The organism is Prevotella sp. khp7 (genome assembly GCF_900109055.1).
Lineage (GTDB): Bacteria > Bacteroidota > Bacteroidia > Bacteroidales > Bacteroidaceae > Prevotella.
In genome coordinates this window covers 470,025-527,695 of the sequence record NZ_FOIV01000001.1, presented here as the reverse complement: position 1 = coordinate 527,695, position 57,671 = coordinate 470,025, and the positions used below count along the sequence as shown (strand labels likewise).

The 57,671-nt window shown below is 46.0% G+C and carries 53 protein-coding genes and 2 tRNA genes (2 of these 55 cut by a window edge); 19 read left to right on the top strand and 36 right to left on the bottom strand.

The features are described 5' to 3' along the window. The 15 genes from BMX82_RS02285 to BMX82_RS02215 all read right to left on the bottom strand — a co-directional run. On the bottom strand, positions 1–1,541 hold the 5' portion of the coding sequence (locus tag BMX82_RS02285; protein ID WP_410524399.1) for a xylulokinase. It extends 49 nt beyond the left edge of the window; the window shows 1,541 of its 1,590 coding nt (coding positions 1–1,541); its start codon is at positions 1,539–1,541; the stop codon falls past the left edge of the window. Between the two features lie 119 nt (positions 1,542–1,660). Beyond that, a complete protein-coding gene (gene araA, locus BMX82_RS02280; RefSeq protein ID WP_036912787.1) occupies positions 1,661–3,199 on the bottom strand; it encodes an L-arabinose isomerase in 1,539 nt (512 codons plus the stop codon). Between the two features lie 31 nt (positions 3,200–3,230). Beyond that, entirely contained in the window at positions 3,231–3,941 is a 711-nt protein-coding gene (locus BMX82_RS02275) for an L-ribulose-5-phosphate 4-epimerase (protein WP_036912785.1), read from the bottom strand. Positions 3,942–3,946: 5 nt separating this feature from the next. Further along, a complete protein-coding gene (locus tag BMX82_RS02270; RefSeq protein ID WP_036912782.1) occupies positions 3,947–4,624 on the bottom strand; it encodes an NUDIX hydrolase in 678 nt (225 codons plus the stop codon). A 15-nt stretch (positions 4,625–4,639) separates the two neighbouring features. Continuing rightward, positions 4,640–6,331 (bottom strand): sodium:solute symporter, encoded by a 1,692-nt coding sequence (locus tag BMX82_RS02265; protein WP_091765684.1) that lies wholly within the window; start codon positions 6,329–6,331, stop codon positions 4,640–4,642. Between the two features lie 37 nt (positions 6,332–6,368). Next, a complete protein-coding gene (locus BMX82_RS02260; RefSeq protein WP_036912776.1) occupies positions 6,369–7,550 on the bottom strand; it encodes an aldose epimerase family protein in 1,182 nt (393 codons plus the stop codon). Positions 7,551–7,730: 180 nt separating this feature from the next. After that, on the bottom strand, positions 7,731–8,894 hold the full coding sequence (galK, locus tag BMX82_RS02255; RefSeq protein ID WP_091765681.1) for a galactokinase: 1,164 nt from the start codon (positions 8,892–8,894) through the stop codon (positions 7,731–7,733). Between the two features lie 27 nt (positions 8,895–8,921). Next, complete coding sequence (locus BMX82_RS02250; protein WP_036912771.1) at positions 8,922–10,199, bottom strand: MFS transporter; 1,278 nt, start codon at positions 10,197–10,199, stop codon at positions 8,922–8,924. A gap of 32 nt (positions 10,200–10,231) precedes the next feature. Continuing rightward, positions 10,232–11,323 (bottom strand): aldose epimerase family protein, encoded by a 1,092-nt coding sequence (locus BMX82_RS02245; protein ID WP_036912768.1) that lies wholly within the window; start codon positions 11,321–11,323, stop codon positions 10,232–10,234. 113 nt (positions 11,324–11,436) lie between these two features. Continuing rightward, on the bottom strand, positions 11,437–12,750 hold the full coding sequence (locus BMX82_RS02240; protein WP_036912765.1) for a bifunctional folylpolyglutamate synthase/dihydrofolate synthase: 1,314 nt from the start codon (positions 12,748–12,750) through the stop codon (positions 11,437–11,439). A gap of 10 nt (positions 12,751–12,760) precedes the next feature. Continuing rightward, positions 12,761–13,924, bottom strand: a complete 1,164-nt coding sequence (gene dnaJ, locus BMX82_RS02235; protein WP_091765678.1) for a molecular chaperone DnaJ — start codon at positions 13,922–13,924, stop codon at positions 12,761–12,763. 3 nt (positions 13,925–13,927) lie between these two features. Further along, the gene (locus BMX82_RS02230; protein WP_091765675.1) at positions 13,928–14,497 is read right to left on the bottom strand and encodes a nucleotide exchange factor GrpE; all 570 of its coding nucleotides are present in this window, start codon (positions 14,495–14,497) and stop codon (positions 13,928–13,930) included. A 50-nt stretch (positions 14,498–14,547) separates the two neighbouring features. Beyond that, positions 14,548–16,161 carry an ABC-F family ATP-binding cassette domain-containing protein gene (locus tag BMX82_RS02225; protein ID WP_036912757.1) on the bottom strand — a complete coding sequence of 538 codons (1,614 nt, stop codon included), beginning with the start codon at positions 16,159–16,161 and terminating at the stop codon, positions 14,548–14,550. 81 nt (positions 16,162–16,242) lie between these two features. Further along, on the bottom strand, positions 16,243–17,316 hold the full coding sequence (gene hisB, locus BMX82_RS02220) for a bifunctional histidinol-phosphatase/imidazoleglycerol-phosphate dehydratase HisB (protein ID WP_410524398.1): 1,074 nt from the start codon (positions 17,314–17,316) through the stop codon (positions 16,243–16,245). Continuing rightward, the gene (locus BMX82_RS02215) at positions 17,291–17,929 is read right to left on the bottom strand and encodes a hypothetical protein (protein WP_091765668.1); all 639 of its coding nucleotides are present in this window, start codon (positions 17,927–17,929) and stop codon (positions 17,291–17,293) included. Before BMX82_RS02215 ends, hisB begins: the two co-directional genes overlap by 26 nt. 99 nt (positions 17,930–18,028) lie before the next feature. On the opposite strand from BMX82_RS02215, the gene BMX82_RS02210 reads away from it, so the two are divergent. From BMX82_RS02210 to BMX82_RS02195, 4 genes are read left to right on the top strand one after another with little or no spacing between them, the layout of a single operon-like run. Continuing rightward, the gene (locus tag BMX82_RS02210) at positions 18,029–19,021 is read left to right on the top strand and encodes a Gfo/Idh/MocA family protein (RefSeq protein WP_036912750.1); all 993 of its coding nucleotides are present in this window, start codon (positions 18,029–18,031) and stop codon (positions 19,019–19,021) included. A gap of 10 nt (positions 19,022–19,031) precedes the next feature. Then, positions 19,032–20,168, top strand: a complete 1,137-nt coding sequence (locus tag BMX82_RS02205; RefSeq protein WP_255396531.1) for a DUF4421 domain-containing protein — start codon at positions 19,032–19,034, stop codon at positions 20,166–20,168. Next, positions 20,165–21,022, top strand: a complete 858-nt coding sequence (locus tag BMX82_RS02200; protein WP_091765663.1) for an N-acetylmuramoyl-L-alanine amidase-like domain-containing protein — start codon at positions 20,165–20,167, stop codon at positions 21,020–21,022. Before BMX82_RS02205 ends, BMX82_RS02200 begins: the two co-directional genes overlap by 4 nt. A 22-nt stretch (positions 21,023–21,044) precedes the next feature. Next, a complete protein-coding gene (locus BMX82_RS02195) occupies positions 21,045–21,437 on the top strand; it encodes a YkvA family protein (RefSeq protein ID WP_091765660.1) in 393 nt (130 codons plus the stop codon). A gap of 77 nt (positions 21,438–21,514) precedes the next feature. Here BMX82_RS02195 and BMX82_RS02190 read toward each other — a convergent pair. Both BMX82_RS02190 and BMX82_RS02185 read right to left on the bottom strand, forming a co-directional pair. Next, positions 21,515–21,586 (bottom strand) — tRNA-Cys (locus BMX82_RS02190). Positions 21,587–21,819: 233 nt separating this feature from the next. Then, entirely contained in the window at positions 21,820–22,857 is a 1,038-nt protein-coding gene (locus tag BMX82_RS02185; protein ID WP_036912747.1) for a YegS/Rv2252/BmrU family lipid kinase, read from the bottom strand. A gap of 160 nt (positions 22,858–23,017) precedes the next feature. On the opposite strand from BMX82_RS02185, the gene spt reads away from it, so the two are divergent. Together spt and BMX82_RS02175 are read left to right on the top strand one after the other, a co-directional pair. Beyond that, entirely contained in the window at positions 23,018–24,205 is a 1,188-nt protein-coding gene (gene spt, locus BMX82_RS02180; protein WP_036912743.1) for a serine palmitoyltransferase, read from the top strand. Positions 24,206–24,272: 67 nt separating this feature from the next. Further along, a tRNA-Pro gene (locus tag BMX82_RS02175) sits at positions 24,273–24,345 on the top strand. A gap of 273 nt (positions 24,346–24,618) precedes the next feature. Here BMX82_RS02175 and BMX82_RS02170 read toward each other — a convergent pair. Next, positions 24,619–26,103, bottom strand: a complete 1,485-nt coding sequence (locus tag BMX82_RS02170) for a tetratricopeptide repeat protein (protein ID WP_143058295.1) — start codon at positions 26,101–26,103, stop codon at positions 24,619–24,621. Between the two features lie 275 nt (positions 26,104–26,378). Between BMX82_RS02170 and BMX82_RS02165 the strand changes: the two genes are divergently transcribed. The 3 genes from BMX82_RS02165 (at position 26,379) to BMX82_RS02155 (ending at position 28,742) form a co-directional block, all read left to right on the top strand. Then, complete coding sequence (locus BMX82_RS02165; protein ID WP_091765654.1) at positions 26,379–26,783, top strand: DUF3244 domain-containing protein; 405 nt, start codon at positions 26,379–26,381, stop codon at positions 26,781–26,783. A 119-nt stretch (positions 26,784–26,902) separates the two neighbouring features. Next, on the top strand, positions 26,903–28,231 hold the full coding sequence (locus BMX82_RS02160; RefSeq protein ID WP_091765651.1) for a Spi family protease inhibitor: 1,329 nt from the start codon (positions 26,903–26,905) through the stop codon (positions 28,229–28,231). 7 nt (positions 28,232–28,238) lie between these two features. Then, positions 28,239–28,742 (top strand): hypothetical protein, encoded by a 504-nt coding sequence (locus tag BMX82_RS02155; protein ID WP_143058294.1) that lies wholly within the window; start codon positions 28,239–28,241, stop codon positions 28,740–28,742. A gap of 364 nt (positions 28,743–29,106) precedes the next feature. Here the strand turns inward: BMX82_RS02155 and BMX82_RS02150 are convergent, their stop codons facing one another. Continuing rightward, positions 29,107–29,595, bottom strand: coding sequence for a GNAT family N-acetyltransferase (locus BMX82_RS02150; RefSeq protein ID WP_231622217.1), 489 nt, complete (start codon positions 29,593–29,595; stop codon positions 29,107–29,109). 149 nt (positions 29,596–29,744) lie between these two features. Here BMX82_RS02150 and greA point away from each other — a divergent pair, with 149 nt between their 5' ends. Both greA and BMX82_RS02140 read left to right on the top strand, forming a co-directional pair. Continuing rightward, on the top strand, positions 29,745–30,218 hold the full coding sequence (gene greA, locus BMX82_RS02145; RefSeq protein ID WP_091765646.1) for a transcription elongation factor GreA: 474 nt from the start codon (positions 29,745–29,747) through the stop codon (positions 30,216–30,218). Between the two features lie 12 nt (positions 30,219–30,230). Beyond that, a complete protein-coding gene (locus BMX82_RS02140) occupies positions 30,231–32,684 on the top strand; it encodes an AraC family transcriptional regulator (RefSeq protein ID WP_091765643.1) in 2,454 nt (817 codons plus the stop codon). Here the strand turns inward: BMX82_RS02140 and BMX82_RS02135 are convergent. The 14 genes from BMX82_RS02135 to BMX82_RS02070 form a co-directional block, all read right to left on the bottom strand. Further along, on the bottom strand, positions 32,623–33,909 hold the full coding sequence (locus BMX82_RS02135) for a type IX secretion system plug protein (RefSeq protein WP_091765640.1): 1,287 nt from the start codon (positions 33,907–33,909) through the stop codon (positions 32,623–32,625). The two genes, BMX82_RS02140 and BMX82_RS02135, sit on opposite strands and share 62 nt — an antisense overlap. Continuing rightward, complete coding sequence (locus BMX82_RS02130; RefSeq protein WP_091765637.1) at positions 33,906–35,906, bottom strand: fructose-1,6-bisphosphatase; 2,001 nt, start codon at positions 35,904–35,906, stop codon at positions 33,906–33,908. Before BMX82_RS02130 ends, BMX82_RS02135 begins: the two co-directional genes overlap by 4 nt. Then, on the bottom strand, positions 35,903–36,970 hold the full coding sequence (locus tag BMX82_RS02125) for a glycosyltransferase (protein ID WP_036912720.1): 1,068 nt from the start codon (positions 36,968–36,970) through the stop codon (positions 35,903–35,905). The genes BMX82_RS02130 and BMX82_RS02125 overlap by 4 nt, the downstream gene beginning before the upstream one ends. Positions 36,971–36,983: 13 nt before the next feature. Further along, positions 36,984–37,652 (bottom strand): glycosyltransferase family 2 protein, encoded by a 669-nt coding sequence (locus BMX82_RS02120; RefSeq protein WP_091765634.1) that lies wholly within the window; start codon positions 37,650–37,652, stop codon positions 36,984–36,986. Positions 37,653–37,693: 41 nt separating this feature from the next. Continuing rightward, positions 37,694–38,854, bottom strand: a complete 1,161-nt coding sequence (gene lysA / locus BMX82_RS02115) for a diaminopimelate decarboxylase (protein ID WP_036912714.1) — start codon at positions 38,852–38,854, stop codon at positions 37,694–37,696. Further along, positions 38,855–40,174: an aspartate kinase gene (locus BMX82_RS02110; protein ID WP_036912711.1), complete on the bottom strand. Its 1,320-nt coding sequence runs from the start codon at positions 40,172–40,174 to the stop codon at positions 38,855–38,857. It lies immediately after the preceding gene. Between the two features lie 27 nt (positions 40,175–40,201). After that, on the bottom strand, positions 40,202–40,882 hold the full coding sequence (locus BMX82_RS02105) for a cell division ATP-binding protein FtsE (RefSeq protein ID WP_036912708.1): 681 nt from the start codon (positions 40,880–40,882) through the stop codon (positions 40,202–40,204). 18 nt (positions 40,883–40,900) lie between these two features. Next, complete coding sequence (hisIE, locus tag BMX82_RS02100) at positions 40,901–41,548, bottom strand: bifunctional phosphoribosyl-AMP cyclohydrolase/phosphoribosyl-ATP diphosphatase HisIE (RefSeq protein ID WP_036912705.1); 648 nt, start codon at positions 41,546–41,548, stop codon at positions 40,901–40,903. Continuing rightward, entirely contained in the window at positions 41,545–42,303 is a 759-nt protein-coding gene (gene hisF, locus BMX82_RS02095) for an imidazole glycerol phosphate synthase subunit HisF (RefSeq protein ID WP_091765631.1), read from the bottom strand. The genes hisIE and hisF overlap by 4 nt, the downstream gene beginning before the upstream one ends. Beyond that, positions 42,282–43,007, bottom strand: a complete 726-nt coding sequence (gene hisA, locus BMX82_RS02090; protein WP_091765628.1) for a 1-(5-phosphoribosyl)-5-[(5-phosphoribosylamino)methylideneamino]imidazole-4-carboxamide isomerase — start codon at positions 43,005–43,007, stop codon at positions 42,282–42,284. The genes hisF and hisA overlap by 22 nt, the downstream gene beginning before the upstream one ends. Continuing rightward, a complete protein-coding gene (hisH, locus tag BMX82_RS02085) occupies positions 43,004–43,594 on the bottom strand; it encodes an imidazole glycerol phosphate synthase subunit HisH (protein WP_091765625.1) in 591 nt (196 codons plus the stop codon). The genes hisA and hisH overlap by 4 nt, the downstream gene beginning before the upstream one ends. Continuing rightward, positions 43,594–44,457, bottom strand: coding sequence for a formyltetrahydrofolate deformylase (purU, locus tag BMX82_RS02080; protein WP_091765623.1), 864 nt, complete (start codon positions 44,455–44,457; stop codon positions 43,594–43,596). Before purU ends, hisH begins: the two co-directional genes overlap by 1 nt. Positions 44,458–44,577: 120 nt before the next feature. After that, on the bottom strand, positions 44,578–45,111 hold the full coding sequence (locus BMX82_RS02075) for an FHA domain-containing protein (protein ID WP_091765620.1): 534 nt from the start codon (positions 45,109–45,111) through the stop codon (positions 44,578–44,580). After that, positions 45,108–46,154, bottom strand: a complete 1,047-nt coding sequence (locus BMX82_RS02070; RefSeq protein ID WP_091765617.1) for an HU domain-containing protein — start codon at positions 46,152–46,154, stop codon at positions 45,108–45,110. Before BMX82_RS02070 ends, BMX82_RS02075 begins: the two co-directional genes overlap by 4 nt. 104 nt (positions 46,155–46,258) lie before the next feature. Between BMX82_RS02070 and rfbC the strand changes: the two genes are divergently transcribed. From rfbC to BMX82_RS02055, 3 genes are read left to right on the top strand one after another with little or no spacing between them, the layout of a single operon-like run. Further along, positions 46,259–46,807: a dTDP-4-dehydrorhamnose 3,5-epimerase gene (gene rfbC, locus BMX82_RS02065; protein WP_091765614.1), complete on the top strand. Its 549-nt coding sequence runs from the start codon at positions 46,259–46,261 to the stop codon at positions 46,805–46,807. Between the two features lie 27 nt (positions 46,808–46,834). Beyond that, positions 46,835–48,154 (top strand): UDP-glucose dehydrogenase family protein, encoded by a 1,320-nt coding sequence (locus tag BMX82_RS02060; RefSeq protein ID WP_091765611.1) that lies wholly within the window; start codon positions 46,835–46,837, stop codon positions 48,152–48,154. After that, positions 48,155–48,937, top strand: a complete 783-nt coding sequence (locus BMX82_RS02055; RefSeq protein WP_091765608.1) for a DUF4738 domain-containing protein — start codon at positions 48,155–48,157, stop codon at positions 48,935–48,937. It abuts the gene before it with no gap. A gap of 379 nt (positions 48,938–49,316) precedes the next feature. On the opposite strand, the gene nudC is transcribed toward BMX82_RS02055, so the two are convergent. Continuing rightward, positions 49,317–50,090 carry an NAD(+) diphosphatase gene (gene nudC / locus BMX82_RS02050; RefSeq protein WP_091765606.1) on the bottom strand — a complete coding sequence of 258 codons (774 nt, stop codon included), beginning with the start codon at positions 50,088–50,090 and terminating at the stop codon, positions 49,317–49,319. Continuing rightward, positions 50,087–51,853, bottom strand: coding sequence for a bifunctional metallophosphatase/5'-nucleotidase (locus tag BMX82_RS02045; protein WP_091765603.1), 1,767 nt, complete (start codon positions 51,851–51,853; stop codon positions 50,087–50,089). Before BMX82_RS02045 ends, nudC begins: the two co-directional genes overlap by 4 nt. A gap of 120 nt (positions 51,854–51,973) precedes the next feature. Between BMX82_RS02045 and BMX82_RS02040 the strand changes: the two genes are divergently transcribed. Further along, positions 51,974–52,681, top strand: coding sequence for a DnaJ domain-containing protein (locus BMX82_RS02040; RefSeq protein ID WP_091765601.1), 708 nt, complete (start codon positions 51,974–51,976; stop codon positions 52,679–52,681). 20 nt (positions 52,682–52,701) lie between these two features. On the opposite strand, the gene kdsB is transcribed toward BMX82_RS02040, so the two are convergent. Beyond that, the gene (gene kdsB, locus BMX82_RS02035; RefSeq protein ID WP_036912666.1) at positions 52,702–53,442 is read right to left on the bottom strand and encodes a 3-deoxy-manno-octulosonate cytidylyltransferase; all 741 of its coding nucleotides are present in this window, start codon (positions 53,440–53,442) and stop codon (positions 52,702–52,704) included. Positions 53,443–53,587: 145 nt separating this feature from the next. Between kdsB and BMX82_RS02030 the strand changes: the two genes are divergently transcribed. The 4 genes in view from BMX82_RS02030 to BMX82_RS02015 are tightly spaced (at most 35 nt apart) and all read left to right on the top strand, a layout consistent with a single transcriptional unit that may run on beyond the window. Next, entirely contained in the window at positions 53,588–54,706 is a 1,119-nt protein-coding gene (locus tag BMX82_RS02030; RefSeq protein WP_036912663.1) for an MORN repeat-containing protein, read from the top strand. Between the two features lie 35 nt (positions 54,707–54,741). Further along, positions 54,742–55,188 carry a NanQ anomerase/TabA/YiaL family protein gene (locus BMX82_RS02025; protein WP_036912660.1) on the top strand — a complete coding sequence of 149 codons (447 nt, stop codon included), beginning with the start codon at positions 54,742–54,744 and terminating at the stop codon, positions 55,186–55,188. A gap of 28 nt (positions 55,189–55,216) precedes the next feature. Then, positions 55,217–57,289 carry an alpha amylase C-terminal domain-containing protein gene (locus BMX82_RS02020; protein ID WP_091765598.1) on the top strand — a complete coding sequence of 691 codons (2,073 nt, stop codon included), beginning with the start codon at positions 55,217–55,219 and terminating at the stop codon, positions 57,287–57,289. Between the two features lie 17 nt (positions 57,290–57,306). Then, on the top strand, positions 57,307–57,671 hold the start of the coding sequence (locus tag BMX82_RS02015; RefSeq protein WP_143058293.1) for a DUF6057 family protein. Its footprint extends 775 nt past the window's final position; the window shows 365 of its 1,140 coding nt (coding positions 1–365); the start codon lies at positions 57,307–57,309; the stop codon falls past the right edge of the window.

Below are 57,671 nucleotides of genomic sequence, written 5' to 3'. Positions count from 1 at the left end.
TTCTCAATGTACTTCTCGAAACCTGCTACATCCTCAGCAGTGGGGGCGATAGAGATTCCTGTGTTGCCAGAGAAGACAACGCTCTCGAGATAATCGGCAAGGCTGAGCTTGTTGGGATTATTTACGGCATAGCCAGCCAGCAGGGCAATACCCCATGCTCCACCTTCACCAGCAGTCTCCATCACTGATATTGGGCTGTTCAGGGCTGCAGCGAGCATGCGCTGACCTACGCCTGCTGTCTTGAAGTAACCTCCATGACCCGTGATGCGGTCTACCTTGATCTTCTCTTCCTTGAACAGAATGTCGTTACCTATCTTCAGCACGCCGATGGCACCGTATAGGTGGGCACGCATGAAGTTAGCGAGGTTGAACTTATCGTTGGCAGAACGTACGAACATGGGACGACCTTCGCTAAGACCTGTAACGGGCTCACCGCTAACATAATTGTAGGCCATCAGTCCGCCGCAGTCGGTATCACCTTCGAGAGCCTTGTTGAAGAGCTTACCGTAAATTTCGTTCATATCTACCTTAACGCCAAGAAGTTGCTGGTATTCCTTAAACAATCCCACCCAGGCGTTAATATCACTGGTACAGTTGTTACAGTGAACCATTGCTACGAGGCTGCCGTCAGGTGTAGTTACCATGTCAATCATCTCGTATGGCTTGCTCAGTTCTTTTTCCAATACGATCATTGAGAAACTGGAGGTTCCTGCAGATACATTACCTGTGCGCTGTTTTACAGCGTTGGTAGCTACCATACCGGTGCCAGCGTCACCTTCTGGGGGACATACGGGGATGCCTGCCTTGAGGTGACCAGAAACATCGAGCTTCTTGGCACCTTCAGGTGTCAGGAAACCTGCGCTCTCACCCGCGTTGAGTGACTTTGGCAGAATGTCGAGCAGCTTCCAGGAGAAGCCTTTCGGAGCAATGAGCTCGTCAAACTTCTTTACCATGGTGGCGTCGTAAGTCTTGGTCTTCGGATCAACGGGAATCATACCTGATGCATCGCCTACGCCCAGAACAAACTGACCGGTTACCTGCCAATGCACATAACCAGCGAGGGTGGTGAGGTATTTGATGTCGCTGACATGCTCCTCGTTGTCGAGAATAGCCTCGTAGAGGTGTGAGATGCTCCAGCGCAGGGGGATGTTGTAGTTGAAGAGCTTTGAAAGTTCTGCAGCAGCCTTACCTGTGTTGGTATTACGCCAGGTACGGAAAGGAACCAGAATCTCCTGCTTCTCATTGAAAGCCATATAACCATGCATCATAGCAGAGAAGCCAATGGCGGCAAGGGCTTCGATTTCGCAGTCATATTGTGCCATAACATCCTTGCGGAGTTCTGCATAACAGTCCTGCAAGCCATACCATACAGCCTCAGTAGAGTAGGTCCAGAGACCATCTACTAACTGGTTCTCCCACTCGTGTGAGCCTTGGGCTATGGGCTTATTGTCCTCGTCGATGAGGACGGCCTTGATTCTTGTAGAACCGAATTCGATTCCTAGGATAGCTTTTCCAGCTTGTATCGTTTCTTTTGCTGTCATAATCAATTATTTTTTGCACGGATTAACGCGGCTTTCTATAAAAAACACTGCTTTTATAAATGTGGCAATAAAGCCGTGTCCTTATTCATGAGACCGTGTTAATCCGTGCCATATTATTTTTATCTCAGCGCCTTGTTAAGCATGTAGTAAACCTCGTTGTTGCGGAGGGTCTGCTTGAAGTCGGCAATGTTGGTCTGCTTGTTGATGCGGACATATTCAATGCCAGTCATCTCAGCAAAGTCCTCCCAATACTCCTCGTTGATATCGTAAGAGAAGGCACTGTGGTGTGTACCACCGGCAAGGATCCATGCAGCGGCACCAATCTCAAAAGTAGGCTGTGGAACCCACAGAGCAGAAGCTACAGGGAGCTTTGGCATGGGCTGTGGCTCGATGCACTCTACCTCCTGAGAGATCAGACGGAAACGGTTGCCCAGGTCGACAACGGTAGCCTTGATACCAGCACCGGTCTTAGATGTAAATACCAGACGGGCTGTCTGTTGCTTACGGATACCGATACCGAGGAAGTGAACTTCGAGTTTGGGCTTGTCGGTAGCAATCAGCGGACAAATCTCGAGCATGTGGCTCTGCAGACAAGAACTCTTGTCGCCAGCGAAGTTGAGGGTGTAGTCCTCGAGGAATGAGCAACCAGTAGGCATGCCCTGCTGGATGACCCACAGAGTGCGATAGAGACAAGCAGTCTTCCAGTCACCCTCGGCACCGAAACCATAACCCTCTTCCATGAGGCGCTGCGAAGCCAGACCGGGAATCTGGTCGAAACCGCAGAAGTCTGGTGCGTCGATATCGGCATCGCCCAGGTCGTCGAAATTGGTGGTGAAAGCAGTAGCACCTTCATCCTTCAGAACACGGCGAAGAGCGATCTCGGCCTTGGCTGCATTCTTCACCTTCTCCCAATAAACCTGCTCACCGCTCTCGTCAATCTTGATGGTGTAGAGGTTCTTGTACTCCTCAACCAGGGCGTCGGCCTCGGCGTCGGTTACCTTCTTGAAGTACTCCATCAGAGAAGAAACAGGGTAGTAGTCTACGTGATAACCCAAACGCTGTTCGAACTCTACGCGGTCGCCATCGGTAACGGCTACATTGTTCATGTTCATACCGAACATCAAGCAACGTACGTTGTGAGCATCGGCTACACCAGCTGCCACACGAGCCCAAACGGCAATCTGCTTCTGAGCCTTCTCGTCCTTCCAGTAGCCGCAAACCACCTTACGGGCCACACGCATACGAGTACAGATGTGTCCGAACTCGATGTCACCGTGAGCACTTTGGTTGAGGTTCATGAAGTCCATGTCAATCTCACTCCAGGGAATCTCGGCATTATATTGGGTGTGGAAGTGGAGGAGGGGCTTCTGCAACTGCTGCAGACCCTTGATCCACATCTTGGCGGGTGAGAAAGTATGCATCCAAGTGATGATACCTACACACTTCTCGTCGTTATTAGCTGCCAGCATCACCTGCTCTACTTCCTTAGAGCTATTGGCTGTGCCCTTATATACAATCTTCACGGGGATGTTGCCGCTCTTGTTCAGACCGTCAACCATCTCCTTAGAGTGTCCATCAACTGCAACCACTGCATCACCTCCGTATAGAAGCTGTGCACCAGTTACCCACCAAATCTCATAATTATCAAATGCTTTCATTTATAGTATAATTGTTTTCTTAAATATGTAATTAATGCTTTTGTCCCTTCTGTCCGTAATAGGCATTAGGTCCGTGTTTGCGCATATAATGCTTCTCAACTAACAACGGATTCATCGTCAACTTTGGGTTTACCGAGAATGCTATAAATGCCATCTTGGCGCACTGCTCCATAACCTTAGCATTATAAACGGCGTTGTCGGGAGATGTTCCCCATGAGAACGGACCATGGTTTTTGACTAAAACGGCGGGAGTGTGATCGGGATTGATCTTGCGGATGTTTAATATCTCGTCGACAATCACGTTTCCTGTCTCCAGCTCATAGTTGCCCTTGACTTCTTCTTCCGTCATATCACGTGTACAGGGGATATCCTGATAGAAGTAGTCGGCGTGAGTTGTACCAATGTTGGGAATATCTCGGCCAGCTTGAGCAAAGGCCGTGGCATAAGTGGAGTGTGTGTGTACTACACCTTGGATATTGGGAAATGAACGGTATAAAACCAGATGGGTCGGGGTGTCGGATGAGGGATTTAACTCTCCATCGACAACTTCGCCAGTCTTGAGATCAACCACTACCATATCTGATGCTTTCATTACATCATAATCAACGCCAGAGGGCTTGATGACAACCAATCCGTGTTCGCGGTCAATACCTGACACATTTCCCCACGTGAAGATGACAAGGTCTTGTTTCACGAGGTCAAGGTTTGCCTTGAATACTTTTTCTTTCAGTTCTTCTAACATATGTCTTATAATTTAAAATTCGGGTCTTCGTTATAAGCTCGCTTGTTGAATCGGTAGAGGTATGCTCCGCGTTTAGAGCCTTTCTTGTCAATGAGCTCTGTCTTTTCAATGAAGTCCATATCTTTAATACGTTTGCGGAAATTTCGCTTGTCAAGTTCTTCGCCGTTCACAGCCTCATAGAGCCTCTGCAATTGAGTTAGGGTGAACAGTTTTGGAAGCAGACGAAAGCCTACTGGCTCTTGCGAGAGTTTCTGTTGCATCATCTTCCTTGCCTTCCTAACCATCTCGTTATGATCAGAGTATAGCTTGGGAACTTCATTGACGTCCATCCACTCGACACCGTGTGCCTCGCGAAGCGTATCGTCATAATCGCTGACATTGATAAGAGCGTAATATGCAATAGATACCACTCGCTCACCAGGGTCACGGTCGACGTTACCAAAAGCACCGACTTGGCGCATGTATAGGTTCCGAAGTCCGGTTAGTTCGTAAAGTGTACGACTGGCAGCATCGTCAACGCTTTCTTGGGCGTTAACGAAGCCTCCGTAGAGGCTCCATTCGCCACGGCCGGGATCCATCTTACGTTTGCCTATCAGTATTTTCAACTTACCTTCGTCAAAACCGAAGATAATGCAGTCTACCGATAACCAGACCTTGGAATGATCGCCATAGAAATTTGTCATTTCCTTGTTTTTTGATTACCAGAAATAAATATAGAAAGCTACTGTGATAGTCAGGATAATTACCGTATGAATAACATCCCAGTGATTCCAACTGGCACGTGTAGCTGCACGCTGCTCAGGTGTGGAAGTACCAAATACCAGACCTTGGATCTTCTGATTGTCAGGAGCCTCGGTAATCAGTGATACAATGATTACGATGAGACAGCAGACAATCAACATGACTCCGCAGAAGAACAACCAGTTGAAGTCGTAGAACACGGCCTTGAACCAGTTGTCGGCTGCATCTGTCGCGTTGCTGTAGTAAACCTTGGCGCCCAGACGGGTCAGACCAATGATAATACCAGAAAGCAGTCCCCACATACCACCCTTGGCTGAGGCACGCTTCCAACAAATACCAAGAAGGAAAGCTGCTGCGATACCAGGAGCAAGTACAGACTGCACATCTTGCAGATAGTTATAAAGCACGTTACCTACGGAACGCATGATGGGAATCCACAGAATACCGAGAATCACAATAACAACAGTTGCAGTCTGTCCAATGCGTACAAGACTCTTCTCCGATGTCTCCGGCTTCAGGCGTTTCCAGAAGTCTATGGTGAACAGCATGGCTGAAGAATTAAACAGAGATGCCAGTGATGACATCAGGGCTGCGAGAATACCACAGACAACAAGACCTTTCACACCTGCAGGAAGAATCTTTGCAACGAGGGTGGGGAAGGCGGCATCGGCATTTGGTGTACCGTCAGCAAGCAATGGAAGGAAACCACCATCGCCGATGTATTTCTGATGCAGGGCAAATGCTATCATACCGGGAATCAGGAAAAGAAATACAGGAAGCAACTTTAAGTATGCACCGAAGATAGTACCACGACGAGCTTCCTTCTCATCCTTACCAGAAAGAACACGCTGTACGATATATTGGTCGGTACACCAGTACCAGAAACCGATAACGGCAGAACCAATCAGTGCACCGAGCCAGGGATATTGTGGGTCGCTGTTAGAACGCATCAGATGGATCATCGTACCTGTGGCTCCTTCATAACTAGGCTTTACATCACAGAGCTGCAGCATCTGATCCCAACTGCCTAAGGCCTTCATGCCTAATACAAGGATGATGAGTGAACCAAGTAAAAGAATGGGTGTCTGGAGGACTGATGTATAGAGTACGGACTTCATACCTCCGAAAATGGTGTAGATAGCCGTAATAACTACCAGTCCGATGGCTGCAATCCAGAAAAAGTCAATTCCCCAGAGTTCTTCGATTCCGAATACCTGCTGGAATACCAGACCACCTGCATATACTGTCACAGCAACCTTTGTCAGCACATAACTGATGAGAGAGATTACAGAGAGAATGGTACGACTCTGTGTATTGTATCGACGTTCCAGGAACTCAGGCATGGTGTACACCATTGAACGAGAATAGAAGGGTACAAATACCCATCCTAAGATTAGAATCATCCACCCCTGAATTTCCCAATGGGCCATAGCCATTCCTGAAGAGGCACCTGCACCTGCAAGTCCGATGAGATGCTCAGAACCTATATTTGACGCAAAGATTGATGCACCGATAGCAATCCATGTTGCGTCTTTACCACCTAAGAAATAGTCTGCAGAGTTGTCGTTCTTCTGTGAAACAACCCATAATACAATGCCGATTAGCGCACAGCAAAAGACGCCAATGACAATCCAGTCTAATAATGCCATGTTAGTTTAGAATTTTATTTATTTTGAGTTATACATTTTATTTCACAGAGAATCTGTATGCAGCGTGACTGTAGTACTTTTCACCAGGATTTAAGGTCGGCTGTACCCAGTTTTTCTTATTGGGTGAGTCGGGATACTTCTGGCTCTCAAGACATACGCTGACATGTTTTGGGTAGGTGATACCATGCTTGCGGGCAATGTCCTTATCAGCACCCACACCTTGGAAATTTCCACTATATACCTGTACACCAGGCTCGTTGGTAAACATTTCCATGAAGATACCCGTTTTGGGTGAATAAAGACTTGCGCATACCTGAGTATCATCGCCCTTGCCATCCTTATAAGTGTTCAGACAGAAGTTGTGGTCATAGCCTGTAGCGTTCTGAATCTGGTCAAACTGTGACAGGATGCTGTCGCCGATAGCATGTGGAGTGCGGAAATCCATTGGAGTACCCTCAACAGACTTGATCTCACCTGTGGGGATATAGAGCTTGTCACTTGGTGTGAAATTATCAGCGTTTACATAGAGTACCATATCATAACCAGGCTGGGTGAAATCACCGCTTAGGTTATAATAATTATGGTTGGTCTGATTGATAATGGTTGGCTTGTCTGTCTCTGCCTCCCATGTCATGTCGAGCGTGTTGTCGGCTGTAACTTTATAGGTGGTAACGGCTAGTACTTTACCAGGGAATCCGTTCTCACCATCAGGTGCAACAATTGTCAGTTTCAGGATAGAGTCACCAATCTGTTCTGCATCAAAAACTTGATGCATCCAGCCAGAGTTACCGCCGCCATGCAGACTATTGGGTCCATCGTTCTTTTTTAACTGATATTCTGTATCTCCGATTGTAAACTTGCCTCCTTGAATACGGTTCGCGTATCGACCAACGCTTGATCCATAGTCACTAGGGGTATTAATGGTGTCTGCATATTGTGCGATGTTATCGAAACCAAGTACAACATCTGTCAAGTTCCCGTCCTTATCTGGCACGCAGAGTGATACGATACGTCCACCATAGTTGGTGATACATACTTCCATTCCATTCGCATTCTTCAGCGTGTAGAGTTTAACTGGCTTTGACTGGATAGTTGTGTCAAACTTGGCAGGGTTGAGACCTGAAGCTGTCAACTGTGCAGCCTGCTGGTTACCAGCACAAGCAGAAAGTATCAGCGTAGCTACGCCGACACCCATCATTGTCTTTTTTAGTGATTTCATCTTTACTTGTTTTTAGTTGTTATTTATGTTTGATTGTATTTTGGGCGTAAAATTACAACTATTTTCTGAACTAACAAGTAAAAATATAATAAAAATGAGTGGTAAAGTGTAATATTTACACCCTACCACTCTTATTTAACCTTTATAAACACTAGATATGGTGTTTATGTCATCTCGGACTTAGCAAATCTTACGTGATCCGTCGCCAATAACTACATCATATACTTTGGGCTCATGTCCGTATTTAGCGGCAAACTTTTTCTTTGCATCTTCAACAAACTTTTTATAGAGATCGTTGCGTACAAGATTGATAGTACAGCCACCGAAGCCACCACCCATGATGCGGCTACCAGTAACGCCATTTTCTTTGGCGATGTCGTTCAGATAGTCCAGCTCTTCGCAACTAACCTCATAGTCCTTTGAAAGACCTTCGTGAGTCTTGTACATCAGTTCACCGACTTTTTCATAGTCACCTTCGTTGAGTGCGTCACAAACAGCCAATACACGGTCTTTCTCTCCAAGTACGAACTTGGCACGTTTGTAGTCTTCCTCACCAACCTCGGCACGAACTTCGTCCAGTTGCTCCCACGTGCAATCACGCAGTGTCTCAAACTTGCCCTCTGGGTGTTTTGCTTGAATATGCTTAACTACGTTCTCACAAGAGTTGCGGCGATCGTTGTATGGAGAACCTGCTAACTGATGTTTTACTACGGAGTCTAGCAGGACAAGGCGATATCCGTCTGGCTTAAATGGGAAGTACTCAAACTCGCGGCTACGACAATCGAGACGCATCAGACATCCTGCCTTTCCAAAGACAGAGGCAAACTGATCCATGATACCACAGTTAACACCGCAGTAGTTGTGCTCAGTTGCCTGACCTGCTAATACCATATCCCACTGTGATACTTTATTCTCACCAAAGATGTCGTTCAGACCGTAGGCAAAACAACTCTCCATCGCTGCAGAAGATGACATGCCTGCACCAAGAGGAACATCACCTGAGAAAGCGATATTAAAACCTTTAACAGGGACACCCAATTTTTTCATCTCCAGGGCAATACCGTATATATAACGTGCCCAAGAGGCTTTTGGGCCTGCAGGGTCTGAAAGTTTGAAATCAACGCGATCCTTCAGGTCGATAGCATAAGCCATTACGGTATCTTCTGTACCATTGGCACGCATTTCCGCCATAACACCTTTATCTACAGCACCGGGGAATACAAAACCTCCATTATAATCAGTGTGCTCACCTATGAGGTTGATACGTCCGGGAGATGCATATACGCTACCAGTCTTTCCGTCAAAATGCTTGATGAAACGACTTCTTACAAATTCAATGTCCATAATCTTAAGAGTTTTAGAAGTTAAAAATTAATCAACTTTGATATCCTTGTTTACGTTCTTACAGCCGATAAGGGCATAGAACAGAATATAGGCCAACATAGCAATAACAAGCCAGTAACTGAAGATTGGGCCAGTCGACTTGGCAATAGCTTCTTGAATTAATGGCATGATGCCACCACCAACAACCATTGTCATAAAGATGCCAGATGCTGCTTCTGTGTATTTGCCAAGTCCTTCAACGGAAAGGTTGAAGATACCGCCCCACATGATTGAGGTGCAGAGACCACAAGCGGGAATAAGGAAAGCCTTAGCAGGTACGTCATGTCCGCTGAAGCCGATGGTAACACTCTCTGGCATGAAAATGGCAATCAGCAGGAGTAAGATGGCGACAGCACTAACTGTTGAAAGTTGCAGTTTGGTAGAAACCTTGCCAGAAATAGCACTTGAGCATGCACGACCTATCATCATCAGCAACCAATAGGCAGCAGCTAATGTACCGCCTACTGCAGCAGCACCTTCGAAAGGAAGATCTGTCACATAGAAGTTCAACTCCATAGGAATACCGATTTCGATACCTACATAGAAGAAAATAGCGATGACGCCAAGTAGGCAGTGGCGGAAGGCCAATGGACTATGCTCATACTTGGGCTCAACTTTTCCGAGAGTAGGCTCGGGAATTGATACACGACTGATGATGATGAATGAAATGGCAAATACAGCCATACCAATGAACAACAGGGGAGCAACATCGCTCATGCTGGTATCCTTGGTCACTGTACCAACGAGAATACCTGCTAATAGTGGGGTAAGTGTACCTGTCAGTGAGTTCAGTGTACCGCCTACCTGAATGAGTTGGTTACCCTTGTTACCACCGCCACCAAGCAGGTTTAGCATTGGGTTAACTACAGTATTCAGCATGCAGACACAGAATCCACAGATGAAAGCACCCAAAAGATAGATGATCAGATTGAGAGCTACTGGGATGCTGTCGTATGTAAATACGTATGTGCCTGCGCCAACCAGACTTGAAAGATATTGGAACATTAATCCAACAATACCTACAATAAGTGCGATTAGCGCAGTCTTCTTGTACCCATACTTAGTTAGCATTTTTCCAGCCGGAATACCCATGAAAAGATAAGCGGCAAAGTTCATGAGATTACCCCATGCCTTAGCAAAAGGATATTCAAAGCCCCAGATGTTGCCAAATGGAGCACCCATGTTTGTTACGAAGCTAATCATCGCGAAGATGAAGCACATCGTTATTATGGCAATCAACTTGCCATTGTTTTTTGTTTCAGTCATATTGTGTTAAAATTTTAATGTTTGGTTTCTTATTATTCTACTACTCCAAAACGATAAATTGTTTTTTGTTTATACTGCTGGCCAGGACGAAGCACTACAGATGGGAAATAAGGGCGATTGGGGGTGTCAGGGAAGTGCTGAGCCTCAAAACATACAGCAGAGCGGCGTGGGAATGTCGCACCATTGGCACCCTTATAGCCATTTGCATAGTTGGCTGTGTAAAGTTGAATGCCAGGCTCGGTTGTAAATACTTCCATCGTACGTCCACTCTTTGGCTCAATAACCTTTGCGGCATACGAGAGTTCGCCTTCTTCCTGTTTGTTCAGTACATAGTTATGATCAAAGCCTTTACCAAACTTGATCTGCTCATGGTCTGCATCAATATCTTTACCAAAAGCTTTTGGCTTGCGGAAGTCAAATGGGGTACCTTCAACTTTGAGAATCTCACCTGTAGGAATTGCGGTCTCGTCGGTGGGCAGATAGAAATCTGCATTGATTTCGCAAATCTGGTTTTCAATCGTAGGAGTGGGATCTGCTGTACCTGCCAGACTGAAGAAAGCATGATGAGTCAGGTTCACGATGGTCTTTTTATTGGTGGTAGCAAGGTACTCGATGATCAGCTCGTTCAAATCTGTGAAAGTGAATTCAACAGTTACGTCAAGTTCGCCAGTAAAACCTTCTTCACCATATGAAGATACGCGGTGTAAAGCTAACGACCGAGGTCCCATCTGACGAGCATCCCATACCTTGGCATGGAAACCTGTAGGACCACCATGCAGGTGATTAGGTCCATCGTTAAGTGCCAATTGGTATTCTTTACCATTCAGTGTAAACTGACCCTTGCAGATACGATTACCCCAGCGACCAATGAGTGTAGAAAGGAAAGGCTCCTTGCCGCTGGTGAGTTGCTTGATGCTGTCGTGTCCTTGAATCACGTTACCCACCTTACCTTCTTTGTCTGGTACCATAATAGCACAAATGGCACCGCCGTAGTTGGAGATTGCCACTTCATAACCCTTACGATTCCTGAGGATGTACAGGTCTGTTTTCTTACCATTGATTGTGGCCTGGAAGTTTTCTCTCTTCAGACCACACAGATTCGCTGTTTCTGTTGAGTTTACCATATTGAATATATGTTTTTAGTTACTAAAATTATTACTGTCTGCAAAGTAACTAAAAATATATCAAACGGGCAAATGATTCAACGAAAAAAATGTTTTTGATATATTAAAAAAGCCTAAATGCAGTTTTTTAGGAAGTCTGCGACTACATAACTGCTACCTCCGATAAACACAAAGTCGTTATTTTCGGCTTGTTTCTTGGCTGTCTGGTATGCTGTTTCCACGTCAGGATAGCTCTCTCCTTCGAGTCCTTTTTCTTGGGCATATAGTTTAAGAACATTTTCAGAGAGTGCTCGTTTGTTATCTGACTTTGTAAAATAGTAGGTCGCATCTTTTGGCAAAAGTGCCAGAACGCCTTCGACATCTTTGTCCTCTACCATTCCGAATACAATGTGTTTTTTTCGACAGGGTACCTCGCTAATCTGTTTGCTCAGGAATTCCCATCCTGCCACATTGTGCCCTGTGTCACAAATGGTCAGAGGTGTATCTTTTACAGTCTGCCAGCGTCCTTTCAAACCTGTCAGGAAACAAACGTTTTTGAACCCTTCTCTGACCTCTCTGTTTGCACAGATTTTATTTTCGGGGCAACTAACAGCCTGCATATACCCCATTTTTTCTAGCTGCTTTACAGCGCAGAGAATGGTGTTGGTGTTTTTCTCCTGATAGCTACCTGTCAGTTCTCCTGTCAAGATTCCAAAATTCTTTGTGTGGTATTCGATCTTCTTGTGCGTACTGCTTATGGAGCCAATCTCCTGCTGGTCTTCTGCATAGATGATGGGAGCCTTGAGTGATGAAGCCATTGCTTCAAAAACAGGACGTGTTTCTGGTTTTGTTTCACCAATAACCACAGGAATGCCCTGTTTGATAATACCAGCTTTCTCTACGGCAATCAGTTCAAGAGAATTGCCGAGGAATTGGGTGTGGTCCATGCCGATATTAGTGATGACTGATAATATTGGCGTGATAATGTTTGTGCAGTCAAGGCGCCCTCCCATGCCAACTTCAATAACAGCAATATCAACTTTCTTGTCGGCAAAGTATTTGAAGGCCATCGCTGTAACAACCTCAAAAAATGAAGGATTTAAAGGGGCAAAGAATGTTTTTTCTTTTTCAACAAAGTCTACAACATATTCTTCTGAAATTGGCAGTCCGTTTACACGGATACGCTCACTGAAGTCAACAAGGTGAGGTGAAGTGTATAATCCTACTTTGTAGCCACATGACTGAAGTATGGCGGATAACGTGTGTGCACATGAGCCCTTGCCATTAGTACCTGCCACGTGGATGGTGCGGTACTTGCGGTGAGGATGTCCAAAATGCTGATCAAGAGTATGAGAATTTTCTAACCCTTCTTTATACCCGCTGGCGCCCTGTCGTTCAAACATGGGCATTTGGTTATAGAGATATTCACACGTTTCCTGATATGTCATACCTTAATTATTAATTGAAGTAATTTTTGAATTTCTGGAAAATAGAGTCGCGCGTCTGTTTATCGCCCTTGAAATTGTCGCTGTTTTTAAATTGTTCGATAGCTTGTTTCTCTTCGCGGGTGAGAGTTTTTGGAACATACACACTGATATTAACAACAAGATCGCCCTTTCCGCTACCATAGCCTTGAACAGCGGGCAGGCCTTTACCTCTCAGACGGAGTGTCTTTCCTGGTTGTGTTCCATTTTCCAACTTCACCTTCAACTTGGTGCCCTCGATGGTTGGAATCTCAATTTCTCCCCCAAGAGCTGCTGTAGGGAAGTCGAGCAGTAGGTTGTAAATCAGGTCGTTACCATCACGGACAAATGTGTCATGTGGAGCTTCCTCGATAAACACTTGAATGTCGCCGTTGATACCATTATGTTTTCCGGCATTTCCTTTTCCGGGAACATTAACGACCATACCTTCAGCTACGCCAGCGGGGATGTTGATCTCAACAACTTCCTCGCCTTTCTCGACGCCAGTTCCACCACAGTGCTGGCATTTGTTCTTGATTACCTGACCTTCTCCGCCGCATACAGGACATACGCTCTGCTGCTGCATCATACCGAAGATGCTCTGAGTGGTGTGGGTGATGACGCCCGTACCATGGCAGGTCTGGCAAGTTTCTTTACCGCTACCTTTCTCTGCTCCAGAACCGTTACAGTGTGGGCAGTGGATGTCTTTGCGTACCTTGAATTTCTTGACGACGCCTGTATTGATCTCCTCTAATGTGAGTTTTACTTTCAGACGAAGATCGCTACCTCTGTGCTGTTGTGGTCGGCGTTGCCCACCTCCGAAGCCTCCAAAACCGTGTCCTCCAAAGATGTCACCGAACATAGAGAAGATATCGTCCATGTTCATTGATGTGCCGCTAAATCCGCCAAAGCCTCCGAATCCGCCACCCATATTGGGACCATCAAAGCCAAATTGGTCATATTGCTGGCGAGTCTTCGGATCGTGTAGTATGTTATAAGCCTCTGCAGCCTCCTTAAACTTTTCCTCGGCTTCTTTGTCACCAGGATTGCGATCGGGGTGATACTTGATGGCTATCTTTCGATAGGCTTTCTTAATTTCGTCTTCTGTGGCGTTTTTCTGTACGCCCAGTACCTCGTAGTAATCTCTCTTCTGTGCCATTGCTTATTGTCCTACGGCCACTTTCGCGTGGCGGATTACTTTGTCATTCAGCTTATATCCCTCTTGCAGACAGTCGATTACTTTACCTTTCTTATCGTCGCCCATGCCTGGTACCATAGCTACAGCCTCATGCACATCGGTATCAAAGTCGGCGTCTTTCGTCTCGATTTTGCTGACTCCCTGCGCTTCCAGTGTTTTCATGAACTTCTGATGAATCAGAGTCATGCCTTCACGCAGAACTTCAGGATCGTCTGTCTTTGCTCCATTCTCAATAGCACGCTCCATATCATCGATGATGGGCAGAATGGCAGAGATAACCTTCTCGCCACCATTAAGAATTAGCTCTGCGCGTTCTTTCAGGGTGCGTTTGCGATAGTTTTCAAACTCTGCTACAGAACGAAGCCACTTATCTTTCAAATCAGCAATTTCCTCTTTGGCTTTTTCTAAAGGATCCTTCTCTTCCGATTCTTCTTGTGTTTCCTCAGTAGCTTCTTCTGTCTCTTTGTCAGTTTCTTCAACAGGAGCCTCATTCAAAGTCTCCTCGTCTTCGATGTTGATATCTTTTTCTGTCATAATTGCTATGTTTTATTGTCTTTGACAAACCTTATGCAAATTCCGTGCCATTAAACATACATCTTAGCCTTCTGTTCTTTTATCTGCTCATCGTAGATGTAGTCATCGTAAGTCGTCAGCTTATCGATGGTGCCTTTCGGTGTTAATTCGATGATACGGTCGGCTACAGTGTTGATAAACTCATGGTCATGTGAAGCAAACAGAATATTGCCTTTAAACTGAATAAGGTTGTTGTTGAATGCCTGAATGGACTCAAGGTCGAGGTGGTTTGTGGGTGTGTCGAGAATCAGACAGTTTGCGTTCTTAAGCTGCATACGGGCAATCATACAACGCATCTTCTCACCTCCCGAAAGCACGTTTACATGCTTCAGCACATCCTCTTCCTTGAACAGCATACGACCCAGGAACGACTTCATGGTAACCTCGTTACCTGGTCCCCACTGGCTCAGCCAGTCGACCAGATTCATCTCGCTCTGGAAGAACTCGGTGTTATCCAATGGCAGGTAGGCGGTAGTGATGGTAACACCCCACTTATAGGTACCTGCATCAGCTTGACGGTTGCCGTTGATAATCTCGAACAAGGCAGTCATTGCCTTTGGATTGTGTGAGAGGAATACGGTCTTCTGTCCCTTCTCAATGGTGAAGTTTACATTGTCGAAGAGTACTGTTCCGTCGGTATCTACAGCTTTCAGTCCTTCAACCTCAAGAATCTGGGTTCCTGGTTCACGCTCCATAGAGAAGATGATGCCAGGGTATTTACGTGTTGATGGTGTGATTTCCTCTACATTCAACTTTTCCAGCATCTTTTTACGTGATGTGGTCTGTTTCGATTTCGCCACGTTGGCAGAGAATCGGCGGATGAACTCCTCAAGCTGTTTCTTCTTTTCCTCAGCCTTCATCTTCTGGTTCTGAGCCTGGCGCAATGCCAACTGCGAACTCTCGTACCAGAAAGAGTAGTTACCTGAGAATAGCGTAACCTTGCCGAAGTCGATGTCAACCGTTTGGGTTGATACTGCGTCAAGGAAGTGACGGTCGTGAGAAACAACGAGTACACACTGCTCAAGGTTTGACAGGTATTCCTCTAACCACTGTACGGTGTCGAGGTCGAGGTCGTTGGTAGGCTCGTCAAGTAGCAGATTGTCGGGATGCCCGAACAATGCCTTGGCTAGCATTACACGTACTTTTTCATTGTTTGAGATCTCAGCCATCTGCTTGTAGTGCTGACTGTCCTGTACACCGAGGTTCTGCAACAGCTGTGCGGCTTCGCTCTCAGCCTCCCATCCGTTCATTTCGGCAAATGCCATCTCGAGGTCAGCGGCTCTAACGCCATCTTCCTCGCTCATTTCTGGCTTGGCATAAAGGGCTTCACGCTCTTTCATGTTGGCCCAAAGGGGCTGATGTCCCATCAGCACAGTATCCATCACGGAGTACTCATCATATTTGAAGTGGTCCTGTTCCAGAACGCTCAGGCGTTCGCCTGGCTGCATCTCAATGGTACCCTTGTTAGGTTCCAGATCGCCACTGATGGCACGCAGCAGAGTAGATTTGCCAGCGCCGTTAGCACCGATGATACCATAAATGTTGCCACTTGTGAACTTCAGGTTTACGTCCTTGTAGAGGACCTTCTTTCCAAACTGAATCTGCAGATTTGTAACTGTTATCATTTCTTTCTAATACCTTATTTATAATAATTGGGGTGCAAAGGTACAAATAAATTCTGAGACTGCCAAATTTTCATCCGAAATCTATAGCAGGCCTTTCGTTGATGGCAGCTCGTAGTGGTAGATGTCTCGTCGTATGGCCATTTTCAGTGAACGGGCTAGCGCCTTGAATATTCCCTCTATTTTGTGGTGCTCGTTTTGCCCCTCGGCTTTGATGCTCAGATTCATCTTTGCGGCATCACTGAGACTTTTGAAGAAATGTAAGAACATTTCGGTTGGCATTTCGCCAATCTTCTCTCGTCTGAATTCTGCGTCCCAAACCAACCAAGGGCGGCCTCCGAAATCCAGTGCAACACTGCAAAGACAATCGTCCATGGGCAAACAATATCCATAACGTTCAATTCCTCTCTTGTCTCCGAGGGCTGTCAGTAGGCACTCTCCCAAGGCAATCGCTGTATCTTCTATCGTATGGTGCTCGTCTACCTCAAGATCGCCTTTTGTGTGGATGGTCAGGTCTATCATTCCATGTTTGCCAATTTGTTCCAGCATGTGGTCAAAAAAGCCAAGTCCTGTCGAAATATCACACTTGCCAGTGCCGTCAAGGTTTACTCGGACTAAAATATCGGTTTCCTTCGTCTTCCGACTTACTTTAGCCGTACGTTCGCCAGCAAACAATATTTCCGCAATCTTGTCCCATGACATTCCTTCGTCATTGATAATCAGAGATTTGCATCCGATGTTTTTGGCAAAGGTTCGGTCAGTCTCTCTGTCTCCGATAACATACGAGTTTGCAATGTCGTAGTCTGGGTTTTGCATGTACTTCTCGACCAGACCTGTATTGGGCTTGCGGGTTGGGGCGTTGTCTTCTGGAAAGTGGGGGTCAATTAATATGTCGTCGAAAGTGATGCCTTCGCCTTCCAAGGTCTGCAATATGAAATTGTGAACAGGCCAGAAGGTCTCTTCCGGGAAAGCGTCGGTTCCGAGTCCGTCCTGATTGCTTACCATGACAAACTCGAAGTCCAGTTTCTCGCGAATGAAAGCGAGATTGCGAATCATGCCCTTTATGAATTTCAGTTTTTCAAAGCTGTCAATTTGCTCGTCGGCAGGTTCCTCAATCAGTGTTCCGTCACGATCAATGAATAAGATTCTTTTTTTCATAATTTTTCTTATTGAATTCTTTTCTGTCTTTTTCTTGGCAGGCTATCGATGCGTGTACCAGGTGAAAAGGACATATAACTGTTAGCCATACGTATGCTTGTAGGAATCCTGCAATGAGGAATGCACCTATTGAAAGCCATGTTACATAACCAGGCATGCCTACTGGATCGCCGCCTATCACGCCTATCTGCGACTCCCAGTTAGCAGCCATCATAATGATGGTGGGCAATGCTGTAAAAAGTGTCAGCACCGAGACGATGAGCAGACAGACTATTCCAACAAGTATAACCATGCCCAAATGGCGTATCCAGCCATTTATACCAGCCTCCTCTATTGGCTGCAGGAATTGTCGTTTGCGTAAGAGTCTGTTTGCCGTCCACAAAAAAAGTATCACACTAAGCACTTCAAGTAAAAAGGCTGGAAGCACTAATGTCGGTGAGACCAGAACGGGTAGGGCGGAAGCGGTAGCGGTAATGAGTGCAAAAATGATAGCAAGTGCCCATGTGTGGCGGAAGATACGTCTGAAGTTGGCCGTGTAGAGTTGATAGCCGTCCTTGATACAAGCCTGACTACTGCGTATCTTCTTTATGAGGTTTTTTTCTTCTATTTCCATTGTTCGTTTTTTATTTTCGCTGCAAAGTTACAAAATAATTGAGAATTGACAATTGATAATTGATATTTTTTAGTATCTTTGCAGCCAAATATATAAGATATGAGAGTGTTGAAGTGGGGATTCATCGGTTGTGGTGAAGTGACTGAGAAAAAAAGCGGGCCGGCTTTCAGTTCTGTTGAAGGTTCAAGTGTCGTGGCTGTGATGAGTCGCACAGAACATCGTGCTCGTACCTATGCAGTCGAACATGGTATCAATAAGTGGTATACCGATGCTCAGGAACTTATTGACGATCCTGATGTGAATGCTGTTTATGTGGCCACGCCTCCATCAAGTCATGCTACATATGCCATCATGGCCATGAAGGCAGGCAAACCTGTCTATGTTGAAAAACCTTTGGCTGCTAGCTATGAGGATTGTGCTCGCGTCAATCGTATTTCCGAACAAACTGGTGTACCTTGCTTCGTTGCTTATTATCGTCGCTACCTGCCATATTTCCAGAAAGTGAAGGATATAGTTAGTAGTGGCCGTATCGGCAAAATCCTGAATGTACAGATACGTTATACAGAGCCACTCCGTGATGCTGATGCCGAAGCTATCAAAAATGGCACACCTCTGCCTTGGCGTTTGCAGCCAGAGATTGCTGGTGGTGGTTATTTCTACGATATGGCTCCTCATCAGCTCGATTTGCTTCAGGATATGTTTGGAGTCATTCTCGAGGCGCGTGGTATTTGCGCCAATCGTGGCGGATTCTATGGAGCAGAGGATTCGGTGAGTGCTTGTTTCCGCTTTGAAAATGGCCTTCCAGGTAGTGGATCCTGGTGTTATGTAGCTCATGAAAGTGCTCGTGAAGACTGCATCGAAATTATAGGTACAGAGGGACAAGTCAGCTTTTCTGTTTTCGATTATTTGCCCATTCGCTTACAAACCAGCGAGGGAGATGAGAATATCACGGTGCCTAATCCGCCTTATGTTCAGTATCCGCTTATCAAAAATGTCATTGAACATCTGCAGGGATTGGCAGTTTGCACTTGTACCAGCATATCGGCTACACCAGTTAATTGGGTAATGGATCGTATATTAGGCAAATTCTGATACTAAAGGGATGAGTAGATTGATGCTGGGTTTGGTCTTGATGTTAGTTTGCGCTTCTGTCGCTGCTCAAGATTCGTTGCGTGCCGACGTTCTGCATGCGGAGATGCAGCGCGCTGACATTCTGAACTCCGATTCTTCAATGAGGTCTCATGAGCTGAGCGTCCTCCGCAGTACTATCCGAGGTCTCGATCGCCTACAAAAGGATTATATTGAGCCTCAGCATTACGAGTTTACTGTGATGGCTCAAGTCACTCGTACTTACGAGAGCTTTATTTTGGGTAGCAATGGGCAGTCTATTCTGCTGGCTCCTGATGGACAAACAAAAGTTGGACCTTATTTTGGTTGGCGCTGGTTCTTCTTTGGCTATACGTTTGATATCAAGAATATTGGGTTTAGTCAGAACGGTCTGCGAAAGGAGTTCGATTTCAGTATCTATACCTCGCAGGTGGGAGTCGATTTGTTTTATCGTCGAACGGGCAACGATTATAAGATACGCGATGTGAAACTTGGCTATGGTATCAATGGACAACTTTTCGAGGATATGCCCTTCGCAGGGGTTAATGTGGGGATTACGGGTGTCAGTGCATATTATATTTTCAATCATGGCAGGTTCTCCTATCCAGCCGCCTTTAGTCAGTCTACTTGTCAGAAAATCAGTTGTGGTTCATGGTTGGCAGGAGCAGGCTACACTCACAATACACTCGATTTGGATCACGACGAACTCGAAAAAGCGCTTAATAGCCGCATGCCGAAAGGGCAGGAAGTGAAACTTGATAGTGGCATGATGTTTCGCGACATCAAATACAATGACTTCATGCTTTCTGGCGGATATGCATACAACTGGGTGTTTGCCAAGAATTGGTTATTGGCTGTCAGTGCCCAACTCGCTTTGGCATATAAGACTAGTTATGGGAAGGTTGCCGACGAGAAGCATGGATTTGATTTTGAAAAGGTGAATGTCGATGCCATAGGCCGTTTTGGTATGGTCTATAATAATACCCGTTGGTATGCGGGCTGGAGTGCGATTGTGCGGACTAACAATTACCATACTTCGCGTTTCACTGCTGAGAATGTGTTTGGCTCGTTTAATGCCTACATAGGCTATAACTTTATGTTAAAAAAGAAATATAGGAAGAGGAAAGTATGATGCTTCGATTTGTAATTTACGTGATTCTCGTCTTTGTATTGGCTCTGCCTACTAAGGCTCAGACTAAACAACTTGCAGTTGATAGCGTCACCGTGTGCCAATTATTGCGAGAGGCTCGACATCTGCCAGCCTCGACAAATTTGCCGCTTTTCTTTGCCCGTAAGTTTATAGGTCGCCCATATGTGGCAGCAACCCTTGAAGGGAATGATCCTGAATGTCTGGTAGTCAATACTCGTCAACTCGACTGTACTACGTTAGTTGAGAACGTGGTGGCCCTTACGCTCTGTGTACAGCGTCGCGACTTTAGCTATTTTTCTTTTAAACATGCTCTCATTGATATGCGCTATCGTGGAGGCATTATCAAGGATTATACAAGCCGTATCCATTATTTCACTGATTGGATTACCGAGAATAGCCGTGCTGGAATTATTCGTGAGATTCAGTCGCCTAATCCGCCATTTTCCGCCCTACAACGTGTTAGTGTCAGCTATATGAGCCAGCATCCGCAGGGTTATGAGGCTCTTCGTCAACATCCCGACTTTATACGCGACATTCGCGCTATAGAACAAAAAATCTCAGGTCGGCAGTTCCGCTATATCCCAAAATCTGTTGTTGGCAATAGTAAACTACTGCGTCAAGCTATTAAGGATGGTGACATCATTGCTATTACATGCAAGAAACCCGGACTCGATATTGCACATCTCGGTTTTGCGGTATGGAAGAACGACGGGTTACACTTGCTAAACGCTTCTCAACTGCATAAAAAGGTTGTTGAAGAACCCATGACCCTCTATCGCTATTTGCAGAAGCATCCTTCTCATACAGGAATACGAATAATCAGAATAAACAAATAGAAACTTAACCAAAACAAAAAAGATGGAATTACCCGATTTTATGAGTTATGCCAGCAAGTTCTCAAAGCCAGAATTTGCAGAGAAAATCTCCCGCATCGCTAAGCGAGCTGGAGCCAAGTTGGTTTATGCTGCACTTATTCTCTACTACACACTACAGAGTGATAAGGTGAGCAAAAGCGATAAGGCAATCATTATTGGTGCCTTAGGCTACATGATTAGTCCGCTTGATGTCATTCCAGATGCCATCCCCATTGCAGGACTTACTGACGATTTGGCCGTTCTTCTCTATGTTTTGAAGAAGGTTTGGACGGGCATTGATCCTGAGATTGTGGAACAAGCCCGTAAAAAGCTCTCTAAGTGGTTCGACGACGACGAGATTATTGAAGTGCAGAATCTCTTCGATGCAGAAGATTAAGAATATCCCCGTCAGCAATTGGCGGGGATAATTGTATATAAAAGAAGAAATCCTCACGAAAGTGAGGATTTCTTGCGAGGTGCCTGGCGGATTCGAACCGCCGTAGACGGTTTTGCAGACCGTTGACTAAGCCACTCATCCAAGGCACCAATTGCGATTTGCGGGTGCAAAGGTAGCTATTATTTTCGACACTGCCAAATGTTTTCCCGATTTTTTCGCCATGTAGTGCTCTTTTTCTGCTTCTTTGAGCATTTTTCTGCTAATGCGCAGCCTCTGCAAGCTTCGCTTACATCGGTTAGAACCTTATATATCCTGTATCCTGCATAACTCATCGCTGCAGTTAGGATGATAATTACAATATATAGCTGAAACATAGATGGGCTTAAAGTTTCGTAAGTCTGCGTAGCATCACCTTGTTAACTCTTTGAATTCGTTTACCACGCTTCTCTATGTCCTCACGTACATTATTTATATTATTAAAGAAATCGCTGAAAGCGTTTAATACAGGGTTAGGTTGCCCGTCGTCTTCCGTAGCCTCAGGATTTGTTACAATCTTGATACCGCCAGACTCAATCCTTACATCGATATCTGTGCCCGTCATGATGGGGTCGCCGTCAAAATGAATGGCGCCTGGTTCCTTGCGATGTATGTGCAGTTGCTTTGTGCGGAAAGTTTTTATTTTCGAGTTGTTAGCCAGCGTTTTCATAAACAGGTCAGCTGCTATCTGTGGCGCATCAAGCACGTCGAAAGGCTCCATGATAATCACATCCATCTCTCCGTCCTTCATTGTTGCGCCAGGCGCGATATAAGCATTGTTGCCATATTGCGATGCGTTGGCACATGCTATGAGAAAAGCCTTATATTTCTTTGCCCCTGTCTCGTCTTCCACTTCGTAAGTAGCAGGCTGGTACTTTAGTCCTTCCTTCAAGACATTTTCCACGTAGGTGATAGGACCACGTTTACCTGCTTCCGCAAACTTTAGCGAGATAAATGCGTCGAAGCCCATGCCGCAGGTACAGAAGAAGGGTAGCTCGTTGATAACGCCATAGTCGAAAGCTTCTACTTTATATTGGTTAATAATGCCAATCGATTTTTTTACGTCGAGCGGCAAACACAGATGTCGTGCCAAACCGTTGCCAGACCCGCAAGGTATGATGGCTAAAGCTGTGTCGGTGTGAATCAGTGAGCGAGCCACTTCGTTCACAGTACCGTCGCCACCTACTGCCACCACCACATCATCCCCCTCGTCGGCACATTTCTTAGCTATTTCAGCCGCATGTCCGGCATATTCGGTAAATCGTATGCTGGGCTCATACAATTCTTTGTTGAGCATCTGTTCAATCATGGCAGGTATCTCATCCTTCGAGTGAGTGCCCGATATAGGGTTTAGTATAAATGTGATTTTCTTCTTTTCTGTCATATTCTGAGTGCAAAAATACGAAAAAAGCCTGAAAAAACGCATATTGATATAATAAAAATGCCAAAAAGTGACATTTTTATAAAAAACTTGCACGAATTGCCAAAAATTGTGTAACTTTGCAGCCTGAAAAAAATAAATAATGTAGAATTACCTAATATTAATGGGACAGTTACAAGAGAAATACAAGCATTATCGTGAGCCACAGAAATTCATGGAGGCTGACGTTTACCCTTATTTCCGTGCTATTGAAGGAAAGCAGGGAACGGAAGTGGAAATGGGTGGTCACAAAGTGCTGATGTTCGGTTCAAATGCTTATACAGGCCTTACAGGCGATCAGCGCATCATCGATGCAGCTAAGAACGCACTCGAAAAGTACGGTTCTGGCTGTGCTGGTAGCCGTTTCCTCAATGGAACGCTTGATTTGCATGTTCAGCTGGAGAAAGAAATCTCAGAGTTTATTGGCAAAGACGACTGTCTTTGCTTCTCTACAGGTTTTTCAGTAAACCAAGGTGTATTGGCAATGGTAGTTGGTAAAGACGACTACATCATCTGCGACGATCGTGATCATGCAAGTATTGTGGACGGTCGTCGTCTTTCATTTGCCAAGCAGCTCCACTACAAACACAACGATATGGAAGATCTTGAGCGTGTACTTCAGAAGTTGCCTCACGATGCCATTAAGTTGATTGTTGTCGATGGCGTGTTCTCTATGGAGGGCGACCTTGCCAAATTACCAGAGATAGTTGAGCTGAAGCACAAGTACAATTGCTCTATCATGGTAGACGAGGCTCACGGTATTGGTGTCTTTGGTCGTCAGGGTAGGGGCGTGTGCGATCACTTCGGACTCACCCACGAGGTTGATCTCATTATGGGCACCTTCTCAAAGTCGTTGGCTTCTATTGGTGGTTTCATAGCTTCTGATTCCGATACCATCAATTTCCTGCGTCATACCTGCCGTACTTATATCTTCTCGGCTTCTAATACGCCCGCAGCCACAGCTGCGGCCATGGAGGCCCTTCACATTATCCAGCAGGAACCCGAGCGTATTCAGGCCCTTTGGGATGTAACCAACTATGCTCTGAAGCGTTTCCGTGAAGAAGGTTTCGAGATTGGTGAGACTGAGAGCCCCATTATTCCACTCTATGTTCGCGATGTAAACAAGACATTCCTTGTTACTGCTCTCGCTTTCAAGGCAGGCGTGTTCATCAATCCTGTTATTCCTCCCGCATGTGCGCCTACAGACACGTTAGTTCGCTATGCGCTGATGGCTACACATACCAAGGAACAGGTTGATCGTTCGGTTGTTGCTTTGAAGAAAATCTTCGTAGAACAGGGAATAATTAAATAATTCGATAAAAATTTGCGGAAAAATTTGCAAGGGTCACAGAAAATGTGTACCTTTGCACCCGCAAAAACGAGGTGTAGCGCAGTTGGTAGCGTTCCTGGTTTGGGACCAGGCTGTCGCAGGTTCGAGTCCTGTCACCTCGACTTCTTTGTAAAGACCGCTGGATTTATTAGAGTCCAGCGGTCTTTTGCGTTTAGTTGTGATACCTTAATAATATCTCACACTTCTCACACCTAAATAATCACCCATTAGGTGTGGGAAGTGTGGAATGAAAAGTTTGTATTATAACTATTTATGCGCGGAAGGCTATTCTAATGATATAATGAATATAATAACACGGCTTTTTTAGCCAAAAGCATTTCTTATTCCCAAATAAGTAGCGTTTAATATGAAAAAGTATCTTTATATAAATATAATCATGCGTTATAGTCGGAATTCGTTAACCATTTATATTTCTTCACCCATCGCCAAATGGTGGTACGTGATAAATCTACCATATTATAAATCTGTGAAGTAGAAAGTCCGATACGCATCAGGTAGCAAACCTGCATCTGATGTTCTGTAAAAGTGCCAAGTTCTTTCAGAAGTCTATCCTTAAAACTTGGGTATAGTTCATCTACAGCTTGGTAGAGTTGCTTCCATTCTACAGATGTTATTTCCATCTTTCCTTTACTTGATTGTTTGATGGCTTTGATCACGTCTTCCGCCTTTCCTTCCAGTTCAGATTGGTGGAGCATGGTGATAATTCTCTTGTTCTGGTCAATCTTTTCTGTTAGTTGTGAAGATAGCTCAAGCACTTGTTGTAAATGCTTGTTTTTTCTTCTATAATAGAAAGCATAACCGATACATGCCAATAGTAAAGCAGACAGTGAAACAATTGTGAATCTATTCTTATATTTCTCTTTTTCATCTTTCAGTTCTTGTTCCTTCCTTTGGTCCAGATGATATTTATATTCATTATTCACCGTAGCGGCTAGTTCCTGTCGCTTTCCAAAGTCCATAGAGTCGCTTAACTGCATATATATACCTGCATAATAGTTGGTAAGATAAGTCTCTCCTGCTCTGCTATAAATCCGAAACAGCATCTTTGCCGCGTCATACATACTGTTAATATATGATTTCTCTTCAAGTACACGTTTGCAATAGATAACAGCTGAATCTTGTTTGCCTATTGATTCATAGTATTGCGCAAAAGCCATACACGATATAGACGAAAAATCTTTCAGAGGATTTATGTATATTAACGCCTTACATCTTTTGGCTCTCTCCATATCTTTCATTTCCGAGTACTTATTCAACAAATGTATGAGAACATCTTGAAGATTGGTAATATCATTAGAATGTATGGCGTGCGAATAAGCCGAATCAAATGCCGCTTTTGCTTGCCGAGAACTGTCTACTGCCAGATAAGTAGCTCCGAGATGCATGAAAGCAATTATCTTGTCATTATTATTGTCTTTATTAACTTTGAATTCTTTTTGTGCAGCTTCTAGTGCATTGTTATAATCCTGAACCTGAAAGTATAAGTAGGAAAGATTAGAATATGTATTTTCCAACAGAATTGAATCACATTCTTTGTTGCCTAGGGCATAATCTAACGATTTAAAGAAATGTTCTAATGCCCTTGGTGTGTCTTGTAGGTCACGATACACACTTCCTGCATAGTAATACGCCTCTTGCTTTTCAACTGCAGACCCGTTTTTATCAAAATATTCAATCTGTTTTTTTATCAAACTATCAGAACTGGGTATGTTGTCTGCCTTGTCATTAAGTCTGACGCGCAACAATTCATATTTATGAATGGCATAATCACTTTCTCCCTTGATCTCAGTATCAAGAGAGTCAAGCATGCCAAGTGCTTTATTGGGATCTTTATTTCCAATCATCTTGATTTGCTCCATTTTCTCTAAAGAATTGTCTTTAGAACATGAAGCCAGCAATAGCATTGCGAATAATATGTATCGGTTAAAGTAATGGCTCATATTGATATAAACTGGTTATTATTTGAATGCAAAGATACGAAAAAATATAAAAAACAGCGTTTTTTGGAGCTTTTTTTGTTTCATCTTGTTTCATTTGCAGTATGTGAAACAAGATGAAACAAATTTTTTTTGGTTGTTCTATTCAATTTCGCTATTTTTGCCCCCACAATCATAAACCAATAAAATTATAAAATATGTTGAGACTTAAATTTATGTCGATTATGTTTGCGTTCATCACTCAAAGTTCCTTTATATGTGCTCAAAACACTCAAGGAACTTATGTTGAACTTCATAAGATGGATACATCGCAAACAGGGGGCGGTATATTTAAGCCCAAAAAGGCTCCTGCCCGACGCCCTGTAATACCTATAACTGCTTTTTTGAATGAAAGCAGTCATAGTCTTGACTTGTACTCGTCAAGTGATACATTCATCTATTGTATATATGATGAAAATGATGCAGTTGTATTAGAAGGAATCATGGATTTTAGCACATTTGAAGTTTATACTATTGATATGAGCTTTCTTCCAGGCGGAGAATATGCTATCATAATATCACTTGGCAGCAGTTCCTATGAAGGAGTATTTATGCTAGAATAAGTCATAATAGTTGAAATAATCATCAATATATTCCGGAAGAATTGAGACAGACCAGACTGGGAAAAAGGAGCGGAAACTGAAAAGCTTTATGAGTAAGTGAAATTATCAATTATGCATTTATGAAGAAAATATTTTATTTAGTTGCAAGCTCGTTTCTTCTGTTTTCATGTTCTGAGAACCAGACGGACATTGCGCCCAATGAAAACCTCGTAGATGAGGTGTCCTTCGAAAACTCTAAACTTAATATGAAGCAAGCTCTGGCATATGCCTCAATGTTTAATGCTGGACTCGAAAAAAATGATACGCCAGAATCTGTCACAAGGACCATAGATCCTATTTCTAAGGTCGTGTCTGATGTGGATTTCTATATTGAAGATGGTGACACTCTTTTGTATGCCATTAACTATATAAATAATGGAGGATATGTGCTTATTGCAGGTGATAACAGTTCATTCCCTATTTTGGCACATTCGAACATGGGAAATCTTGAATTCTCTAATATCTCTGACGATAGTCCGATGGCTATGTATATTTCTGCTTTAAAGAATAGGGTTATAGGCAATATTAATAATCAGTCATCTACCTCAACCGATTATTTTAATAACTGGAAAGATTTGGGGCGTGATGGATATGAGTATGAGATTGTTGTCAATAACAACGAGCCGCAGCCTCAGACACGAGGACGTGAAAATAGCTCAGGGAAGAAGTCTATATATCCATACACAGGAAAGGACTTGGATTATTGGTGTCAGGAAGGTGGCTATAATATGTGTGCGCCTAATCGTGCTTGCATTGGATGTCCTGCTATCGCTACAGGAATGCTGATGTATGATACATCACAAAGAATGCTAGGTAACGTTACTCCCACATATCCGAGTTTTGATTATACTGATATGAGAAACATAAAAGATGTGACTACAGTTACAGAAACTGCAAGAAAACTTCGACAGATCGCTGATAGTATTCCTGAATATGACTGGGGGAAGAAAAAAGATGAAGAAAGCGGTGCTACGCCAGCTAACATTATAATAGGCCTTAAAAAACTTGGCTATAAGAATGCAAAACTTGCCAGTTACAATTTTGAAACGGTATATAATAATTTGAGTTTCAAAGGCATCAACTATTTTGGTGAAGAGTCAACCTTCAACCGAGGAGTCCTTCTTGGTGCGTGGCATCATGATGCTCCTTGGGCTGGACATATTTGGTTCTGTGATGGTTATTATGAGCAGTCGTATACTGTTACAAAGAAGTTCCTTGGCATTAAAATCAAGTCATGGACTGAATATGATGACAGATTGTATATGAACTGGGGATGGGGACCAAATAAAGGTAATGGCTGGTACTTGGCAACTGATAATGTTTGGTCGTCTTTCGAAGGTAACCCTGATGTCAGATTTAAAGCGAATCCTATGATGTTTATTAATCTGAGTACTTATGTATGGTATTAAAGGATTTATGGGTGTAGTTGCCCTTGTATTGTGCGTGGCGTCGTGTAATAAGGATGATTCATATAGTCCTTTTCATGCTTCTGCCATACATAATGGAGTGTTACTTTCTTATACAGATGCGGCGGGGAATGATCTTCTTGCTTCTGAGAGTGTCGCTGCTACGATTTCTGTTTATGGAGAGCCTTCAGAAAAAAATATTCCTTTTGAAATAGAAAATATTGCAGTTAATGAAATATCACGTAACTACCTGTCGTTTAATGTGGATTTGCCTGACATTAATGATATGGTCTTTAATGAAGACAAGTCCAATGGAAAAGGTGAATCTATGGTCAAATTGAATATTGACGAAAGGGTTTTAATGCTAAAATGCAAGTTCGTATTTAGATGTGCCGATTCAGAGAGTCTGGGCTCGAATATCATACAACTTGATACTGTTGAATGCAATGGTATTTCTAAAAGTGCGAAATGGAACTCGCAACTGATAATGGATTTGGCTGATTATATCGATTAAGTAACACAAATGTGTGTGTCCCGAGAGGTTTATGTGTTATTCTCGGGGCACATTTTTATTAAAATGATGTTAGATTTGCTGTTCTTGATACTGATACCTATGGGATGCTCGATATGCTGTCTCAGATAAAAATAGATATTCTGCCGTTTTACTATAGGGAAACTTGGTAAGTTGCTAATAGGTCTGACTATTATTACGGAGGATATTCTGTTGAATTGAAATTAATATTGTTTGTAATGGTGATTAGAACCGACATTAGAATCTCTCTCATGGGCAGTTGTTAGCAAGCGTGCTAACACTGCCGTCGGTTCGATGATTTCGCAACATCATCGCCAGCATATTTTTCTAATGGGTGATATCCGGTTTACAAAAACGTTTCCATGGTGGTCTTCTGCACATGCATACCCATGTTTCTGTAGAAACTCAGGGCAGGGGTATTACCCTCCCACACATTTAAGGTGATGCTCTGGCAGCCAATAGAACGAGCGTAGGAGTTCACGTGCTCATAGAGCGCTTTCCCGATGTGTTTGCCGCGAGCCGTTTCGTCCACGCATATATCGTCAATATACATAGTCTTGATGTCTTGTAGCAGTTTGTCGTTCTTGACTTCAGTAATCAGACAGAAAGCGTGTCCCCATATCTCACCATCGTCATAAACGAATACGGGTTTGTTGTCTTCACTGAGCAAAGCTTCGAGTTGTTTTTCGTTATACTTGGTTGTATTAGGCTTAAATAAGTCTGGACGTATCACATGGTGTACCATATCTACCTGATGTAACAGTTCAATGATGCGTGTGATATCGTTTTTACTGGCTTTTCTTACCATTCCAGTGTTAGTTGTTTGGTCTGTCATACGATAATATGTTTTTTGTTTTGCAAAAATACTCATTTCAATCAGATTCCTTTGTCGATACCTGTATAATTAACGATTTTTAAAGTATTGTTTTAGGGATGTTTGAGGAATTATGGCTAAATTTGTGGCCGAAATGGGAGAGTAAATTTATGAGTTTTGAATATATGTCAAAAGAAGGCTACGATAAACTCGTGGCCGAACTCCAGCACATGGAGCGTGTGGAACTGCCTCAGGTGAGGGATGCTATTGCTGAGGCGCGTGATAAGGGCGACCTGAGCGAAAATTTTGAATATCATGCGGCCAAGCGCGAACAGTCGCGGTTGCTAGGCAGAATACGCTTCAAGCAGCGTGTGCTTGAAAACGCCCGTGTGATAGACACCTCAAGGCTGAGTAACGATTGTATCCAGTTGCTTAGTAAGGTGGAAATGACTAATCTAGCCAACAACAATCGCATGACCTATACGATAGCAAGTCCGCATGAGGCTAACCTGCGCGAAGGAAAAATTTCAATCAAGTCGCCTATAGCTCAGGCGCTGATGAATAAGAAGGTGGGCGATGTGGTGGAGGTGCGTGTGCCGGCAGGTCTGCTGAAGTTGCGCATAGAGAGAATAGAAAGTATTTAAAATCATAGCGATATGAGTAAGAAGACAGTATTAACCTTTTTACTAATCTGTATGATGCTGTCGCCAGTATGGGTGAGGGCAGAGTTGTCGACCCGTTTGTTCAGGAACTACAGTGCTGCTGACGGACTAGCTGACAACAGTGCACAGGTTATCAGTTGCATGCCATGTGGACGACTTGTGATAGCCACGATGGGGCAGATAAATTTCTACGATGGTCAGCGTTTTGAATATATCGACCCTACCGACGAGAACATTTTCCCGCTGAAAAACTATCATGGCAATTACCATCTGTATTTTGACCGTTATGATCATATTTGGCTGAAAAACAAATTATCAGTGACCTGCGTTGACTTGGTGACAGAGAGGTTTGTGAACTCGGTAGAGAGCGTATTCAAAGGATTCGGCATAAAGCAGAATGTGACTGATATGTTTGTTGATCAGGATGGCATTGTGTGGTTGTTGACAGATGGCGGACTATTTAACTCGAAGACAAAGAAGACACTGAAGATTAGGAAAGACCTGAATTTGCAGGATCTTGAGATATATAAGGGCAACACTCTGCTGCTGTTTTATGAGAATGGGTTGGTTGAGATGTATGAGATGCCAACAGCCAAGAAGATTCACGAGAGTTATGCCTATGGTCCGCAAGATATGGACAGATTCCGCTTCTCATCGGTACTGAAGGTGGATGGTAACAAAATCTATCAGATAAGAAATGGTTTCAAGGATGCCATATTGAACCAGTTTGACGTGGAGAAGCGCCAATGGAAAGAGGTGCTGCGTACGCCCTACCATCTGAATAATATGACAGATCGCGATAGTGTGCTTTACATTCCATCAGAGTATGGCTATTGGACCTATGATGTGGTGACAGATAAACTGACACATGCGGACAACTTGAGGCTTGTCAACGGACAGACGCTGAATACCGACATTAACGTAATGGCGTTCGATAATCAAGGAGGATTATGGGCAGGTACCGAGAGACGTGGATTGCTTTATTCTATGCCTTATACACCACCGTTTACGATTTACGACTGGAGTCAGAAACGAGCAGCTGAATTGGGGGCGATGATGGATGGAATGGACAAACCCATCATGTTCAGACATAAGTTCGTGAACACAGTATATAAAGACTCACGCGGATGGACGTGGGTCGGTACATCTCAGGGTTTACAGCTTTATAGGAAACTAACCGATATGCTGCCACAGGTAATCACGAAGAAAGATGGCTTATTGAACAACGTAATTCACTCTGTAGTGGAAGACAAACAGCACAATATCTGGGTGGCTACGAGTTATGGCATATCGTGCCTGACGTTCAAAGGCGATAAAATCAGGTATATCATCGGCTACAACCACAACGAGAACTTACCCAGAGAGTCGTTTGTAAACGGTAAGGCGATGTGTCTGTCAAACGGTGAACTGGTGATGCAGTCGCTTGACCATATACTTGTATTTAACCCTAAAGGGATGAAAACTGTGAGCGGTGAGTTTCCATTTAAATTGTATCCTAAGCTGATTCGTCTACAGGTGAACGGCAACGAGATAGATACTGGCCAAGAGTATGAGGGTGACGTGATTCTGGATAAGGCTTTGTCGTGGACAGAGGAAATCAATCTAAACTATACCCAAAACTCTACAACGCTAGTTTTCTCGGCATTAAATTACTTTCGGCCGCAGCAGACCTGTTATCGGGTGCGTGTAAAGGGACTGATGGACGATTGGCATGTGTATACACGAGCTAATTCGGCTGGACTGATTGATGCCAGAGGTATGTTCCACCTTCCGCTGATGTCGCTCAGCCCTGGTACATACACTATCGAACTACAAGCTTCGATGGTGCCCGACAGATGGGATACGGAACCTCTTCAGTGGGTGGTAAAGATTAATGAACCTTGGTGGCGAACCACAGGCCTGTTTTCGATTCTGGGCCTGCTGCTGCTTGTGTTGACTGTTATTAATACCTATCTTTTCCATCGTAACTATAAACTGAGGGCCCAGAGAAATCGTGGTGAGCAGACCATTATCAGGCGTATCTGTACTATTGCTCGTCGTTTGTCGACACGAGGGGAGATTGTGCTGGAACCAACATCGGAGGAGATGAGAACCGGCGAGTATGCTATTCAGGAGGATATCGATCCGCAGTTTGTGAAAGTGATGGAAAGGTTGGTATCGTTTGTGAACAAGGCCGACAAAAATCAACTCTCGATGAGGGTGCTGAGTTCGGAGTCTGGACTCAATGTGCAAGACTTCTACAGGGTAGTTTCAGATAATGTGTTTAAGAGTCCGAGACTATTGTATAGGAAGATGATGCTGGATCGTGCAACGAAATTGCTGAAGATGAGTAGCAAGTCTGTTAGCGAAATTGCTGACGAGTGTGGCTTTGTCTCGCCAAACTATTTCATCTCCACGTTTTATCGTGTGCATCAGATGACCCCAAAAGAATTTCGCGAAGCGCGGTAAGTCGCCAAGTACGTTCGCCAATACCTTTATAATAAATAAATGCCAGATAACGATTTTCTGTCTGGTAGAAGTTCCCTTCGCTTGGTAGTAATCGAGGTCGACCATTGTTCGGTTTCCATAGGTATTGATATGAATAGTATCCTTGTTTCTGGAGTATCTGAGCGGTGTAGGTACTGTTTTCTTTATCATAGGTCATTATGTAGCTATTAGAGGTCTCGGTTGTCCAATGACCATTGATAATGATATGTCCTTGAGGCATATAGGGCGCCTTGAGGCGATAGTTTACCAATACATATTCGCTCGACGTGTCGTTTTCACGGTTGTCGCTGTTGCGGATGTAGAAGGCTCCGTTGGCATCTTTGTCGTAGATGTAGTTGGGACGAGGTTCATCAAGGAAGGGATAGACTTGATAGTTACTGCCGTCCCATGTGATGTTGTCAATGCCCATTGTAGGGTGGCTGGGATCGAGTATTTCGAACTTGCGATACTCATTGCCGCCCTCGAAAATAAGTTCGCGACAATGATGCCATTCAAGTCCATCAGCATTTGAATAGGTGGGGGACACGCCACGTCGCATGTTGTCTTCGCGCCCGTTTTGCATCACTACAAGCATAATCTGTTCGTCAGGGTAGGTCACCCTGTTGCCCAGATAATTGAGCCTGAGACTGAGCTGCTGATGGCTCTGGTTAGTGTCGATATCGGTATCTGTAGTGGCTTCGAGTGCCAGCGACATTGTTTGCTCCGTTACTAGAAAGTCTATGCTAGCCACTTCTTCATTGCTGTCGTCATCGGTGATATGGAGACGGTAATTACCGCTCATCTTCAGGCGACACCTGTCGTTGGGGATTTGAAACTGATAGTGCGTGTATGGGACGATGGTATTTACAGAGAGGCTGTAGTTTTCGATTAGGCAATTGTTGAAGCCTTCAATCCAGTCGCTCTCAAACACCTCTGAGGCTGTTGTCCAGTCTGCTTCACATCGTTCAATGTGGTAGGTGTAGCGATGATAAGTATGTGAAAGTTCGTCGAAACTGACATAGAGTACATCGTCACTCCTCAAGCGTAGAACGGCTGGTGATGATAGCCAGTTATTGTTGGCGATAGCCTGAAGGGTCTTAATGTGTTGGCTATAGATATGGCTCTCTGCCACAATCTCTCCGGCAAAATCAGAAACTGCAATAGGATAAAGCAGAAGAAATAAGAGGGTGAGAAAGGGCTTCTTCATATTCTTTTTTCTTTGATGATGCCATGACGATAGGCGTAGAGCAGTTCTTTCAAGTCAACTACTTGAGACTTGAGCTCAGTTCCTTTATCGGTATCGGCTACTAGCATGCGGTGGGCTGACATCTCGATGATCTGTGTTGTTGATTTAATGTCAATCTCACGCACGACAGCGTCTTGTTGTGAGGTGAAAGGTTCGTGCTGAACTAGTTGGAAACCGCGTGAGTGATAGACAAGCGTATAGCCTGCAATACCAGTCTCACTATGGTATGCCTCAGAGAAACCACCATCAATCACCATCAGTTTGCCGCCAGCCTTTATAGGGTTTTCGCCTTTAGAAGCGTGAACGGGTACGTGGCCATTGATGATATGACGATTATTCCCTTTAACCTCAAAGGCATCGAGTATACGATCGCACACATCCTCAGAGTCGCGTAGCTTGAAGTAGTTGCCTTTTTCTTCCTTGTATGTTTCTTTATCTTTCAGAAAATAGCGTTCGAAAGTGGCCATCTTCGATTTATCGAAGAGTGGGGAATCTTTGCCGCACCACAGGTAGAGAAAATAATCACGGGCATAGTCGTGAGGATATTCTTCTGTAGATGATTCGGCAGAATTGTTGGAGGTGAATGCCGCGCGGATCATCATGCCTATATTGTGCATGAGGTCCTTACCACAATAGCTGATGCCAGGGTAAATCTCTACCTCTTTCAGCGAACCGTCGTCGTTGAGTGGACAGCTAGCATGAAACAGTAGGTTGGAATTGCTTACGGTGTACATGCAGCCATGTGAGAGTAGTGTTCGGATGTGTTTCTTAAGTTTCTCGCAGATGCGGAACGAGTGGTGGAGTTTCATCATGAGGTCAGCCTCGGCGGATGTCATCTTATTGGGCTTCTTTGGGTCAATAGTTGGGAAGTGACAGCTCTTCATCTCATACGCTTTGCCGTCGATGGTACAAATGCCTTGCGTATAGTCGATGTGGTTAAACAGACAGCGTCCGAGCATGCCCCATTCTGGATGACGTTCAAATATCGCTGCTTCCTCCTTGAATTGGATGACAGCAATAGCCTTATGCATCTTAGCGGTGAGTTGACGTTCCTTGTCATCCATCGAATTCCCAGGCAGCAATTTGGGCAGGAATTCCTCGCAGGGGTCATCGCCATAAGTCTCAAGGGCAAAGGTGGCCAAAGGTACCAGGTTGATTCCATACTCTTCGATGGTAGTCAGGTTTGCATAGCGCAGACACAGACGCAGCACGTTACAGATACAGGCATCATTGCCTGCTGATGCTCCCATCCATAGTATATCGTGGTTGCCCCACTGGATGTCCCAAGAGTGGTATTGGCGTAAGGTGTCCATAATGATATGGGCACCTGGACCTCGGTCGTAGATGTCACCGAGAATATGCAGTTGGTCGATGGCCAGCCGTTGGATTACATTACAGATGGCGCAGATGAAATCATCGGCACGGCCTGTAGAAATGATGGTGTCAACAATCACACTGACATAGGCCGCCTTGTCGATGTCGGAAAGGCTCTCGTGGAGCAGTTCCTGAATGATATATGAGAATTCCTCGGGCAGTGACTTGTGTACTTTTGAACGGGTGTATTTCGATGATACATCGCGGCACACCTTTACCAGCTGATGGATGGTGATGCGATACCAATCGCCGAGATCGGCCTCTCTAGCCTTAATGAGTTCGAGTTTTTGTTCTGGGTAATAGATTAGTGTGCATAGCTCTTTTTTCTCCGACTCACGTATGCTGTTGCCGAAGAGTTCGTTGACTTTTCGCTTAATATTGCCTGAGGCATTCTTTAGGATATGGCGGAAGGCCTCACTCTCACCGTGAATATCGGCCAAAAAGTGCTCTGTTCCTTTGGGGAGTGCCATGATAGCCTCGAGATTGATTATCTCCGTTGAGGCCGCAGCGATAGTAGGAAATGATTGTGAAAGCAACTGCAGGTAGTGCATGTCTGCTTGTGTGTAGTGATGATGGCTTGTCATATTTTTAAGTGGTTTGCAATAATTCTGCGTAAATGTTCTGTCTTTTTGTCGTTAATAGGGAGTATAGGCATGTAGCCTTCGTTGAGTCCGGTCTCTTCGCCGAGTACCTGCATGAGCCGACCCGCGAATTCCTTCAGTCCTTTGCTCTCTAATAGCTCAGAAAGGCGTTCATCGTCGATGCTGTCGCGATAGAGTTCACGGGTGAGCTCGATGAGGTGAAGAAGTAAGGGACGCTTACTGATCTGTTTAATCATTCGGAAAACATATTCGTTTTCGTCCCCCTGATAGTCACCGGCAATTTCTTTGATTGGGTGGGGCATTACGTATTTATCAGGAAAATAGGCACTGATTCTGGAGGTGTCAAGCATAGGTGTTGATAGCCCTAGAATGTTAATGCCATAATCCACGTAGTTGCGTATGTTTTCGTGTTCGGCATATACTAATATATGACGCCAATCAGGACTTGTAGTTGGTACTTCGTCGACCCATCGCTGATCACCCAAGATGCCTGCTTTGATGATTGCTTTCAAATATTGATGGGTCAGATTGTCCATCAGACCGAGTGTGTTGGAGTCGAGTATTCGCTGATAGACAGTGAAGGTTTGGGCACACATCTCAATAGGGTTGATGGTGTTGGTAATCACCGCATTATGTATCTCTTCGATACGGCGATTCCAACCTAAATCTTCGAAGTTGCTGCGTTCTAGACGTCCAAAGGTAATAATGGCGTATGTGTGTATAATCGCCTCTTTTAATAGTAAAAGTCTGTTTGCTTTCTCTTGTGTACTCTGCTGATTGATAGTCCATGGTTCTAACTGACCATGAAGAGACAAAACCGTACGTATACCAGCTCTGCGAGCAGAACGAAGGACTCTGGTGAGAAAGAAATGGGTACAGCCGTGCACATGGACAATGTCGGGCTTGTGTCCTTTCATTGCTTGTCGGAAGGCACTGTAGCTGTCTGCGGTATATGTGTCAACGCTCTGTCGTAAGCCCTCATTCAGCATCTGAACATGATGCAGAATGAGGGCATCGGATTTGGGATATACATGCAGGACTTTCATAGGCTTTGATATCTCACTCCGTTACAAGTAGTGTGGTGGACGATCGTTTAATGAGGCTCTGCCATAGAATGCTCAATCGTATGCCGAGAAGCGCGGTCGGGGAAATGTGCTGTTCGAAAAGGTTCAACAGATCCAGAACGTTCTTTTTGTGGATGATGATAAAGTCATATCTTCCCCAAGCATAACTCATGCGTGTGTCACGATCAACAACCTTTTTGAGTCGACGTTCAGCCTTTCTGATGTGACTTGCTGCACTGTCGACAAAAGCAAATGATTGCAGGCGAATGCCTTTCCTTCCGATATATCCAAGAGTTAACTCCGCGTTTTCATCAAGTACTTCACTGATGGCTTTGAGTATGTCTGGAGCTGTAATCGGTCTGTCGATTCTTGAAAACATAATCAGTTCGTTCTTAGCGGCTTTTGTTCCGATGCTAAAGGCAAGCTTCTTCCTGGTGACGTGCCTGTTGGGCTTTGGGAGAAATGTTGTATAAAGGTGTGGATAGTCTTTTTTCAGCAGTTTTAATACATCCTCAGTATTGTCTGTTGATGTCTCGTCGACAACGATGACCTCATAATCTGCCTCATATTCCTGTGAAAGGAATAGAGGCAGGTTTGATTCAAGCTCACGAGCCTGATCGTAGACTGTCATGATGATAGAGATGCCGCGATTGTTTGTGCTCATTTATTTACCTTTTTCTATTAAAACTTACATCCCTTTGCCTTTTAGATTTCGTCGCTCATATAAGCAAGTGGTAGTTTACGGCAGTTGTATTGAGATGCCATGATCTCGCCATAAGCTCCCGCAGACCGTATAGCGAGCAAGTCGCCACGCTTGGTGCGATTGAGATCGATTTGTTTGGCAAAGACATCAGTAGATTCGCAGATAGGTCCTACCACATCGTATGCTTCTGTCGGCTCTTCACTTGTAATGTTCTCAATTTTGTGATAAGCTTGATACAGTGCGGGGCGGATGAGGTCGGGGAATCCAGCGTCGACAATGGCAAACTTCTTAGTGGCACCTTCCTTTATATATAAGGTTCGTGTGATTAGGCTTCCGCATTGTGCCACAACAGCTCGTCCCAATTCGAAGTGGAGAGTTTGACCAGGACGTAATTTCAGCTTCTTTGCATAGGTGTCGAAGTAGGCCTTGAAGTCGGGAACAGGCAGACGATTGGGGTGCTCGTAGTCTATACCGAGTCCACCGCCTACATTGATGTGCTCTACACGAATGCGGTGGCTCTCCAATTCGTTCTGCAACTCATTGACACGATTGCAGAGGGCTTCAAAATCACCCATATCGAGAATCTGTGAGCCGATGTGAAAATGCAGCCCCACAAACTTCACGTTAGGAAGTTTCTCTGCCTCAGCAATAACGGTTAACATATCACGCATGGCTATGCCGAATTTATTTTCAGCAAGACCAGTGGTGATGTTTGCGTGTGTATGTGCGCCCACATTGGGGTTCAGACGGAAGGCAACGCGTGCCACCTTGCCTTTCTGGGCTGCCAGTTCATTGATAACCTCAAGTTCGGGGAGACTTTCTACGTTAAAGCAAAAAATATCGTTGTCAAGTCCAAGATTAATCTCCCAATCGCTTTTGCCTACACCAGCATACACGATCTTTGATGCAGGGAATCCTGCCTTGACGGATGCTTCGATTTCGCCGCCGCTGACGCAGTCGGCACCAAGACCTGCCTCGCGAATGATACGGAGCAGACGGGAGTTTGCATTTGCCTTGATGGCATAGTGTACCACAAATCCTTCGTGGTGACTAGCCTCCTCGTTGATAGTGCGCAACGTCTGGCGCAGTAGTTCTGTGTCGTAGTAGTAGAAGGGAGTCTGTATAGACTGAAACCTATCTACGGGGAATATTCCTTTTGCCATTTATTTATTGAAAATCGTATTACTCAGATTCTGAAGCGCACGCTTCTTGTCTTCCTCGCGGATGAGGAAAGAGATGTTGTAGTTTGAACCACCATAGCTTACCATACGTACGGGAATGTCCTTCAGCGCGTCGAGGGCTAAAGTTTCGAAACCGATGTTTGACCAGTCGAGGTCACCTACAACGCAGATGATACACATGTTGGTGTCAACAGTCACGGTGCCGTATTTCTTTAATTCATCAACAATCTCACCTAAATGGGCGGAATTATCGATGCTCATTGAAACGCCAACCTCAGAGGTACATACCATGTCGATAGGTGTCTGATAGCTCTCGAATATCTCGAATACCTTGCGCAGGAAACCTGTGGCCAGTAACATGCGAGATGATTTGATTTTGATAGCGGTGATGTTGTCCTTAGCGGCGATAGCCTTGATTTTACCGTATTCGGTGGCATTGCTAATGGTTGTTCCCTCAGCATCGGGATCCATCGTGTTCAGCAAACGCACGGGAATACCGGCATACTTGGCTGGCTGAACGCATGTGGGGTGGAGAATCTTAGCACCGAAGTAAGCTAGCTCGGCAGCCTCTTCGAAGTGAAGCTGATGGACAGGCTCTGTCTTGTCGACTACACGTGGATCGTTATTGTGCATGCCGTCAATATCGGTCCAAATCTGAATTTCCTCAGCATTGATGGCTGCACCTATGAGTGAAGCGGTGTAGTCGGAACCACCACGCTGCAGATTGTCGATTTCACCATAAGCATTGCGACAGATAAATCCTTGGGTGATATATACCTGTGCACCTTCGTTTTCTTCAAGGCTGGCACGGAGTTTTTCTTTGATATATACGGGATCTGGTTCGGAATTTTTGTCTGTACGCATAAAGTCGAGTGCATTCAGTAGAACAGCCTTGATGCCCTGCTCCTTCATGTAGTTCACAACCATGTTCGTAGAGATAATCTCACCCTGAGCCACGATGCTTTTTTCCTCGAAACTGGTGAATAATTCTTTAGTGAAAGAACGCAGATAGTCGAACTCACTGCGGAGGAACTCGCGGGTAGCGGCCTTTGTCTCCTCTTTGGCGTAAAGATCTTCTACATGCTTGTCATACTTCTGCTCCAAACGATTGATAACCTCGTTGGCACCATCAGGATTCTTCTTGTAAAGGTAATCAGAAATCTCGACAAGAGAGTTGGTGGTTCCTGACATGGCTGAAAGCACCACGAATACAGGGTCGCCTGACTTGGTAACCAGAGCGGTCACCTCTTTCATTCTCTGAGGACTGCCGACGGATGTTCCGCCGAATTTCATTACTTTCATATCGATTATATTTTTATGTTATATCTTCTATGCTTTTCTCACTGTTACTTGTCCCATCTTACCTTCCTGACACTGATAGGCCTTGCCTGGATACTTGTTGAGCAAACCAATGTTATGAGTTGTCATTACAACGGCAGTACCATTTTCGGCAATGCTACACAACAGTTGCATGATATTGTCGGCAGTCTCCTTGTCGAGATTACCAGTAGGCTCATCAGCGATAATCAGTTTCGGGTGGTTCAATATTGCTCGGGCAATAGCTATGCGCTGCTGTTCACCTCCCGACAGTTCATTAGGCATTTTGTCGAGTTTATCCTCTAGTCCTATTTGAGACAAAACCTCATGAATACGTTCATTAATTAACTGTTTGTCTTTCCAACCTGTAGCCTTCAATACGAAACAGAGGTTCTTGTAAACGGTCCGGTCTGTTAGCAGTTGAAAGTCCTGAAACACGATACCAACCTCCTTACGCAATGCAGGAATCTCTTTGCGACGGATAGTCAGCAGGTCATGTCCGAGCACATTAGCCTCCTCAGCTTCGTCTACATCCAAATCACAATAGAGTGTCTTTAGTAACGAACTCTTGCCAGAACCAACTCGTCCGATGATGTAGACGAATTCGCCTTCTTCAACTTGGAAATCCACACCCTCTAGAATCTTGGTGTCGGGCTGCTGGTAGATGTTTACATTCTTATAACTGATCAGCATATAATGATTCTCTTTAGATTACTTCATGATACCTTTAGCCTTAGCCTCGCGGCGCTTCTTGTCCCAGTTGGGATCGTGACGCTTGTGTAATTCGTCGGCCACCTGTTCGATACGCATACCTTTACTAGTGAGCATCACCACGAGATGATACAGCAGATCACTTGCTTCGTAAATCAGGTGATCAGCGGTGCCGTTAGTGGCCTCGATAACAGTTTCAAGCGCTTCTTCGCCAACCTTTTGAGCAATTTTGTTAATGCCGTCCTTGAAAAGTTTGGTGGTGTAGCTGCCTTCGGGCATCTCCTCATGGCGCTGGTTGATGAAGTCCTGCAGTTCCGTGAGGAAAAGCAGGGGATTCTGCTCGTTGTCTTCTCCCCAGCAGGTATCGGAACCTGTGTGGCAAGTCGGCCCGTCTGGAATAGCCTTTACAAGCAGGGTGTCGTTGTCACAATCCACCATGACGTCTACCAGATGGAGGAAGTTTCCTGATGTCTCGCCTTTAGTCCAAAGGCAATTGCGTGAACGACTCCAGAAGGTGACTTTTTTTGTCGCGATAGTTTTGTCGAAAGCCTCCTGATTCATGTAACCAAGCATTAGCACATTCTTGGTTGTCGCATCCTGTATGATGGCGGGGACCAAGCCACCGCACTTTTCAAAATCTATTTTCATATACGTACGTTTATTCCTTCTGATTTTAAATATTGTTTGAGTTCGGGAAGGGGTATCTCGCCGAAGTGGAATACGCTGGCAGCAAGCGCTGCATCAGAATGCCCTTCGATGAAAGTATCACGGAAATGCTCTTTCTTCCCCGCGCCACCGCTGGCTATGATGGGAATTGACAGGTTGTCGGCCAACTCTCTCAACGCCTCGTTCGCATACCCCTCTTTTACGCCATCGTGATTCATTGAGGTAAATAAAATCTCGCCTGCACCACGTTCTTGTGCCTCATGAGCCCACTCAAAGAGTCCCCGTTCTGTGCGTTCGCGTCCACCTTTCAGGTAGCAGTGCCATCCGTCTTCATCCATGCGAGCGTCGATGGCGCATACACATACCTGTGATCCGAAGCGGTTCGTAATCTCGTCAATCAGTTCTGGGCGACGGATGGCGGCACTGTTCACACTCACCTTGTCGGCTCCCGCATATAGCAGACGTTCTACGTCGGCTAGCTCATTAATGCCACCGCCAACAGTGAAGGGAATATTGATTTCTTTTGCTACACGGCTCACCATCTCGGTGAAAGTCTTGCGGCCTTCATATGAAGCAGTAATATCAAGGAAACACAACTCGTCGGCTCCCTGCTCGCTGTAGGCTTTGCCAAGTTCAACAGGATCACCTGCACTTCGCAAATTTACGAAGTTGGTTCCTTTGACGGTTTCACCGTCTTTCACATCCAGACAGGGTATTATGCGTTTTGCCAGTCCCATAATTCATTAAGATTGATTTTCCCTTCATAAATGGCTTTACCGAACACCACGGCAGGAATGCCTGCAGCATCCAGCGCCTTGATATCGTCGAGTGATGATACGCCTCCGCTGGCGATTAAGTGCATTTCTGGATAGGCCGCCATGACTTCTTTGTATAAATCGATAGCAGGACCTGCCAATGTGCCGTCTTTTGAGATCTCTGTGCACAGTACATTCTTCACTCCGGCATCAACATATTTTTGCAGGAAAGGCAATAAATCCTCAGCCGAATCTTCTTTCCAGCCATTGATACTGATTTTCCCGTGTCGTACGTCAGCACCAAGAATGATACGCTCTGCGCCGTATTTCTTGAGCCATCCCATAAATAGGTCTGGCTGAGTGACGGCTATTGAACCGATTGTTACCATCGATGCACCTGAGGCAAAAGCCTTCTCGATATCCTCGTCGGTCTTGATGCCACCTCCGAAATCAACGGTTAGACAGGTTTCTGTCGTAATACGGCGGAGTACGTTGTCGTTGACGATATGTTTTGATTTTGCGCCATCGAGATCAACCACATGCAGACGGGTGAAGCCAATCTCCTCGAACTCCTTAGCCACTTCGGCGGGAGAGTCGCGATATATGGTCTTCTGGCCGTAATCACCTTTGGTCAGTCTGACGCATTGGCCGTTGATGATGTCGATAGCGGGTATAAGTTCTATCATAATTCAAGGAAGTTTTTAAGAATTCGTTCACCCACCTTACCACTCTTTTCCGGGTGGAACTGGCAAGCATAGAAATTGTCTTTATGCATCGAGGCCGAGTAGGGCTGTATGTAGTCGGCGGTGGCTATTGTGTCCTTACAAGTCGGTACGTAGAAACTATGGACGAAGTACACGTAGTCGCCATCGTTGAGTCCCTTGTAGAGCGGGCTCTTCAGATCATAGAGCTGATTCCAACCCATGCAAGGCACTTTGTCCTCATGCTTCTCTGGCAGAAAACGCTTCACCTCCGCATCAAAAATCCCAATGCAATCTGTGTTGCCCTCTTCGGAATGCTTGCAGAGTAGTTGCTGCCCCACACAGATACCGAATACGGGCTGCTTTAATGAGCGGATTACCTCGTCGAGTTTACGGGCTTTCAAATAATCCATAGCTTCGCCAGCATGCCCTTGGCCGGGAAACAGCACTTTGTCAGCCTTTACCAGTTGCTCTGCGTCGTCTGTCAGCAGGGGTTCGATGCCCAGTCGTTTCAGGGCATTTACCACAGAATAAATATTCCCTGCGTTATATTTCACGATAGCTACTTGCATTACGAGAAGATAATTGTTTTGTTCTTATAAGTGAGGATTTTACGCTGAATGTGCTTTGATACGGCATGTGAGAGCACAATCTTCTCAAGATCCTTGCCTTTCAGCACCAGACTCTCGGGGGTGTCCTTATGTGTGATGCGGGTCACATCCTGCTCAATGATAGGCCCAGCGTCGAGTTCTGCTGTTACATAGTGACTGGTGGCACCGATAATCTTCACGCCGCGCTCATAGGCCTGATGGTATGGCTTTGCGCCGATGAAAGCGGGTAGGAATGAGTGGTGGATGTTAATGATGTGGTGTGGATACTCTGCAATCATCTCGTCGCTGATGATCTGCATATAACGGGCCAGCACGATAAACGAGATATCCTCTTTCTTCAACAGTTCCATTTCTGCGGCTTCTACTTCTTCTTTGTTGCTGTGGTCTTTCTTAATGCTCCATACGTAATATGGAATGCCAAACTGATCAGCCACATAGCGCAGATCTTCGTGATTGGATACGATACAGGGAATTTCGCAATTAAACTCTCCAGCCTTCCAACGGGCCAATAGGTCATATAGACAATGGCTCATCTTTGATACGAAGATGGCCATTCTTGGTCGTTTGTCGCTGTAATAGAGGCTGAACTTCATCTGGTAGCGCTGTGCATAGAGCGTAGTGATATAGTCGTAAATCTTGTCACGTGGAATCTGAAATCCTTCAAGTTCCCATTCTATGCGCATGAAAAACATACCTTCAACCTTGTCTACATACTGGTCAAGGTACACAATGTTACCCTTATTATCGGTGATAAACTTGGTTACTTCCGAAATGATGCCCTGCTGATCTGGGCAGTGGAGTAGCAGAATCGCTGTTGTTTCCATTGATTTTTATTATTTCCTTTGAATTATCAAGGCGCAAAGGTACAAAAATAAATGGTAAAACGAGCCTAAAATGGAAGAAATCGTTAATATGAGATTAATTTCTTTAGAAATTATGCATAATTATTCGTCTTTAGCCTCGGCAGAGCGCAAAATTATGCTAGTGGCGCCTAAAGTGAAGAGTGTGCCGTCGTTAATCAGACGGCGCTCTTTGGGCGAAAGCTCCACATTGTCAACAAAAGTGCCAGTGTTGCTGTTGTTGTCTTTGAGTGTGTAGCGCAAGCGTCCTTTCTTGTCGCGTGAAACGGTAATCGTGCAATGATTCAAATCTACGCTAGGGTCTACGGTCTCAAAAGTCGCATTCGCAGGATTGCCTTTCTGGTATCTGCCAATCACGTTGTCGCCCATCTGCAAGGGTATCACTTGCTTGTAGTGAAATACGTTCTCAATCACCACGATAGAGCCGCACCCCTGCTCGTTGGCCTGTTCGTCGGGGTTCTCGTCTTTCTGACGCTCACGAAGTTTGCTCACACCTATGCGGATGCCAAACTCCTTGCCGCAGTCAGGACATTTGAATACCAACGACTGTCCTGCGGTATATTTTGTTTCATCGAATGTGATGTATTGATCGCATTTAGGACAACGTACCCGTTTCATATCTTTTCACTGAATTTATAAACCCAGGCCTCTTCTAGTCCCTTCTCCCTGTGTATCTTCTTCAGAGCGTTGTAAGCGTCGCCTTGTGTTTTGAAATTTCCATATATCACGCGGGTTATGTCTTTGTGGACATATACCTCAGACTGCTCATATCCCTTCTTCTGAAGTTCTTCGACAAAGGCATGGGCGTTTTTCTTAGTTACCATACTGGCCAGTACGATGCAATAGCCTTGTCTGGCAGAGTCTTTTCTGACCGTTGTGGCCACCTTTACGCTGTCTTTCTTCAGAATGGTGTCCACTTTTGTCATCGTCTTCTGGATGTCTTGTTTTTTATAGTCTATCGGACTTGTATTAGTGTCCTTCGACATCATGCCAAACAGAATCGTATTATTCAGGTTGCTGATGGTACGCGTCATCATCTCGGTCTTGCCTGTAGGCAGGGCCAGCAAGACGATAGCCAGCAGCACTGCGGCAATAGCTACAGTGTTGCGTATCCACGAGAATTTGATTCTTACCACATCATCCTCATCCTCGTCTTCAATAGGTTCCATGCCTATGATTTTAGCCGTGTTGATATCAGCCTGTTCCTCTTGCTGCGCTTTCACTGCTTCTCGCTTCTGTTCCTCCAGACGTCTCATCTCATAGGCCCCCAGTCCGTAGAGGGTCGGTGTCAGTATGCCAGCCTCACAAGGGGTGAAGATGTAGTTGCCATCCTCGTTCAGTGCCAGTGTTCCGATGTCGTTCAGTTCGTACGAGCCTTTGTTCTGCAGCCGCATCTTCAGTTCGTTTACCTCGTCTTCAATACGCTGTAAAGCCTCTGGATAGCTGATGTCATAGGCCTCGACATACGACTGAGCCAGCAGCGAGTCGTTAATCTTGAGTTGTGGGTTGAATCCTAATGTACGCAGAGGAGGAAGAAACGAGTTATCTTCCTCATCATAGCTCGCATCAACATGATGCGTCATAAAGCCTCCTAAATCAGGCACTATCACGCAGTCGTTGTTGAGCAAAAGGATCTCAATATGTCTCTCTAATTCAATCACGACTGCAAAATTACGGCATTTTTTTGAGATAAACAAATAAAAGAAACCTAAAAATGTTGATTATGTGATTTTTTTGCCGTATCTTTGCACAAAAAATATAAAACATGAATTATATCGAGACTGAAATCGACGGAGTCTTTATCATTGAGCCGAAGGTGTTCAATGACGCTCGTGGTTATTTCATGGAGGCTTGGAAACAAGAAGAGTTCAACCAGCATATAGGTAAGGTCGACTTTATCCAGGACAATGAGTCAAAGTCGTCTTTCGGTGTTCTGCGTGGGCTTCATTACCAGAAAGGTGAAACGTCGCAGGCCAAGCTGGTGAGGGTTATTAAAGGTAAGGTGTTGGATGTAGCGGTAGATCTTCGCAAGTCGAGCCCTACTTTTGGTAAACACGTGATGGTAGAATTGAGCGAGGAGAATAAACGCCAGTTTTTCATTCCCCGCGGCTTTGCTCATGGCTTCCTGGTGCTGAGCGAGGAGGCCATCTTTACATATAAGGTAGATAATCCCTATTCGCCTTCCACCGATGGCGGCATTCGTTGGAACGATCCCGATTTGGGCATTGAGTGGCCCATCGACCCTGCGAAAGTCCTGACCAGCGAGAAGGATTTGAACCAGCCTTTTTTGAAAGACGCAGAGGTGTTTGAATAAAATGGTTAAAGAAGAAAAATAGTAGATATGAATATAGCAATTGTTGGAACAGGATATGTTGGACTAGTGTCAGGAACGTGTTTTGCTGATACTGGTGCCAATGTGACGTGTGTCGATGTAGATGCCCAGAAGATAGAACGTCTGAAGAATGGCGAAATACCCATCTACGAGCCTGGGCTCGACGAACTCGTGAAAAAGAATGTAGCCGCGGGCCGACTGAAGTTCACTACCGATCTGGCTTCTGTGCTCGACGATGTTGAGATAGTTTTTTCTGCCGTTGGAACACCTCCCGACGAGGACGGCTCTGCCGACTTGAAGTACGTTCTTCAGGTGGCTAAGACCATCGGTGAGAACCTGAAGAATTATGTGGTTGTCGTCACGAAGTCTACTGTACCTGTAGGTACCGCCAAGAAGGTACGCAAGGCTATTGAAGACGAACTGGCCAAGCGCGGAGTTGATATCGAGTTCGATGTGGCCTCTAACCCTGAGTTCCTTAAGGAGGGCAATGCCATCAAGGACTTCATGAGTCCCGACCGTGTTGTGGTGGGCGTCGAGAGCGAGCATGCCAAGAAGGTGCTCACCAAGCTCTACAAGCCCTTCCTTATCAATAATTTCCGTGTCATCTTTATGGATATCCCGTCGGCTGAGATGACTAAATATGCCGCCAACTCAATGCTTGCTACACGTATCTCGTTTATGAATGACATTGCCAACCTGTGTGAGCGTGTGGGAGCAGATGTTAATATGGTACGCGCGGGTATCGGCTCCGACACTCGTATCGGTCGTAAGTTCCTCTATGCTGGCTGCGGCTATGGTGGCTCGTGTTTCCCTAAGGATGTCAAGGCTCTTATCAAGACGGCCGACCAGAATGGCTATTCCATGGAAGTGCTCAAGGCTGTAGAGCGTGTCAATGAGCATCAGAAGGGCGTTCTCTTCGAGAAGCTTGTCAAGGCTTTCGGCAGCAAGGAGGCTCTGAAGGGTAAGACTATCGCCATGTGGGGACTCTCGTTTAAGCCCGAGACCGACGATATGCGTGAGTCAACGGCCCTTGTCATGATTCAGAAACTGCTCGAAGCAGGCTGCAAGGTGCGTGTCTACGATCCGGTTGCCATGAATGAATGTAAGCGCCGTATTGGCGACTCGGTGGTATATTGCCGCGACATGTACGATGCTGTACTCGATGCCGATGCCCTGCTGCTGCTCACCGAATGGAAGGAGTTCCGCTTGCCAGGCTGGGGCGTCGTCAGGAAAGCCATGAAGCGCCCGCTTGTCATCGATGGTCGAAACATCTTCGATACCGAGGAGCTTGATGAGAATGGCTTTGAGTATCATTGTATCGGAAAGTAAATGAACAGGTTTTTCATCATAGTATTATCGGTTGTTGCTTTGATGGCCTGCAGTGGCCGGGAAGGCAAGCCTGTTGCTGAGAACAAGGAGGCCAAGACCCTGCTACAGGGTATCTGGGTCGACGCAGAGAGCGGCGACGTATCGTTCCGTGTCAAGGGCGATACCATCTATTATGCCGACTCTACCAGCCAGCCTGCCTATTTCCGTGTCATCGGCGATTCGCTGGTGCTTGGCTCTGGCGCGTCTTACGGCATTGTCAAGCAGTCGCCCCATCTTTTCTGGTTCAGTAATCAGAACGGCGACGTGGTGAAGCTTGAGAAGAATGACGATCCTATAGCCGAGGAAGCATTCGTACACGATACGCCGCGGGTACTTAGCTACACCCATCAGGTGAAGACCGACTCCGTGGTCAACTTCGGTGCAGAGCGTTATCACTGGTATATTGCCATCAATCCTACCAAGTACAAGGTTGTTAACCATACCTACAACGAAGACGGTATGGAGGTCGAGAACGTTTACTATGATAACATTATGCATGTCGCTGTATATCAGGGCTCTCGTGAGCTTTATTCAAGTGACTTCCGTAAGCAGCAATATGCCAGCTATGTACCTGCCGACTTCCTGAAAGAAGCTGTTCTTGGCAATATGGAGTTCAGCCATATCGATGCTGCGGGATTGCACTTCAATGCCACCCTCTGCATTCCCGACGGTGCCAGCTGCTACCTTGTAGAGTCGCTTATAGACTATCACGGCAAGATGACGATGAAGCTTGTTGAATATTAAATAGCAGTTTATCCCCGCTCAACCGAGCGGGGATTTCTTTTCCCTTATATGACCCGAATCAATATAAAGCGCCCGTTGATTAATTCACTTTGGCGTTTCTACGTTGTATCATGCACTGATGAGGTGGTTTGTGACATTGTCATATCATAGCGCTTTGCCTGGCATGGAACGGCTCGCTTATTGACAGATACTATCTCTTTAATTGCAATTTAGACTAAATTGCTGACCAATTTAATCTATTTTGCTGACCAATTTAGTCTAAATTGCTTTGTAATATAACTTAAATTGCAATCAAGGAGATAATGAATGCCATGACAGATGCCTACGTCTGTCGGACGAAGCACCTGTCATTGACACTGATCTAAAGTATTTGTTTGTTTTATTTCTCCTCTATCCACGCGTCGAGCAACATGCGTGCGATGGATAGTTTCTCGGGGATGTCGGGGAGATTATCCTTGCAGAACCAGCCACCCTTGGCAATCTCACTGGCCTGGAGGTGGATGTCGCCGCTGATATAGTCGGCGTTGAAGCCTACCATCAAGCCGCAGGGGTAGGGCCAGGGCTGCGAGGCGAAGTAGCGGATGTTACCGATGGTGACGCCTGTCTCTTCAAGGGCTTCGCGCGCTACTGCCTCTTCAAGGGTCTCGCCAGTCTCTACGAAACCAGCTACAAGGCCGAAGAAGTCGCGCTTGAAGTTCTTGGCACGCACCAGCAGCACCTCGTCGCCCTTATGGATGAGCACGATGACGGCTGTGGCCAGCTGTGGCCATATCTCCTTGCCGCACTGGGTGCATTTCTTGGAGATGTCGGTGTCCATGCGCATGGGAGCGCCGCAGACGCCGCAGTACTTGGTGTTCTGGTCCCAGTAGAGCAGTTCCTGACACTTACCGCCCTTGAGATATAGCGGGCGGGGCAGTTTATAGTAGCTCTGGCGCAGGGGGCACATCTCGAAGCGCTCATCGCCCACGATGGGATTGTCGATGCGGTAGGTGATGACGGGTGTGCCGTCGGCCATGGGTGTGATGTCCATCTGGTGGGTCCAGGGTTTTACCTCGGTAGGCGGTTCCTCTCCGAGGGGAATGGTGTAGCTGCCGTCGGCGAGGCGCTCCAGCAGCAGGTCTTCTTTACAGAATACGAAATAATAGGTTTTCATTTTCCAAACAGTTGTATGCGGTCGCGCTCAAGTGCGGGCTTTGCCCACTCCTCGGGCACGAAACGCCAGTTATGGTTGGGTTGCGGGTCGATGCTACCCTGTTTCTTGATTTCCTCTGTCAGGTAGTGGCGCTGGTCGAGGTCGGTATGCCAGATGACACGGCTCTCGAGCGAGTCCTGAGGGATGCCAGCACCGCGTGTGAGCAGCTCGCCGCCGCCGTTGGCACGATAGCTGTTCATCACCACCTTGTACCACTTGTGTTCGTCGAAGGGGTCGCCGTTCGACATGCGCAGGATTCTGACCTTCTGCCCACTAGGCTTGGTGAGGTCGACCTCATAGTCGATGCCAGCGGCGGAGTCGAAGTTGAAGGTGTAGTACTTGAATCCGAAGCGCTGCTGGTCGTCGGTTGACTCGTCGTTGAGCAGCAGGGCGTGGTCGTCGGGCGATGTCATCGTGTTGGCCCATATGCCGTATGAGAATTCCAAATGCTTACGGATTTCCTCGCCCGTCATGCGGAGCACGAACATCAGGTTTTCGAAACGATAGAGCTTGAACATGTCGGCCTGAGTGACGTTACCGGCATTGATCACTGTGTTGAAAGCCAGCGGGGCATTGAAGGATATGTCGGCACCTGAGATCTTCAGCTGCAGGTTGTGGATGAGGTCGGTGAAGGCAGAGTTGCCGAAAAAACTCTCACGGGTATAGATGGGGTGTTCGAAGCGGCCTATCTTACGGTTCACGTAGGTCTTCACCTGGTCGATGGCGGGTTGGAAGTGCTGGAGCATCTGGTCGTCGATGGCCTCGTCTTCTACGTTTACGATGGTACCTTTGATATCCTTGCTCACAAGCTTGCCCTTCTTGAACTGAAGTGTGATCTCTGCTTCGGCCACGTTCTTAACGTAGCAGCTGGGGTCGATGCAGAGCACCTGCCGGCCCTCGGTGTTGGTGACCCATTTGTTATGTACCAGATGGTCGTGGCCGAAGAAGATGATATCGAATCCCGGTACTTCGCGGGCCACAGACTCGGTGGCGTCTTCCTCGTACTCGTCGGTCTTGATGCCGCCGTTGAATCCCGAGTGGAAGAGGCCGAATATCAGGTCGGGCTGCTCGTTCTCCTTGACATACTTCACCCATTTACGGGCACAGCTTACCATCTCTTCAAACTCAATGCCTTTCCAGATGGACTTGTTGAGCCAGTTGGGAATAGCAGGGGTGAGCATGCCGATGATGACAATCTTCGCCCCGTCGACATAGTGGACGGAGTAGGGCTGAAGCCCCGTATAGATGTTCTTGGGGTTGGCCTCGGCGTTCTTGCGGTCTTCCTTCACGATGTTGGCTCCCAGCAGCGGGCAGCGCACCTCGCGAATCCATTTGTCGTAGACCTTATGGCCGGGCTCAACGTCGTGGTTGCCCACGGTCTCGGCGTCGTACTGCATATAGTTGATCACCTGGGCGGCCAGATTCTCGTCTTCGGGCATCACGTAGTTTGTCCAATAGACACAGGGCTGCCCCTGCAGGATGTCGCCATTGTCGATGAGCAGCAGGTTGTTCTTTCCGTAGAGCTCGCGCTGCTTCTTGACATAGGTGTTTGCACGGGTTAGCGTACCCTTGATGGGACGGCCCTCCATAAAGTCCCATGGGAAGAAGTGGCCGTGAACGTCGCTGGTCTCGATGACTTTCATCTTGACAGTCTTCGTGCCTTTTGCCGAGACAGGAAGCGTGGTTGCTAGCATAGCGAAAAATATGAAAATGTATTGTCTCATGATTCCTATTATATTATTATGGGGGGCAAAATTACGAAAAAAAACTGTGATGAGCAAATATCGGCATGGTTTTTGCTGTATTTTTAATGCAAATAGATTAGAAGTAAGGAGGATAAGATTATGGCATTTATAGACTATTACAAGATTTTAGGCGTAGATAAGACGATAGCACATAAGGATGTGAAGAAGGCATACTTGAAACGAGCCAAACAGTTTCACCCCGACTTGCATCCCGACGACCCCAAGGCTCAGGCTAAGTTCCAGGCTTTGCAGGAGGCCTATGATGTGATTGGCGATCCTGAGAAGCGTGCCAAGTACGACCAGTATGGCGAACAGTGGCGTCAGGCCGATGCCTTCGGTGCTGGCGGCTATGGCGGCGGTCAGGCGGGCGGCAATCCGTTTGGCGGTTTCGACTTCTCGAGTTTCTCGGGTGGTGGTGGCTTTAGCGATTTCTTTGAGAATCTCTTTGGGCGTAAGGGGCATCAGGGCGGCGGCTTCGGCGGGTTCCAAGGTTTCTCGTCGGGCGGTTCTGGTTTTGGCAGACAGCCACGTACGTATTCGGGCGAGATGAATGCCAACGTGAGCATCGACCTGTATACAGCGCTGCTGGGTGGTGAAGTGATGCTCACCCTGTCGAATGGCCAGAAAGTGAAGATGAAAATCAAGCCTGAGACACAGCCAGGCACGAAGGTGCGACTGAGAGGCAAAGGCTATGATCGGGGGGATGGTACTTTCGGCGACCTGATTATAACCTATCAGGTGAAATTGCCTACCAACCTGACAGAACAGCAGAAAGAACTGCTAAGACAAATGAAGGGAACGAGTTAAGACGTTCCCTTCATTTTTGTTTATTGCTTGGCGAGGAAAGCCTCGGCACGGGCGAGGTCCTCGGGGGTGTCGATGCCTACGGTCTCAATGTCGGTGAGACCTACACGGATGCGATAGCCGTTCTGCAACCAGCGCAGCTGTTCCAGACTCTCGGCTTTCTCAAGGCTGCTCTGTGGCAGTTGGGTCACCTCTTTCAGTACCTCACGCCGATAGGCATAAACGCCCAGGTGTTTTAGGAAGGGATACTGGCCAAACCAGTCGGCAGGCTCTATACCTCTTATATATGGTATGACGCTGCGGCTGAAGTAGAGAGCGAAACCACGATTGTCGGTGACAATCTTGGGCGAGTTGGGATTCTCTACCGCCTCTATCGAGTCGAAAGGCTTGCCGAGGGTGCCGATCTGAGTCTCGGGGGCATCGAAGAGCTGCATGAGCGTGGTGATCTGCGACGCCTGGATGAATGGCTCGTCGCCCTGTACGTTGATGATGACATCGGCATCAGAGCCGATTTTCTCGGCCGCTTCCTCTATACGGTCGGTGCCGCTCTTGTGGTCGGCGCGGGTCATGACGGCTCGTCCGCCAAACGACTCCACACACTCGAAGATACGCTCGTCGTCGGTAGCCACATATACTTCGTCGAGCAGACTGCTCACCTGCTCATATACTCTCTGAATGACAGTCTTTCCGCCGAGAACTGCCAGCGGTTTGCCCGGAAAGCGCGTAGAAGCGTAGCGGGCAGGGATAATAGCCATAAACTTCATAACGGCTGCAAAGATACGAATAAGTGAGAAGAAAACCAAATTTTACGATGAAAACGTAAAAACATATAAAATAGTTTTAGATTATTTGCTGACTTCGGGAAAAATGCCTATTTTTGCAAAATAATTAAAAACAAGAGAGACAACAATGCGAATAAGATTATATACCACTACTTTATTATTTGCGCTGATGCCTGTTATGGCGGGCGCACAGAAAATCACCCTCGGATCGGTAGCTACAAAGGACGGCGGGCAGTACCAAGGGGAGATGATGATGGGCAAGCCTCACGGTAAGGGTAAGGCCAGCTATAAGAATGGTAATATGTATGAGGGTGAGTATGTGAAAGGCAAGCGACAGGGCTTTGGCACATATACATTCTTCGACGGAGAGAAATACGAGGGAGAATGGTTCCAGGATCAGCAGCATGGGCGTGGAACCTACTACTTCTCAAACAACAACCGCTATGAGGGCTTGTGGTTTCGTGACTATCAGCACGGACATGGTATCATGTACTACTTCAACGGCGATAAGTATGACGGCGAGTGGAAGCAGGACAAACGCTCGGGCAAGGGGGTATATACCTTTGCAAGCGGTGCCTTCTACCGTGGTGAATGGGTGAACGACAAGAAGAACGGCAAAGGTTTCTTTGACTGGGGCGACGGCTCGACGTATGACGGCGACTGGAAGGAGAACATGTGCTCAGGAAGGGGCACCTTCAAGTATGCTAACGGCGACGTATATATCGGTCAGTGGCTCGACGACGAGATGAATGGCCGCGGTATCTATAAGTTCCAGAATGGTGATGTGTATGAGGGCGATTATGTTCGTGGAGAGCGAACCGGCTCAGGCATCTTCCGATATGCTAACGGCGACAAGTATACAGGGCAGTTTCAGAACGGCGATAAGCACGGACAGGGCACCTTTGTATGGAAAAGCGGCGACAGCTATGTGGGACAGTGGAAGGCCGACAAGCAGGATGGCCGCGGCAAGCTGACTAAGAAGAACGGTGACACCGTAGAGGGGATGTTCAAGGGCGGGCAGCCTCACGGCGAATGTATCGTGCGTTATGCCGACGGCGCCAAATATAAGGGCGAATATAAAAACGGTAAACGAAACGGTGCTGCCATTGAGGAAGATAAAGACGGCAACCGCTTTGAAGGTACCTATGTAGATGATGTTCGCGACGGACGTTTCGTAGAAAAAGACCGTAATGGCAACATCAAGGCACAGGGCAACTATACCCGAGGACACAGACAGGTGAGATAAAAGTTAAAAACAGCAACTTAAAAATATTAATCGTTATGATCATTGATACACTTGACAATTTAAACAAATATGCGGCTCTGAACCCATTGTTCACCGATGTGATAGAATTTCTGAACAGTCATGATATCCAGACTTTGGAGGCAGGCAAATATCCTATCAAGGATAAGGATCTGTTTATGAATCTTCAAGTAGCTGCGGGTCGCAGTAAAGAGGCTGCTTTCTTAGAGACTCATATCGAGATGATTGATATTCAGATACCTATTTCCTGTGCGGAGACATTCGGTTATACGCCTTTGTGTGATTTGCCAGACTTTGAATATAACACAGAGAAGGATATTACGAAGTACGGCGACACGAAGCCTCAGACTTATGTCACCGTTAATCCCGGACAGTTTGCCATATTCTTCCCACAGGATGGGCATGCTCCCTGTATTACGGATGAACCTGAAATCAGGAAGGCCATCTTTAAGGTGAAGGCATAAAGCATAAGGGGCTAAAAACATTAAAACTATGACAACAAAAAAAGACACAAAGAAAAAGGCCGCAGTGAAAAAGGCGGCAGCTCAGAAAGAACCCGAACATATCGGCTTGGTACGTAACGACTCGTGGCTGGAACCTTTCGAAGGGGCTATCCGTGGGCGGCATGACCATGCCATCTGGAAGATGAACCAGCTGACACAGAATGGCAGGAAAACCCTCAGCCAGTTTGCTTCTGGTCATCTCTACTTCGGTCTGCATAAGTTGGCTAAAGGCTGGGTGTTCCGCGAGTGGGCGCCTAACGCTACCGATATTTATCTGGTTGGCGACTTTAACAATTGGCAGGAAAACGAGAAGTACCGTTGCAAGCGCATCGAGGGTACGGGTAACTGGGAACTGAAACTGAGCGAAAAAGCCCTGAAGCATGGTCAGCTTTACAAAATGAAGGTAAAGTGGAATGGAGGAGAGGGAGAACGTATTCCCGCTTGGTGCCGCCGTGTGGTGCAGGATGAGAATACCAAAATATTCTCTGCTCAGGTGTGGAACCCGGAGAACAGTTATGAGTTCCAGAAGAAGTCCTTTAAACCAAAGAAGAATCCGTTGCTCATTTATGAGTGCCATGTAGGTATGGGACAGGATGCCGAGAAGGTGGGTACCTATAAGGAGTTTAAGGATAACGTGTTGCCACGTGTTATCAAGGATGGTTATAACTGCATTCAGGTGATGGCTATTCAAGAGCATCCTTATTATGGCTCGTTCGGCTATCATGTATCATCGTTCTTTGCGCCTTCAAGCCGTTTCGGCACGCCTGAGGAGCTGAAGGAACTTATCGATACCGCCCACAAGAACGGTGTAGCCGTGATTATGGATATCGTACATTCCCACGCCGTGAAGAATGAGATTGAGGGCTTGGGCAATCTGGCTGGCGATCCGAACCAGTTCTTCTATCCTGGCGACCGTCATGAGCATCCCGCGTGGGATTCGCTCTGCTTTGACTATGGTAAGGACGAAGTGCTTCACTTCCTGCTCTCAAACTGCAAATACTGGCTCGAAGAGTTCCATTTCGACGGCTTCCGTTTCGATGGCGTGACTTCGATGTTGTATTACTCGCATGGATTGGGCGAGGCTTTCGGAGGTTATGGTGACTACTTCAACGGACACGAGGACGATAACGCCATCTGCTATCTTACGCTGGCTAATAAGCTGATACACGAGGTGAATCCTAACGCCATCACTATTGCCGAAGAGGTATCGGGTATGCCCGGACTCGCAGCTAAGTTCGAGGATGGCGGCTATGGCTTCGACTACCGCATGGCGATGAATATTCCCGACTACTGGATTAAAACCATAAAAGAGGTGCGCGATGAGGACATCAACGTGTGCTCCATCTTCTGGGAGGTTAAGAACCGTCGTCCCGACGAGAAGACTATCTCATATTGTGAGAGTCACGATCAGGCGCTGGTCGGCGACAAGACCATCATCTTCCGACTTATAGATGCCGATATGTATTGGCACTTCGCAAAGAAAGACGTGAACGATATTGCCCAGCGTGGTATCGCCCTGCATAAGATGATCCGTCTGGTGACGGTAGCTGCTATTAACGGTGGCTATCTGAACTTCATGGGTAACGAGTTCGGACATCCTGAGTGGATCGACTTCCCGCGTGAGGGTAATGGCTGGAGTTATAAGTATGCCCGTCGACAGTGGAACCTCGTGGACAACAAGGATCTCTGCTATCATTGGTTGGGCGACTTCGACCGCGAGATGCTGAAGACTATCAAGAGTGTGCGCAACTTCCAGAACACACCTGTGACAGAAATCTGGCACGACGATGGCGACCAGGTACTCTGCTTTATGAGGGGCGACCTCGTCTTTGTGTTCAACTTCTCGCCGACACGTAGTTATACCGACTATGGCTTCCTGGTGCCTACTGGCAGTTATCAGGTTGTGCTGAACACCGACTCGAAGGACTTCGGCGGTAATGGCTTTGCCGATGATACCGTTACGCATTTTACTAACTACGATCCGCTTTACGTCAAGGAAAGGAAAGAGTGGCTGAAACTCTATATCCCCGCACGTTCAGCAGTCGTGTTGAAGAAAATATGATGTTGACATATAATGATATGAAAAAGAATAATAGCACCATGGGTATACGCCTGATGTGTGCTATTGTTTTTGTGATATTCTCTGTTGGCTGGCTGTATAGCTTTCAGCCCGACATCATGACGATGTCGCAGCATGTATTGAGTAAAGGACTGACGCATTATAACCCTGTCATAGGGTGTGTGTGTATCACACTGATACTGATCCTGCTTCAGTTCTTTGTCGCAAAGTCTTCCCGTCTCAGAAGTAGCGCCTATGCCTTAAGCTATTTCCCGTCGATGTTGGTATTGGGACTACTTACTGCCGTGACGGAAAATGCTGACGGTGGCATTTATTTCGACTGCCATTGGTTGGGAATTGTTCTCGTGATTGCTTTGTGGATTGG

What these genes read in the sequence shown, in the direction of transcription:
- araA (WP_036912787.1), bottom strand. Translation starts at nt 3,199, where the DNA reads ATGAAAGCATTTGATAATTATGAGATTTGGTGGGTAACTGGTGCACAG.
- BMX82_RS02275 (WP_036912785.1), bottom strand. Translation starts at nt 3,941, where the DNA reads ATGTTAGAAGAACTGAAAGAAAAAGTATTCAAGGCAAACCTTGACCTC.
- BMX82_RS02270 (WP_036912782.1), bottom strand. Translation starts at nt 4,624, where the DNA reads ATGACAAATTTCTATGGCGATCATTCCAAGGTCTGGTTATCGGTAGAC.
- BMX82_RS02265 (WP_091765684.1), bottom strand. Translation starts at nt 6,331, where the DNA reads ATGGCATTATTAGACTGGATTGTCATTGGCGTCTTTTGCTGTGCGCTA.
- BMX82_RS02260 (WP_036912776.1), bottom strand. Translation starts at nt 7,550, where the DNA reads ATGAAATCACTAAAAAAGACAATGATGGGTGTCGGCGTAGCTACGCTG.
- galK (WP_091765681.1), bottom strand. Translation starts at nt 8,894, where the DNA reads ATGGACATTGAATTTGTAAGAAGTCGTTTCATCAAGCATTTTGACGGA.
- BMX82_RS02250 (WP_036912771.1), bottom strand. Translation starts at nt 10,199, where the DNA reads ATGACTGAAACAAAAAACAATGGCAAGTTGATTGCCATAATAACGATG.
- BMX82_RS02245 (WP_036912768.1), bottom strand. Translation starts at nt 11,323, where the DNA reads ATGGTAAACTCAACAGAAACAGCGAATCTGTGTGGTCTGAAGAGAGAA.
- BMX82_RS02240 (WP_036912765.1), bottom strand. Translation starts at nt 12,750, where the DNA reads ATGACATATCAGGAAACGTGTGAATATCTCTATAACCAAATGCCCATG.
- dnaJ (WP_091765678.1), bottom strand. Translation starts at nt 13,924, where the DNA reads ATGGCACAGAAGAGAGATTACTACGAGGTACTGGGCGTACAGAAAAAC.
- BMX82_RS02230 (WP_091765675.1), bottom strand. Translation starts at nt 14,497, where the DNA reads ATGACAGAAAAAGATATCAACATCGAAGACGAGGAGACTTTGAATGAG.
- BMX82_RS02225 (WP_036912757.1), bottom strand. Translation starts at nt 16,161, where the DNA reads ATGATAACAGTTACAAATCTGCAGATTCAGTTTGGAAAGAAGGTCCTC.
- hisB (WP_410524398.1), bottom strand. Translation starts at nt 17,316, where the DNA reads ATGAAAAAAAGAATCTTATTCATTGATCGTGACGGAACACTGATTGAG.
- BMX82_RS02215 (WP_091765668.1), bottom strand. Translation starts at nt 17,929, where the DNA reads ATGGAAATAGAAGAAAAAAACCTCATAAAGAAGATACGCAGTAGTCAG.
- BMX82_RS02210 (WP_036912750.1), top strand. Translation starts at nt 18,029, where the DNA reads ATGAGAGTGTTGAAGTGGGGATTCATCGGTTGTGGTGAAGTGACTGAG.
- BMX82_RS02205 (WP_255396531.1), top strand. Translation starts at nt 19,032, where the DNA reads ATGAGTAGATTGATGCTGGGTTTGGTCTTGATGTTAGTTTGCGCTTCT.
- BMX82_RS02200 (WP_091765663.1), top strand. Translation starts at nt 20,165, where the DNA reads ATGATGCTTCGATTTGTAATTTACGTGATTCTCGTCTTTGTATTGGCT.
- BMX82_RS02195 (WP_091765660.1), top strand. Translation starts at nt 21,045, where the DNA reads ATGGAATTACCCGATTTTATGAGTTATGCCAGCAAGTTCTCAAAGCCA.
- BMX82_RS02185 (WP_036912747.1), bottom strand. Translation starts at nt 22,857, where the DNA reads ATGACAGAAAAGAAGAAAATCACATTTATACTAAACCCTATATCGGGC.
- spt (WP_036912743.1), top strand. Translation starts at nt 23,018, where the DNA reads ATGGGACAGTTACAAGAGAAATACAAGCATTATCGTGAGCCACAGAAA.
- BMX82_RS02170 (WP_143058295.1), bottom strand. Translation starts at nt 26,103, where the DNA reads ATGGAGCAAATCAAGATGATTGGAAATAAAGATCCCAATAAAGCACTT.
- BMX82_RS02165 (WP_091765654.1), top strand. Translation starts at nt 26,379, where the DNA reads ATGTTGAGACTTAAATTTATGTCGATTATGTTTGCGTTCATCACTCAA.
- BMX82_RS02160 (WP_091765651.1), top strand. Translation starts at nt 26,903, where the DNA reads ATGAAGAAAATATTTTATTTAGTTGCAAGCTCGTTTCTTCTGTTTTCA.
- BMX82_RS02155 (WP_143058294.1), top strand. Translation starts at nt 28,239, where the DNA reads ATGGGTGTAGTTGCCCTTGTATTGTGCGTGGCGTCGTGTAATAAGGAT.
- BMX82_RS02150 (WP_231622217.1), bottom strand. Translation starts at nt 29,595, where the DNA reads ATGACAGACCAAACAACTAACACTGGAATGGTAAGAAAAGCCAGTAAA.
- greA (WP_091765646.1), top strand. Translation starts at nt 29,745, where the DNA reads ATGAGTTTTGAATATATGTCAAAAGAAGGCTACGATAAACTCGTGGCC.
- BMX82_RS02140 (WP_091765643.1), top strand. Translation starts at nt 30,231, where the DNA reads ATGAGTAAGAAGACAGTATTAACCTTTTTACTAATCTGTATGATGCTG.
- BMX82_RS02135 (WP_091765640.1), bottom strand. Translation starts at nt 33,909, where the DNA reads ATGAAGAAGCCCTTTCTCACCCTCTTATTTCTTCTGCTTTATCCTATT.
- BMX82_RS02130 (WP_091765637.1), bottom strand. Translation starts at nt 35,906, where the DNA reads ATGACAAGCCATCATCACTACACACAAGCAGACATGCACTACCTGCAG.
- BMX82_RS02125 (WP_036912720.1), bottom strand. Translation starts at nt 36,970, where the DNA reads ATGAAAGTCCTGCATGTATATCCCAAATCCGATGCCCTCATTCTGCAT.
- BMX82_RS02120 (WP_091765634.1), bottom strand. Translation starts at nt 37,652, where the DNA reads ATGAGCACAAACAATCGCGGCATCTCTATCATCATGACAGTCTACGAT.
- lysA (WP_036912714.1), bottom strand. Translation starts at nt 38,854, where the DNA reads ATGGCAAAAGGAATATTCCCCGTAGATAGGTTTCAGTCTATACAGACT.
- BMX82_RS02110 (WP_036912711.1), bottom strand. Translation starts at nt 40,174, where the DNA reads ATGAAAGTAATGAAATTCGGCGGAACATCCGTCGGCAGTCCTCAGAGA.
- BMX82_RS02105 (WP_036912708.1), bottom strand. Translation starts at nt 40,882, where the DNA reads ATGCTGATCAGTTATAAGAATGTAAACATCTACCAGCAGCCCGACACC.
- hisIE (WP_036912705.1), bottom strand. Translation starts at nt 41,548, where the DNA reads ATGAAAATAGATTTTGAAAAGTGCGGTGGCTTGGTCCCCGCCATCATA.
- hisF (WP_091765631.1), bottom strand. Translation starts at nt 42,303, where the DNA reads ATGGGACTGGCAAAACGCATAATACCCTGTCTGGATGTGAAAGACGGT.
- hisA (WP_091765628.1), bottom strand. Translation starts at nt 43,007, where the DNA reads ATGATAGAACTTATACCCGCTATCGACATCATCAACGGCCAATGCGTC.
- hisH (WP_091765625.1), bottom strand. Translation starts at nt 43,594, where the DNA reads ATGCAAGTAGCTATCGTGAAATATAACGCAGGGAATATTTATTCTGTG.
- purU (WP_091765623.1), bottom strand. Translation starts at nt 44,457, where the DNA reads ATGGAAACAACAGCGATTCTGCTACTCCACTGCCCAGATCAGCAGGGC.
- BMX82_RS02075 (WP_091765620.1), bottom strand. Translation starts at nt 45,111, where the DNA reads ATGAAACGGGTACGTTGTCCTAAATGCGATCAATACATCACATTCGAT.
- rfbC (WP_091765614.1), top strand. Translation starts at nt 46,259, where the DNA reads ATGAATTATATCGAGACTGAAATCGACGGAGTCTTTATCATTGAGCCG.
- BMX82_RS02060 (WP_091765611.1), top strand. Translation starts at nt 46,835, where the DNA reads ATGAATATAGCAATTGTTGGAACAGGATATGTTGGACTAGTGTCAGGA.
- BMX82_RS02055 (WP_091765608.1), top strand. Translation starts at nt 48,155, where the DNA reads ATGAACAGGTTTTTCATCATAGTATTATCGGTTGTTGCTTTGATGGCC.
- nudC (WP_091765606.1), bottom strand. Translation starts at nt 50,090, where the DNA reads ATGAAAACCTATTATTTCGTATTCTGTAAAGAAGACCTGCTGCTGGAG.
- BMX82_RS02045 (WP_091765603.1), bottom strand. Translation starts at nt 51,853, where the DNA reads ATGAGACAATACATTTTCATATTTTTCGCTATGCTAGCAACCACGCTT.
- BMX82_RS02040 (WP_091765601.1), top strand. Translation starts at nt 51,974, where the DNA reads ATGGCATTTATAGACTATTACAAGATTTTAGGCGTAGATAAGACGATA.
- kdsB (WP_036912666.1), bottom strand. Translation starts at nt 53,442, where the DNA reads ATGAAGTTTATGGCTATTATCCCTGCCCGCTACGCTTCTACGCGCTTT.
- BMX82_RS02030 (WP_036912663.1), top strand. Translation starts at nt 53,588, where the DNA reads ATGCGAATAAGATTATATACCACTACTTTATTATTTGCGCTGATGCCT.
- BMX82_RS02025 (WP_036912660.1), top strand. Translation starts at nt 54,742, where the DNA reads ATGATCATTGATACACTTGACAATTTAAACAAATATGCGGCTCTGAAC.
- BMX82_RS02020 (WP_091765598.1), top strand. Translation starts at nt 55,217, where the DNA reads ATGACAACAAAAAAAGACACAAAGAAAAAGGCCGCAGTGAAAAAGGCG.